Below are 56701 nucleotides of genomic sequence, written 5' to 3'. Positions count from 1 at the left end.
CCGTTTGGTCTCCGGCGATTCGGCATGACCGCCGCCGGCGGGTGGCTGTACCCACCCGCCCACCGGCAGCGTCACTGCGTGCAGCCCGGTACTGTGCCAGAAACAACGTTCATCAAAGAAGAAACCGGTTTTTCTTTTCACTCTATCCTCCCGTGGGCTAACCCTTCCCGGCGGCGGAAGCCGCCACAATTAAAATCAGTGACAGCAGCGCGCAGACGCCTGCCGCCGCCAGCAGCGGGTCGGCGCTGGCGAAGCGTTGCAGTAAGGCCCCCGCGAGCGCCGGGCCGGCCGCCATGCCGCCGCCGATCACCAGATTGATGCTGTTCATCAGCCGACCGCTGTTATCGAGCCCGGCGACGCGGGCGAGAATAAAGGGCAGCACGAAGGTCCAGGTGAACTTAAACAGCAGCGCCGCGATGGCGTAGCGCGCCAGCAGCGGCTGGCCAACCAGCAGCCCGACGCTGACGATCAGCAGCCCGTAGCCCAGCCACACCGGTAAGCGATCGGCGCGCCGGGTGCCGCGCAGGGCCGCGCCGCCGGCGCCGATAATGCCGCAAACCGTCGCCGCCGCCAGCACCAGCCCCACCTGCGTCGGGCTCAGCCCCGCCGTGCTGCCGATGGTGCCGATAAAGGTCCACACTGCGCTGAGGCTGATATAGAAAGTGAGCACCGCCAGCACCGCCAGCGCCTGACGCCACAGCGCCGTCGACGGCTGCTGGCGGGAGGCAGAGAGCGGTTGAAAGCGCGGCGGGAAAGCGGACACCAGCGGCAGGCAGCAGAGCATGATGGCGGCGAGGATCAGATACACCACCTTCAGGCCAAAGGTCGCGAACAGGCCGGGCAGCGCCAGCAGGCCAAGCATCCCCAACAGCAGTTGCCCGAGCACCCAAAAGGCGTAGACCCGCGACGGGTTCGGCGTTCCCGCCGCGCAGCTGATGCACAGAATCATCAGCGTGCCGCCCGCCAGTGAGGCGATAAAGCGCGCCGCCAGCAGCGTCTCATACTGGGTGACCACCGCCGAGGCGAGGTTGGCGGTCAGAAACACCGCCCCGGCCATCAGGGCGACCCGCCGCCAGTCGAGGCGACTCATCCACCACCACGCCGGGAGCGTCGCCAGGCTCATCGCCCCCAGCTCCGCTGAGAACAGCCAGCCTACCTGCCCGGGTTTTAGCTGCCATTCGCTGGCCAGCTGCGCCGCCACCGCCGGTGCGGTCATCAGAATACCCGGCGCAATAGCGGCAAAAATCACAATCGCCGCCAGCAAACGCAGGGACACCACCAGCCCGGCGGGCCGGGAAAGCACATTATCAGTGACAGGTGTACTCGACATCGTAGGGCGTGCTCCGGTCAAAAAAGCCTCCCCCCGGAGGATCCTCCAGGGAGTGATACCCACAGGCATCAGGAAAACGCCGTGTTGCCACGGCGCGCGCGGGATGTGAAAGTCAGATCACAGATGCAGCGTCCGCTGAGCAGCCGGCATCCAGGTTCGGGAAACCAGTTCGGTACGATTGACCACTTCGGTCTTGGCGAAGATATTGCGCAGGTGCGTTTTCACCGTCGAGAGCGAGATATCCAGCTGGCGGGCTATCAGCTTATTACTGGCCCCTTCGCGCACCATGCCGACGATTTCCCGCTCTTTGGCGGTCAGGATAGCGGGCAGGTCATCTTCTTCCTGCAGGCAGTCGCGGATCGCCAGCTCCACCAGCGGCAGCACCGCCTGGGCCCGATGACGCTCTTCGCTGGAGAAAGGCACGTCGCGCATCAGCGAGATACCGGCGATGATCCGCCGCTCGCGGCGGATGAAGATCTCGGTCATGTCACGCACGTTATTCGGCAACATAAATTCATGATAATAATGTCGGTTGCGATCGCAGAGCCGCGGCGTCATCGCCGCCACGGTGGTGTTCTGGTGGCTAAAGTGCGCCGGTAAATGCGGATCCAGCGGCTGGAAGTTTTCCAGATATTGTTGGTGCGTATTATCGGAAATATTATGCAATATATAGTTTTCGGGTTTTAACCGGTTATTTACTCGATAAAACACCGCTGAAGTCAGTGGAATTAACTGAGAAATAGTCTGTAAACAACGGGCTATTATCGCATCATTACGGCTGGCTTTTAACAAAGCAGACATGATAGGGCCTCCCCGTCGAGATGATGGTGCATGACACATGGATGACTACCGATAATTGAAGCATACATTTCACATTTAAGTAACACAATCATTAACATATTAACAATGTGATAGCCGTTACAAAATTTTCAGCAATGCATTGTTATATAAAGCATTTAAAAAACACACTCGCCATGCCTTACGATAGCGGCGTTAAAACATAAACAAAAAAGATTAATACCCGGCGTACCTGCCTCTGGTGATAAAAAAACCCTATCCCGGACGCGTCTCTCTCATCCTTAAGAACGATGGATTTCTGTTTTTTTTCACTTATACCCTTAACAGGATGCCATTAATTTTCGCCGCGGCTTAATCATGTGATTACGCCTGACCCGCTGTTGCCAAAATAATAGCAACAGCGCCGGTCATTAACCGAGGATAAGCCGATGCTGAATATCGCCGCCCTGCGCCAGCAGCAAATTCCGCTGGCCGCTGAGCCGCGCTCGCCGGTGCCGTTTCATATTCTGATGAAGCCGATTGGCCCCGCCTGCAATCTCGCCTGCCGCTACTGCTATTACCCCCAGGATGAAACGCCGGTCAACAAAATGGACGAGGCGCGGCTGGAGCAGTTTATCCGCCGCTACATCGCGGCCCAGCCCGTCGGCGCGCGGGAAATCAACTTTGTCTGGCAGGGCGGTGAGCCGCTGCTGGCCGGCCTGAGCTTTTACAAAAAAGCGCTCGCCCTGCAGGCGCGTTATGCCCCCGACGGCGTCACCATCAGCAACAGTCTGCAGACCAATGGCACGCTGATCAACGACGCCTGGTGCCGGCTGTTCCGCGAGCATCGCTTTATTATCGGCTTGAGCCTCGAAGGCAGCGAAGCGCTACAGGACCAGCATCGTCCGGATAAACGCGGCCGGGCCAGCTGGCCGGCGGCACTGCGCGGCATCGGCTTTCTCCACCAGCATCAGGTGGATTTTAACCTGCTGGTGGTGGTGCATAACGAGATGGCGGCCCACGCGGCGGCGATTTATGACCGGCTGGTCAGCCTCGGCGCGCGCTATCTACAGTTTCAGCCGCTGATGAGCGAAGGCGCAGCGTTGCGCGAGGGCTATCAGCTGAGTGCCGATAACTGGGGGCGTTTTATGGTCGGCATCTGGCGGCAGTGGCAGAAGCGCTGCGACAAGGGGCGGGTGTTCGTCATCAATATCGAGCAGGCGTGGGCGCAGTACTTCACTCACACCAGCGGCAGCTGCGTGCACAGCGCCCGCTGCGGCAGCAATCTGGTGATGGAGCCCGACGGAGAGCTCTACGCCTGCGACCATCTGATCAACGCCGAACATCGGCTGGGCCGCCTTGACGACATGACGCTGGCGCACGCGGTCGACGCCTCGGTGCAGCTGCCTTTCGGTCAGCAGAAAAGCCTGCGCCGCGAATGCCAGACCTGCGCGGTCAAAATGGTCTGCCAGGGCGGCTGCCCGGCGCATCTGAACGCCGCCGGCAACAACCGCCTCTGCGGCGGCTACTACCGCTTCTTTAGCGAAATTCTGGCGCCCGTGCGCCCCTTTTCCCGCGACCTTCAAGGGCTACAAGCCTGGCGGGCCGCGTTTGTCGGGGCCGCGCATCCGGCGTAGCCCATTGCTCTGAAAGTGATACCCGCAGAAACAGGAGAATCCGTTGTGAATAAAACAGCCATGGCCGCGGCGGTCAGTGTGATCCTCGCCGGTGGCGCGCACGCCGCCCAGCAAGAGCGTCCGAACGTCATCGTGATTATCGCCGATGATATGGGCTACTCTGACATCAGCCCCTTCGGCGGCGAAATCCCCACCCCCAACCTGCAGGCGATGGCCGAGCAGGGGATGCGCATGAGCCAGTATTACACCTCGCCGATGTCGGCCCCGGCGCGTTCGATGCTGCTCACCGGTAACAGCAACCAGCAGGCCGGGATGGGCGGTATGTGGTGGTACGACAGCACCATTGGCAAGGAGGGCTACGAGCTGCGGCTGACCGACCGCGTCACCACCATGGCCGAGCGCTTTAAAGACGCGGGGTATAACACCCTGATGGCCGGCAAGTGGCACCTCGGTTTTGTTCCCGGCGCCACGCCGAAGGACCGCGGCTTTAACCACGCCTTCGCCTTTATGGGCGGCGGCACCAGCCATTTTAACGACGCCGTCCCGCTCGGGACCGTTGAAGCCTTCCACACCTACTACACCCGCGACGGCGAGCGCGTCTCCCTACCGGATGATTTTTACTCCAGCGAAGCCTACGCCCGGCAGATGAACAGCTGGATTAAAGCGACGCCGAAGGAACAGCCGGTCTTCGCCTGGCTGGCCTTCACCGCCCCTCATGATCCCCTGCAGGCGCCGGACGAGTGGATTAAGCGCTTCAAAGGCCAGTATGAGCAGGGTTACGCCGAGGTCTATCGCCAGCGCATCGCCCGCCTGAAAGCGCTGGGAATTATCCATGACGACACCCCGCTGCCGCATCTGGAGCTGGATAAAGAGTGGGAGGCGCTAACGCCAGAGCAGCAGAAATATACGGCGAAAGTGATGCAGGTGTATGCGGCGATGATCGCCAATATGGACGCGCAAATCGGCACCCTGATGGAGACGCTGAAACAAACCGGGCGCGATAAAAATACCCTGCTGGTCTTTTTAACTGATAACGGCGCCAACCCGGCGCAGGGTTTTTATTACGAATCTACCCCGGAATTCTGGAAGCAGTTCGATAACCGCTATGACAACATCGGCCGCAAAGGCTCGTTTGTCTCCTACGGCCCGCACTGGGCCAACGTCAGCAACGCTCCCTACGCCAACTACCATAAGACCACCAGCGCCCAGGGCGGGATTAACACCGACTTTATGATCGCCGGTCCCGGGATCACGCGCCACGGTCACATCGACGCCTCGACGATGGCGGTGTACGACGTAGCACCGACCCTGTATGAATTCGCCGGTATCGATCCGAACAAATCGCTGGCGAAGAAGCCGGTGTTGCCGATGATCGGCGTCAGCTTTAAGCGCTATCTCACCGGCGAAGTACAGGCGCCGCCGCGCGGGAAATACGGCGTTGAGCTGCACCATCAGGCGGCGTGGGTCGATGGTGAATGGAAGCTGCGGCGGCTGGTGCCGCGGGGCCTCACCGCCGGTGACGCGCCGTGGCAGCTGTTTAATCTGCACGACGACCCGCTGGAGACCCATGACGTCGCGGCCCAACATCCCGATCGGGTCAAAGCGATGAGCGAGGCCTACGAGGCGTTCGCCAGACGCACCATGGTCACCCGGGCGCAGGGCAAGATGATCGATTACGTCGGTATTGACAGCAAAACCGGACGCTATCTGGCGGTCGATCCCGCCACCATGAAGCCGGTTCCGGCGCCGCAGGCGATCCCGGTGAGCGAGATCCATTAACCCCGCGGCTATCGTTCTTCCGGGCGATAGCCGGGAGCTGACGCGCTTTTTAAGGTAATCGGAAACCCCATTACAGGAGAGAGCGAATGGCGAGAGTCGTGGTGATCACCGGCGGCGGAACCGGAATTGGCGCCGCCTGCGCGCGGCTGATGTGCGCCGCAGGTGACCGGGTGTTTATTACCGGACGGCGCGAGGCGCCATTGCAGGCTGTCGCCGATGAGACCGGCGCCACGGCGCTGATGGGCGATGCCGCCGACGGCGAGGTGTGGCGCCAGCGGCTGTTGCCGGCCATTCTCGACCAGAGCGGCGGTGTTGATGTCCTCATCTGCAGCGCCGGCGGGATGGGCAACAGCCCCGCCGCCGAGACCAGCGACCGCCAGTGGCGCGAGGCGCTGGACGGCAATCTCACCAGCGCCTTCGCCAGCGTTCGCGCCTGCCTGCCCTCGCTGATTACCCGCCGTGGCAACGTGCTGTTTGTCGCCTCCATCGCCTCGCTGGCCGCCGGTCCGCAGGCCTGCGGCTACGTCACCGCCAAACACGCCTTAATCGGCCTGATGCGCTCCGTCGCCCGCGATTACGGTCCCCAGGGGGTGCGCGCCAACGCCGTCTGCCCCGGCTGGGTCACCACGCCGATGGCGGATGAAGAGATGCTCCCGCTGATGCAGGCGGAAGGGCTATCGTTGACTGAGGCTTATCAGCGAGTCTGTCGCGACGTTCCGCTGCGCCGCCCCGCCAGCCCCGAGGAGATAGCCGAGGCTTGTCAGTTTCTCTGTTCGCCGCAGGCCGCCATCATCAGCGGCGCCACGCTGGTCGCCGACGGCGGCGCCAGTATCGTCGATGTTCCCACTCTGGCGTTTGCCTAACGCCCTACTCTGTTCAGGAGCCCCAATGACTTCAGAAGCCGTATTTATCCAGGTCGGCGCGCTGGCCGATGGTTTTGCGCCACACGGTAATTTACTCGCCACCGCCAGCCTGCCCGCAGGCGAGCGCTTTACCTTTTATGTCGCCGGAAGTGAGCCGCAGCAGCTGATCATCGAAGATGAGCAGACGCTAAGCTGGAACGGCAAGCGCGCCCCCTGGCGGGCGACCGCCCTGCGCCCGGATATTCTGTTTATCGACTTCCTTGACCCGGAGCGGGATAACGCCAGCGTCAGCGCGGTATGCAACCTGACGCAGCGCAACGCCACCCTGGTCTACGGCCAGCTGCCGGACGAAGCCGCCGCGCGGCTGGACGCTTTCAGCCGGGTGGAGCGAGGCCTGCCGCTGACCGCGGTAGAAACGCGCTTTGTCTTCGCCCGCCTGGATGCGCAGCCGGGGCCGCTGCCGGGCTTTACCGATGCGCTGGTCGGCATGCGCAATCAGTACACCTACAGCCCGACTGAGCGCTATGAGCACATCTATCTCAACGATAATTTTTACGCCTGGCAATGTCTGGACGGCGTGGAAAAAGGGCTGGCGGATGTTGACCGCTGCCACTACGTGCAGGTGGCGGAGGATCTCTATCTGTTTGTCTGGCGCGAGAAAATCATTCCCACGCTGGGGGTGATCCTGATAGATCTTCAGCAGATGCGCACCGACGGCAAGATCATGGGCTATCAGGGCAGCGACTTCGGCGCCCTCAGCAATTTCCCGGTCGGCGCCAGCGCGAAGATCCTCAACCTCACCCGCCATCAGGAATAAAGGGGCGCCGCCGGGCACGCTTTCAGGCCCCCTGCCCGTCATGTTGCCGGGTGGCGGCTACGCCTTACCCGGCCTACGGGATTCGTGCGACCTGTCCTTGATTTACCCACTTGCACGACTGAAACTGCCGGTGCTGACGGCCTCAAAATCGCTGAGACGTTCCCGGAAGGCCGGGGCAGCCCGCATGGATGCGGGCTGAGGGCCGTGTTTTGCACGGACGCTGCCTCGGCCCGACCCGGAGCCTGCAGGGATAAGTCGAAGGGACCGCGCAGCGGCGATTTTGCTGGCCGGAGCCCGGGGGTACAGGGGGCGGCGGCGACTGGCCGCCCCCTGTGCGCTCCCAGCGCCATAAGAGACATAGCGCAGAAGACATATCGGGAGCGCAATCTGTCCGGAAATCACATAGAAGTTGTAGCCCTGCCAGGCGCATTGCAAACAGGGAAATTGACGATTGTGCCGTTATTTCGCCGGGTGGCGGCTGCGCCTTACCCGGCCTGCGGTCCGCGCCATTTGTCCACCCTCTCCCCGCCGGGAAGAGGGCGTGACTCAGGCGCTGGCGCTGTCCAGTCGCGCCACCTGCTCCGCGCTCAGGCTCAGCGCCGCCGCGCGGGCAAAACTTTCCACCTGGGCCACGCTGGTGGCGCTGGCGATCGGCGCGGTCACCCCTTCGCGGCCGATCAGCCACGCGAGGGCCACTTCCGCCGGCTTCGCCCCCTGCTCATCCGCGACCGCCACCAGGGTATCGATAATCCGCATCCCGCGCGGATTCAGGTACTTACCAATCCCTCCTCCGCGCTGGCTCTGCGCCAGGTCCGACGGCTGACGGTACTTACCGGTTAAGAATCCCGAGGCCAGGCTGTAGTAGGTCACCACCCCGATATCGCGGCTGACGCAGAGATCGCACAGCGCGCCTTCAAACGCGGAGCGGTGGTAGAGGTTATATTCCGGCTGCAGCACCTGCCAGGCAGGCAAGCCGCCCTTGCGCGCTACCTCCAGCGCCCCCGCCAGCTGCATTGCATCGAGGTTAGAGGCCCCCATCGCGCGAATTTTCCCCGCCTGTTGCAGGCTGTGGAAAGCCTCCAGCGTTTCCGCTACCGGGGTTTGCGGATCCGGCCAGTGGGAAAAGTAGAGATCGATATAGTCGGTATTGAGGCGGCGCAGGGAGTCGTCTACCGCCTGCTGGATCCAGGCTTTGCTGAGTCCCTTATGGCCTGGAAGGCCGAGATCGGAGCCGACTTTGGTGAAAATTTTGACTTTATCGCGCATGCCGGGGCGCGCCTGCAGCCAGCGGCCAATAATGGTTTCGGATTCGCCGCCCTGGTTGCCCTCTGCCCAGCGGGAATAAACATCCGCCGTATCGATAGCGTCAAAGCCGTGGTCAACAAAAGCATCAAGAAGGGCAAAACTGGTTTTTTCATCAATGGTCCAGCCAAAGACGTTACCGCCAAACACTAACGGGGCGATGGAAAATCCGGTTTTGCCCAAGGGACGTGTCATCATGCCGAGTACTCCTTAGCTTATATTCTGCTTCCCTCAGGTAACCACAGGGGTCAGGAGAGGAGGTCGATTGGATAATCAGAAAAGGAATCTTACGGCGGGCGATCCATGCCCGCGGGTACACTCAGACATTATGTCCCGGAATAAACATCAAAGCTAAAATATTTGCTGGCTAATTTTTTATAGGTGCCGTCGGCAAGGATCTTCGCAATCGCGCCGTTTATTTCCTGACGCAGCGCCTCATCGTCTTTACGTAAGCCGATAGCCGCCCCGGCGCCAAACAGCGTATCATCCTGCAGATGGCCGCCGACAAAGGCGAATTCCTTACCCTGCGGCTGCTGCAGGAAGCTGTAGTCGGCCATCATGCCGGAGAGTACCGCGCCGTCGATGCGCCCGGACTCCAGATCGCGCACCACGCTATCGGCCCCCTGGTAGGCCACAATGTTGATCCCCTGCGGACGCCAGTGCTGATTAACGTAAGTCTCCTGCGCCGAGCCCTGCTCGACGCCAATGGTTTTGCCCTTCAGCTGCTCCGGCGTATTGCCTTGCAGGGTATTTTTACGCGCCACGAGGAACACCGGCCCGTTATACAGCTTGTCGCTAAAGGCAATCTGCGCTTTACGCTTCTCGGTCATGTACATTCCGGAAAGGATGGCGTCGAATTTCCGCGCCTTCAGCGCCGGGATAATGCCGTCGAAATTGCTTTCCACCCACACGCATTTCGCCTGCAGCTGCTGGCAAATGGCGTTGCCTAAATCGATATCAAACCCCGCCAGCTTGCCCTGCGGATCCTTCCATTCAAACGGCGCGAAGGTCGGGTCGACGCCAAAGCGGATCGCCTTTCCCCCTTCGGCCAGCGCCGACGTCGACGCCATTAACGCCAGCCATAGCAGTAGTGATTTTTTCATTCCAGTTCTTCTCCAGAGGTTAACGGCAGTGCTTTTCCACCAGACGGGCGAACAGCGTCGCGCCGGTGGTGATAATGTCATCGTTGAAGTCGTAGCCGGGGTTATGCACCATGCAGCCGCCTTTCTCCCCCTTCTCGCCGTTGCCCAGCAGGAAGTAGCAGCCCGGACGTTCGCGCAGCATAAAAGCGAAATCCTCGCTGGCGTTCATCGGCGAGACCGACTCCAGCACCCCTTCGTGGCCAAACACCTCCAGAGCCAGCGCCCGGGCGAAGTCAGTCTCTTCAGGGCTGTTGGTTAATACCGGGTAGGAGTCGTAAACCTCCACCGCGCTGCTGGCGCCATAGCTTTTAGCGGTAAATTCGCTGAGCTCGTGAATACGTTTGATCAGCAGGTCGCGGATTTCCGGCTTCATCGCCCGCACGCTGAGCTCCATCACCGCGCTCTCCGGAATGACGTTGGAGGCGATACCAGCCTGGAAGGTGCCGACGCTGACCACCGCCGTTTCGCCCGGCGGCACGTTGCGCGCCACGATGCTCTGCAGGGCCATCACCAGCGCCGCGCCGGCGACAATCGGGTCGACGGTGCGCTCCGGATGGGCGCCGTGGCCGCCGTAGCCGGTAAGGGTGATTTTGACGGTATCCGCCGAGGCCATAAAGTTGCCGGCGTAGAAGCCCAGCTTGCCCACCGGCAACCCCGGCATGTTGTGCAGACCGAAAATGCGTTCGCAGGGGAACTGCTCAAACAGGCCGTCTTTAATCATTAAATCGGCGCCGCCGATAGCCTCTTCCGCCGGCTGAAAAATCAGATGCACCGTGCCATTGAACTGACAGGCCGGCGAGGCGATGTATTTCGCCGCCGCCAGCAGAATGGTGGTATGGCCGTCATGACCGCAGGCGTGCATTTTCCCCGACACCGTACTGGCCCAGGGTAAACCGGTGGTTTCCTCGATCGGCAGTGCGTCCATATCGGCGCGTAGGCCGATGGTGCGCGGCGAATCGCCTTTGCTCAGGCTGCCGACCACCCCGGTCTTGCCAAGGCCGCGCGTCACCTGATAGCCCCACTCGGTCAGCTTGCTGGCGACCAGTTCGCTGGTATTAAACTCTTCCAGACTTAATTCCGGATTGGCATGTAAATAATGACGCAGAGAAATCATTTCCGCTTCCGTCGCTTTAATTTCTGGAATTACATAATCACTCATGCCGCTCTCCGGGAAATATCGTAAGGACTTAACACGGTATCGTGGTGAAAACTTTATGCAAGCAGGATTTCTAATATCGGAAATGACGGCATCTTATTTAATAATGCGTTCACGGCAGTGCAAAAAGCATTCGAAACGGTGAAATTTAAAAATAAACGTTTATTTTATGGAGGATTAACCGTTATTTACCCTACTATTTCCAGCCGTATTCAGATTTAAATAAAAAAAATTCTATGAGATTACAGACGCTTTTCCTCGTCGCCATGACCGCGCTGGCGGGTTGCAGCGCGCAGGGGGATACCGCCAGCCAGCAGCGGGCCAGTATTCAGAAGATGCGCAACGAAACCCTCAATAAACTTTACACCCTCCAGCCCGAGGCCCGCAGCGATATTCAGCATGCGAAGGGTTATGCGGTCTTCGCCAACAACAGCAGCAAGATCCTGCTGTTCGGATTTGGCAGCGGCTACGGCGTGGTGCGGGATAAGGCCACCGGGAAGGACACCTATATGAAAATGGCCCAGGGCGGCGCCGGCCTGGGGATGGGGATTAAACAGCAACGCACGGTGCTGGTTTTCCATGATAAAGCGGCCCTGGAGACCTTTATCCGCCAGGGATATATGGTCGGCGCCGATGCGAACGCCGCGGCGAAATATGATGACAAAGGCATCGCGCCGATCGCCGCCTCCGCGAACGGCGTAGCGAAGGACACCTCCTCGCTGCCGTCAAAAGTGAACGTCTATGAAATCACCGACAAGGGGCTGGCCGCCCAGGCGATGGTCAATGGCTATAAATACTGGCCGGATGACAAACTGAACCCGTAGCCCCGGCGGTGATCCATCGCCGAGTCAGGTGTTCCCTGCCCGGCGTTGGGAGACGTGCATTTAGTGGCCGAGGGCGCCGCTCACCAGAATCGAGGTGATGATCCCGGTCGCCGCGGCGATCAGCACATAGTTACCGTCGATATAGGACCAGTGATGGCCCTCCGGCGGGGGCGGCAGGCCGCGGTCGCTCCAGTCGCGGACGCGATACTCATCGCCACGGAACGGCGCCGGAGCCGGGTGGCCTTTGCGGAAATCGTTACCGCGCCAGGCGAAATGGTCCTGCTCATGCCGTGCCTGATCGCGCTTGTCATGCCCGTCACGATCCGGGCCACGCAGGTCATGGTCACCCTGACGATGCGCGTCAGGTCCGCCCTGCGGCGCATGCCCATTATGATCCGGACCGTTCTGCCACACCGTTGGCTGCCCCGGACGATGGCCGTCGTTTGGGCCATCGGCAAAGGCCTGGACGCTCAGCACAGTGGATAATATTACCGCCAGAGAAATCATCTTTTTCATCGTACACCTCCTGATTGAAGTTCTTTGTAACGGGAAAATGTGAAGAAAGAGTGAGTATCCGCTTAACCAGGACGATTCCTGGCATCTGGGGTTTCTGCTGTCGGGGAAGGCATTATGGGGGAGTACGAGCAATAAAAAAGGCCGCTCTCGCGACCTTTATTCAGACTGATATCAGGACTTACTCAGTCACTTTATTTTTTAACTCTTCAGCGCCGGTTTTGGTTTTATCCCAGCCCTTTTCTGCGCCGGATTTGGTGGCGTTCCAACCTTTTTCGCTGACCTCTTTGGTCTTATCCCAACCTTTCTCAGTTCCTTCTTTGGTCTTGTTCCAGGTCTTCTGCGCGCCTTCGCTCACCTGGCTGCCGACGCTATCCTGTTTGCCTTCGGCCGCATGTTTCGCCTTCAGCTGCTGCTCTTCGCCCTCGTGCTGGGCCTGGTGCAGCTTCTCTTTAGCGGTGTTGGCGTTGGCATTGGCCGCCGCGACGGTATCATCTGTTGCATGTGTTGTCGCAGCAAAAACCGGAGCCGCAACCAGAATAGCCGATAACGCAATCATTGCTTTTTTCATAATATCCTCTCTCACGTGTCGTGTTATGAGTCGTATTCAGGATGGCACAACGAACCGGGGATGACATTAGGAATTAGCCTGAAAAACGTCTTCGACCTGCAACCATGGCAGAAAATGCTGCCGCTGCGCGCCCTGTCGGCGTTGGCATAATTTCCAACATGTTTGTTACATTTCGTGAAATTTGCGCTTGATATACTTGCCGTTGACGTTTACTCGAGAATAATTCTCAGAATCATTATATTTATAAATTGGCAAACGGAACTCATTTTATGGCAAGAAAATCAGTAAGATCGCTGTTGCTTACTGCGCTGATCGCGACTCCCTTCTTCAGCTATGCGACCCAATATCCTCTGACGGTTACCGACCTTGACGGCCGGCAGGTCACCCTGGCTAAAGAGCCGCAGCGTATTATTTTGCAGGATGGCCGCGACATTATGACCCTCGCCCTGCTGGACCGGGACAATCCGTTTAAGCGGCTGGTGGCATGGAATAATCTGGCGAAAAAGCAGGACGTTGCCACCTGGCAGATGCTGAAAACGACGTGGCCGCAGTCGGCCACGATCCTTGACATGGGCTTCAGCGACAAGGGGAATGTCGATCTTGAAAGCGTCATCGCCCGCCAGCCGGATCTGATGATCGCCCAGCTGCGCGCCAGGCCAGCGCTGATGGAGAGCGGCGTCATCGACAAGCTCAGCGCCCTGCACGTTCCGGTGCTGTTTGTCGACTATGAGATCGACCCGGCGAAAGATACCGCTCCCAGCATCGACCTGCTGGGCAAAGTCCTCAACCGCGAGAGCCAGGCCAAAGCCTTTACCGATTACTATCGTCAGCAGCTGCAGTCGATTCGCCAGAAAACCGCGACCATCACGCCGAAGGCCAACGTCTTCGTGGAAGCGCTGGCCGGCAACAGCGACGCCTGCTGCTTTACTCACGGCCACAGCGGCTGGGGGGGGCTGGTGGAGGCGGTCGGGGCGAACAATATCGGTTCGCAGCTGCTGCCGGGCGCCTCCGGGTTCGTCTCGCTGGAGAAAATCATCAGCATGAAGCCCGACGCCTGGATAATGACCGGCTCGAAGCGCGGAAACAGCCAGGTGCTGCCCCTCGGCTATGAGGTTAAGCCGGAGGCGGTGAAAGCCCAGGCGCAGACGCTGCTGGCGCGACCGGGGGTCAGCCAGATCCCGGCGGTGCAGGAAAAGCGGGCCTATGGCGTCTATCACCACTTCTATAACCATCCGTGGAATATTGTCGGCATGGAATATCTGGCGAAAGATATCTATCCGCAGGCCTTCCGCGATCTCAACCCCGATGAGACTTACCATTATATCGTGCGTCACTTCACCGACCTGCCGGACCAGCCGTTCGTCTTTTCCTGGCAGCAGAGCGAGTAATCCGGCATGCGTTTAACCTCCGACTCCGTGCTCGACGAGCTGCCCGCCGGGTCTTCTGGCGTGATGGATCATTATCGCCATATCGTGCGTCGCCGCCTGCTGCTGTTGCTGCTGCTGGCGCTGTTGATTGTCGCTTCACTGCTGTTCGATTTTATGCTCGGCCCTTCCGGACTGCCGCTGCAGAGCCTGTGGCAGACGTTAACCGATCCGGCCAGCGCCGATCCGGGCATTCGCGCCATCGTCTGGGATATCCGCCTACCCTATGCGGTGATGGCGATTATCGTCGGTCTGGCGCTGGGACTGGCTGGTGCCGAAATGCAGACCATCCTCAATAACCCGCTGGCCAGCCCATTTACCCTGGGCGTCTCCTCGGCTGCGGCGTTTGGCGCCGCGCTGGCGATTGTGCTGGGTATTGGTCTGCCTGGTATTCCCGGCCAGTGGTTTATCTCGGCCAACGCCTTTATCTTCGCCCTGCTGGCGGCCCTGCTGCTGGATGGCATTACCCGCTGGACCCAGGTGGCTACCTCCGGCGTCATTCTGTTCGGCATCGCGCTGGTCTTTACCTTTAACGCCCTGGTCTCGATGCTGCAGTTCATCGCCAATGAAGACACTCTGCAGGGGCTGGTGTTCTGGACCATGGGCAGCATCGACCGCGCCTCCTGGAGCAAAGTCGCCATCCTGCTGGTCGCCCTGGCGCTGGTGATGCCCCTGTCACTGCGCAGCGCGTGGGCGCTGACCGCCCTAAGGCTGGGCGAGGACCGGGCCATCAGCTTTGGCATTAACGTTCGCCGTCTGCGCCTGAGCACGCTGCTGCGGATCAGCATTCTGTCGGCGCTTTCGGTGGCCTTTGTCGGGCCAATCGGCTTTATCGGCCTGGTGGCGCCGCATATTGCGCGGATGCTCTTCGGCGAAGATCATCGCTTTTACCTGCCCGCCAGCGCGCTGATCGGCGCCCTGGTGCTCTCCCTGGCCTCCATCGCCTCGAAGAACCTGATACCGGGGGCCATTATTCCGGTGGGGATCGTCACTTCCCTGGTCGGGGTCCCGTTCTTTTTGAGCATTATTTTACGTCACCGGGGGCAAGTATGAGCGACCAGACGTTATCCGGGCTGTCGCTGTCTCACTTCAGCACTGGCTACCCCAGACGCAAGGTGATCGAGAACCTGACGGTTCCCCATCTGCCGCGGGGGAAAATCACCGCGCTGCTGGGGCCAAACGGCAGCGGTAAATCGACGTTAATGCGAGCGATGGCGGGGCTGGGCCCCTGCCGCGGCGAGCTGCGCCTGGAGGGAGAAAATCTGCTGACGCAGCCGTTCTCACGTCGCGCAGAACAGGTGGTCTATCTTCCGCAGACGCTGCCCGCCGGCGTGCATCTGCATGTGCTGGAGTCGATTATCGTGGCCCAGCGCGCCGCCGGGGGACGCCACAGCGCCCAGCAGCAGGAAGAGGTAATGGCGTTGCTGCGACAGCTGGGAATTGCCCACCTGGCGATGAGCTACCTCGATCAGCTCTCCGGCGGGCAAAAACAGTTGGTGGGTCTCGCCCAGTCGCTGATTCGCCAGCCGCGCCTGCTACTACTCGATGAACCGCTCAGCGCGCTTGACCTCAACTACCAGTTTCACGTGATGGATCTGGTGCGCCGGGAGACCCGGCGGCGCAACATCGTGACTCTGGTGGTGGTGCACGACATCAATATTGCCCTGCGTCACGCCGACCACGTGCTGATGCTCAAAGCGGGCCAGCTGCTCGGCGACGGCACCCCGGCCACGGTCATCACCCCTGAGACCCTGGCGGCCGTCTATGGCGTGCGCGGCCGTATTGAACCCTGTTCGCAGGGGGTGCGGCAGGTGATTATTGACGGGCTGGTGGACCGCGAGGCCTGACCGCGGCGCGGGGATGGTTGGTCCTCCCCGCGCCCGCCGGCTTAGTGATCGAGATAGATGTAGTTTTCCCAGCTCTTCATGCGGATCAGGATCTTCCTGATCAGCGACAGCTCTTTCAGGTGATCTGAGTAGACCGCCGCCTCGAGGGTAGCACCCTGCGGCAGGGCGTATTCGGCAAAACGTGGATCGGTCACCTTTAGTACCACCAGCGCCCGGCCATGGGTATTGAGCGCGTCCGTGGTCAGCAGTTTGCCCTGGCCCTGAAACTGACTCTCGCCAATCGCCGGCAGCACATCGGCCACTTCCCCGCGGAAGACGGTGCCCGGGATGGCCGGAAACATCAGCTCCGCGGGCTCGCCTTTGTACAGACGCTGCAGGGCGTTCTGGCGAAATGCCGCGACATACTCCCGCGAGGCGTCACCTTCCACCGGCACAAAGGTCATCAGCGGCAGCATTCCCAGCGCGGTGGACATGGTACCAGGGCGTAAGCCGACGGTGCTGACATAGCCGTCTTCCGGGGCGCGGACGACGGTGTTATCCAGCTGAAACTGCGCCTTCTGCAACTGCGCCAGCAGGGAGGCCACGGTGGTATTTTTGCCCTTCACCACCGAGTCCAGCGCGTTACGCGCCTGAACCACTTTCGCCTGAGCCGCGCTGACGCTGGCTTCATCGGCTTTCCACGTCTGCAGACGGGTATCGACCATTTGATCGGAGAAGGCGCCCTGGGCATGCCCCTCCCGAAAGCGGGCATACTCCCGCCGCGACTGGTCGCGCTGAGCCACCGCTCTGCTCAGCTCGGCCTCCGCCTGGCTTAACGCGGCGTTGAGGGAGAGCGCATCCTGGCTGGCCGCTTTAATCTGCGCCTGCAGATCGTCCACCTTTGCCTGGAACGGCGTCGGGTCGAGAGTAAATAGCACATCGCCCTTATGCAGCCTCTGGTTAGGTCTCACCGGTACGCTCTGCACCCGACCGCGCACCTGCGACACAATCGGTACGGTGCGAAACACCTGATTGCCGACGTCGGTATAGGGGAAGTTGTAATTCATCCCGAAGATCACCGCGCCAATCAGGGCGATACCGCCGAGCACCGCCGTCGGCACGGTCCACTTATTGAGCGGGATGCGGAAGACTTTAAACACCACGATGCATAGCGCGGCGTAGGTCAGCAACATTAACGTTTCCATTATTTTGCCTCCTTCGCTTTCAGAAGGTCCACTTCGCGCTGCACCTGCTCCAGCCGCTGGACCACCGTTTCCAGACGCTGATGCAGCACCTGCTGGTCGTCGGCGATGCGGCGCATCCCCCATCCGCGGTCTTCGCGCCACAGCGTCGCCCAGATCCACAACAAGGGCCACAGGGCATGCAGGGTAAATAAGCTGACCCAGCCGGCATAATGAATCGCATCCTGATGAGGATGGCGCCGCTCTTTGGCGATTTCATAAGGAATATCGTGAATAACAATCACGCCATAAAAAAGTATTAAGGCCACGGCGATCAGAATCGCCAGCGCCACATAGTCCAGGGTCATAAAATAACTCCAGAGTGCAAGGTTAAATAAATAAAACGGCCAGATTCAGGCGTAGCAGGGCCGGGAGAAAACGCGCGCTTAGCGCTTTCCCCGGGCGGGTTTTAGCGACGTTATGTCGGGGAACCGACGAATCTGAATCAGAATTTCTCAGGAATAGGGCGGTCGATGGAAATCAGTTTGCCTTTTTTCACCGTGATATATCCCCCCTCGCGCAGGGCGGCCAGCACCTGATAAACATAGCTGCGCGAGAGATTGGTCCGTTTAATAATAAATGCCGACAGACTTTCATGTTGCCCACCATCGATTTCACCGCGATATAAATAGCGCGACAGCATCGACTTAATAGTCTGAAAGCTAGTCTGGCTGCCGCGTTCATAGTGGGCATCAAGGGCAAATATACCCATATAGGCCAGGATCGTGGTCAGCTCTTGCATATAGCCCGGCGACGAATGAAAGAATATCCGTTCAAAATCGCTGGCGGATATTTTCGCCAGCTGGCATTCGCCCAGACACTGATAATAGAGCGCCACCGACGGACAATAATGTTCCAGCAACCCTAACGGCATATGCGCGATAACAATCCCGATCAGGTTCTGCTCGTCACCAAAGGCCAGCGTCATTTGCCCCTGCAGCAAAAAATAGAGATAGCCCGGCTGCGGCAGAAACGGCTGGTCTTTACTCAGGCTCAGGGTTTCACTGCAGGCGATCACCGCCGGCAGGTGCGTGGTCAGCGTCAGCTTCTGGTACCGATCGTAAATATCGCCAAAACTGGGGTTCATCGCGCTACGCACTCCTTCACCTTTTATCACCGCGGCGGGGCTAACCGCGGCCTGTGGAACTATACCTAAGCGGGTCAGGAAGGAAAAGTCCAGATCTGGAGTGGCGAAATATTCCGCCTGGCTCACATTTTTCACCCTCGCCCCGCCCTTTCGTCCGCCAATCGTTCCGCTTGCTGCCAGGCTGTGCTTTAATTAGCTAAAACGGTTTAACAAAGTTTAGCTAAGAGGAACTAGTCCTATGAATGGTAAAATCTGGGTACTCGGCGATGCGGTCGTCGATCTCCTGCCCGACGGAGAGGGCCGCCTGCTGCAATGCCCCGGCGGCGCGCCGGCCAACGTCGCGGTCGGCGTGGCGCGGCTCGGCGGCGATAGCGGGTTTATCGGCCGCGTCGGCGACGATCCCTTCGGCCGCTTTATGCGTCACACCCTGGCGCAGGAGAAGGTGGATGTGAACTATATGCACCTCGATGCGGCGCAGCGCACCTCCACGGTGGTGGTCGATCTCGATCGCCACGGGGAGCGCACCTTTACCTTTATGGTCCGTCCGAGCGCCGACCTGTTTCTTGCGCCTGAGGATCTTCCGCCGTTTGCCGCCGGTCAGTGGCTGCACGTTTGCTCTATCGCTCTCAGCGCGGAGCCGAGCCGCAGCACGGCATTCGCGGCGATGGAGGCGATAAAGCGCGCCGGGGGCTATGTCAGCTTCGACCCCAATATCCGCAGCGACCTGTGGCAGGATCCGCAGGAACTGCGCGACTGTCTCGACCGGGCGCTGGCCCTCGCCGACGCCATAAAACTCTCGGAAGAGGAGCTGGCTTTTATCAGCGGCAGCGACGACATCGTCAGCGGCATCGCCCGGCTGAACGCCCGCTACCAGCCGACGCTGTTGCTGGTGACCCAGGGCAAAGCGGGGGTGCAGGCCGCGCTGCGCGGGCAGGTTAGCCACTTCCCTGCCCGCCCGGTGGTCGCCGTCGATACTACCGGCGCCGGCGATGCCTTTGTCGCCGGGCTGCTCGCCGGACTCGCCGCCCATGGTATCCCTGACAACCTCGCCGCCCTGGCTCCCGACCTCACGCTGGCGCAAACCTGCGGCGCGCTGGCCACCACCGCCAAAGGCGCCATGACCGCCCTGCCCTACAGGGACGATCTTCAGCGCTCGCTGTGATCCCGTTGGGCCGGCTAACGGCCCACTTTGCTGGCGACATCACAATTCTTAAACCGGTTTAGCAATTTTTATTTTCACCGCATTACCGACATGTTTACCATATTAACTAAACCGGTTTAGCAAACGTTAGCACACTCACTGATTTACCTTTGGATGTCACCAACATGTATAAAAAACGGAAGTTAGCCATTCTTATTGCTTTGCTAACCGGCGCCGCCGCCGCCCATGGGCAGACAGACCTGAACAGCATTGAAGCGCGTCTCGCCGCCCTGGAAAAACGTCTGCAGGATGCCGAGACTCGCGCCAGCACTGCCGAAAGCCGCGCCGCCTCGGCGGAGCAGAAAGTTCAGCAGCTAACCCAGCAGCAGCAACAAACCCAGGCCACCACCCAGCAGGTGGCCAAACGCACCACCCAACTGGAAGAAAAAGCCGAACGGCCCGGCGGCTTTGAGTTCCACGGCTACGCCCGCTCCGGGGTGATCATGAACGACTCCGCCGCCAGCACGAAATCCGGGGCCTATATGACCCCCGCCGGGGAAACCGGCGGCGCCATTGGTCGTCTGGGCAACCAGGCCGACACCTATGTGGAAATGAACCTCGAACATAAGCAGACCCTGGACAACGGGGCGACCACCCGGTTCAAAGTGATGGTGGCCGATGGGCAAACCACCTATAACGACTGGACGGCGAGCAGCAGCGACCTGAACGTGCGCCAGGCGTTCGTCGAGCTGGGCAACCTGCCGACCTTCGAGGGTCCGTTCAAAGGCTCGACCCTGTGGGCCGGGAAGCGCTTTGACCGCGACAACTTCGATATCCACTGGATTGACTCGGATGTGGTGTTCCTCGCCGGGACCGGCGGCGGGATCTACGACGTGAAGTGGAACGACAGCCTGCGCAGCAACTTCTCGTTATACGGCCGCAACTTTGGCGATATCGCCGACAGCAGCAACAGCGTGCAGAACTATATCGTCAGCATGAATAACTTTGCCGGCCCGGTGCAGATGATGGTCAGCGGGATGCGGGCGAAAGATAATGACGACCGCCAGGACGCGAACGGCAATCTGGTGAAAGGCGATGCCGCTAACACCGGTGTTCATGCCCTGCTGGGTCTGCACAATGAGAGCTTCTATGGCCTGCGCGACGGGACCAGCAAAACGGCCCTGCTGTACGGTCACGGCCTGGGCGCCGAGGTCAAAGGCATCGGCTCCGACGGCGCGCTGCGTCCGGGGGCCAACACCTGGCGTTTCGCCAGCTACGGCACCACCCCGCTGAGCGATCGCTGGTTTATTGCCCCGGCCGTGCTGGCGCAGAGCAGTAAAGATCGCTATGTCGATGGCGACAGCTATCAGTGGGCCACTCTCAACCTGCGTCTGATTCAGGAAGTGACGCAGAACTTCGCCCTCGCCTGGGAGGGCAGCTATCAGTACATGGATCTGCAGCCTGAAGGCTACAACGATCGCCATGCGGTCAATGGCAGCTTCTACAAGCTGACCTTCGCCCCGACCTTCAAGGTCGGCAGCATCGGCGACTTCTTCTCGCGCCCGGAGATCCGCTTCTATACATCGTGGATGGACTGGAGCAAAAAGCTGGATAACTACGCCAACGACGACGCATTAGGCAGCAACGGGTTCAAATCGGGCGGCGAATGGTCGTTCGGTATGCAAATGGAGACCTGGTTCTGACGTGAACCCGGGCGACAGGGTAAGTAAAACATAAATATAAGGTTCGCGGTGCCAGCCATGGCCGGCGCCGCCCACGCCATATCATCATGCATTCAGAGGGTACTATGGATTTTGAACAGATTTCCCGCTCACTGCTTCCCCTGCTGGGCGGCAAGGAAAATATCGCCAGCGCCGCGCACTGCGCCACCCGGCTGCGGCTGGTGCTGGTCGACGACGCGCTCGCCGACCAGCAGGCGATTGGCAAAATCGACGGCGTGAAAGGCTGCTTTCGTAATGCCGGACAGATGCAGATCATCTTCGGCACCGGGGTGGTCAATAAAGTCTATGCTGCCTTTATCCAGGCGGCGGGCATCAGCGAATCGAGCAAATCCGAAGCCGCCGACCTGGCGGCGAAAAAGCTGAACCCGTTCCAGCGCATTGCCCGCCTGCTGTCCAACATCTTCGTGCCGATTATTCCCGCCATCGTCGCCTCCGGCCTGCTGATGGGCCTGCTGGGGATGGTGAAAACCTACGGCTGGGTCGACCCGGGCAACGCTATCTATATCATGCTGGATATGTGCAGCTCGGCGGCGTTTATTATTCTGCCGATCCTGATCGGCTTTACCGCCGCCCGCGAATTTGGCGGCAACCCTTATCTGGGCGCGACCCTCGGCGGGATCCTCACCCACCCGGCGTTGACCAACGCCTGGGGCGTCGCCGCCGGCTTCCACACCATGAATTTCTTCGGCATCGAAGTGGCGATGATCGGCTATCAGGGCACGGTCTTCCCGGTGCTGCTGGCGGTGTGGTTTATGAGCCTTGTCGAAAAACGGCTGCGCCGGGTTATTCCTGACGCGCTGGATCTGATCCTCACGCCGTTCCTGACGGTGATTATCTCTGGCTTTATCGCCCTGCTGCTGATCGGCCCGGCCGGCCGTGCGCTCGGCGACGGCATTTCGTTTATCCTCAGCACGCTTATCAGCCATGCCGGCTGGCTGGCGGGCCTGCTGTTCGGCGGCCTCTATTCGGTGATCGTCATTACCGGTATCCACCACAGCTTCCATGCCATTGAGGCGGGTCTGCTCGGCAATCCGTCAATCGGCGTCAACTTCCTGCTGCCTATCTGGGCGATGGCCAACGTCGCTCAGGGCGGCGCCTGCTTTGCCGTGTGGTTTAAAACCAAAGATGCCAAAATCAAAGCCATTACCTTGCCGTCGGCGTTTTCGGCGATGCTGGGGATCACCGAGGCGGCGATCTTCGGGATTAACCTGCGCTTTGTGAAACCGTTCATCGCCGCACTGGTGGGCGGTGCCGCCGGCGGCGCCTGGGTGGTGTCGATGCACGTCTACATGACCGCGGTGGGCCTGACGGCGATCCCGGGAATGGCCATCGTGCAGGCCAGTTCGCTGCTGAACTACATTATCGGGATGGCGATCGCCTTCGCCGTGGCATTCGTACTCTCTCTGACGCTGAAATACAAAACGGACGCTGAATAATGTCATTACCGTCACGCCTGCCTGCGATCCTGCAGGCCGTTATGCAGGGCCAGCCGCAGGCGCTGGCCGACGACCATTACCCGCAATGGCATCTGGCGCCGGTCAGCGGACTGCTGAACGATCCCAACGGCTTTTGCCAGGTCGCCGGGCGTTATCACCTGTTTTATCAGTGGAACCCGCTCGCCTGCGACCACACCTATAAGTGCTGGGGACACTGGAGCTCAGCCGACCTGCTGCACTGGCGGCACGAACCTATCGCCCTGATGCCGGATGAAGAGTATGACCGCAACGGCTGCTACTCCGGCAGTGCAGTCGAGTGCGAGGGTACCCTGACCCTGTGCTACACCGGCAACGTGAAGTTCCCCGACGGCGGGCGCACCGCCTGGCAATGTCTGGCGACGGAAAATGCCGATGGCACCTTCAGCAAGCTGGGGCCGGTACTGCCGCTGCCGGAAGGCTATACCGGCCATGTACGTGACCCTAAGGTGTGGCGCCAGGACGGGCGCTGGTACATGGTCCTCGGGGCGCAGGATGTGCAACAGCGCGGCAAAGTGCTGCTGTTTACCGCCAGCGATCTGCGGGATTGGCGCCTGGTGGGCGAGATAGCCGGGCATGACGTTAACGGCCTGGCGAACGGTGGCTACATGTGGGAGTGCCCGGACCTGTTTCCGCTGGCGGACACCCACCTGCTGATCTGCTGCCCGCAGGGGCTGGCCCGCGAAGCTCAGCGTTTTCTCAATACCTATCCTGCGGTGTGGATGGCAGGCCGTTTCGACGCCGAACGCGGCGCCTTCGACCATGGCCCGCTGCACGAGCTGGACAGCGGCTTTGAGTTCTACGCGCCGCAGACCATGCTGGCCGAAGATGGCCGCCGCCTGCTGGTCGGCTGGATGGGCGTCCCGGACGGGGAAGAGATGCATCAGCCCACCCGCGCGCAGGGATGGATCCACCAGATGACCTGCGTGCGCGAACTGGAGTGGCAGTCGGGTGCCCTGTATCAGCGTCCGCTGCGCGAACTGACCGCCCTGCGCGGGGAAGCCCAGGGCTGGCGCGGGCAGACCCTGCCCCTCGCCCCGATGGAGCTGGCCTTTGACATCGCCCCCAACAGCACGCTGGGGCTGGATTTTGCCGGCGCCCTGCAGCTCACCGTCAACCGCGACGGCCTGCGCCTGTCGCGCCGCGGCCTGCAGACGGCGGAGATGCATCATCGCTACTGGCGCGGCGAGGCGCGGCGGCTGCAGATCTTTATCGACCGCTCCAGTGTGGAAATTTTCATCAACGATGGCGAAGGGGTAATGAGCAGCCGCTTCTTCCCGGGCTATCCGGGGCAGCTCATCTTCAGCGGTGCGACGCCGGTGGCATTCTGCCGCTGGCTGCTGCGGCCATGCATGGTAGAATAAGCGTTTTGCTTTCAGGCTCCCGGGTGCTGATGAAAACCAAACGCGTAACTATCAAAGATATCGCCGAACTGGCGGGCGTCTCCAAAGCGACCGCCAGCCTGGTACTCAACGGTCGTGGCAAAGAGCTGCGCGTGGCGCAGGAGACGCGCGAGCGCGTGCTGGCGATCGCCCGCGAGCAGCACTATCAGCCGAGCATTCACGCGCGCTCGCTGCGTGATAACCGCAGCCATACCATTGGCCTGGTGGTGCCGGAAATCACCAACTACGGGTTTGCCGTTTTCTCCCATGAGCTTGAGACGCTCTGCCGGGAAGCCGGCGTGCAGCTGCTTATCTCCTGCACCGACGAAAACCCCGGCCAGGAGAGCGTGGTGGTCAATAACATGATTGCCCGCCAGGTCGACGGCCTGATCGTCGCCTCGTGCATGCACAGCGATGCCGACTACCTGAAGCTCAGCGAACAGCTGCCGGTGGTGCTGTTTGACCGCTCCCCCAGCGACAGCGCCCTGCCGCTGGTGATGACTGACTCGGTCACCCCAACGGCCGAACTGATCTCCCGCATCGCCCCTCAGCATGCGGACGAGTTCTGGTTTCTCGGCGGCCAGCCGCGGCTATCGCCTTCGCGCGACCGGCTGGCGGGATTCACCCAGGGCCTGGCTCAGGCGGGGGTTACGCTGCGTCCCGAATGGGTGATCAACGGCAACTATCACCCCAGCTCCGGCTACGAGATGTTCGCCGCGCTCTGCGCGCGGCTGGGACGGCCGCCGAAGGCGCTGTTCACCGCGGCCTGCGGCCTGCTGGAAGGGGTCCTGCGCTATATGAGCCAGCACCATCTGTTGGACTCCAATATTCATCTCGCCAGCTTCGACGATCACTATCTGTACGATTCACTTTCCCTGCGCATTGATACCGTGCAGCAGGATAATCGCCAGCTGGCCTGGCACTGCTACGATCTGCTCAGCCAGCTGATCGACGGCCAGGCGCCGGAGCCGCTCCAGCGCTATCTGCCCGCTACCCTGCAGTTTCGCCATGCCTGACGGCGCCGGCGGCGATTAGCGTTTTCGCCGGGCGCGCGCCGCCTGCCTCAGCGTCAGCAGCACGCTGGCGAGCACCACGCCGAGGCCAATTGTTACCTGCCAGCGGTAAGCCATCAGCAGCGAGGGCAATCCATCATCCGGCGCCAGCATCACGAGATTCCAGCCCGCCAGGCCGGCATTGCCGTTCAGCGCCCGGCTTAACATCCGCTGATGCGGGGCGAAGGGCTGAATGGTCTGGTAATGGCTGCCGAACAGCGGCGGCTGCATCTCCCGCGGGAACTGTGCCTGCACCTGGGCCAGCACGCTGGCCGGCAGCGCATGCGATGCCGCCAGCAGATGCCCGTCGCCATTCACCAGCAGTAGCCGATAATGCCGCTGCCGGGCCAGGGTATGCAGATCGGCGCGCATCACCGCCAGCGGCCAGGTCGCTTCCCGCTGCGGAGCGGGGGTGTTCATCCGCTGTTCAAGGCGTTCCGCCACCCACCGCGCATCCTCCTCCAGCTGCCGGGTATGCATCTCACGGTAAACCTCTCTGGCCGGCAGGTTCACGCCCCGACTGAGGATCAGGATCGCCAGTCCCGCCAGCAGGCTGACGATAATGCCCTTTCTCCCCGGTCGCGAGAGCGGCGAGGATTTGATTAAGGATGGTGTATTCATACGACTCCAGAAACAGGGGGCAAGGCGTGGCCCCCTGGCGAATGGACAACAAAAGTCGCGAAACTGTACAGGATGCGCAGCGCGGGAAAAATAGACAGCCGGCGCCTGGCGGGACGTATTTTGTTTATTTCTGGACAGGGCTGGCGGCAACGACGCGCTTCGCCGTTGCCGCCAGTTGATAAGATTAGCGTTTTTTCCGGTTGCGGCGCATGTCGATGGTCACCGCCGCGACGATAATGATCCCTTTAATAATATCCTGCACGTAGGCATCGACGCCGACAAAGGTAAAGCCGCTCTTGATCAGGCCAAGGATCATCGCGCCAATCAGGGTGCCAGTAATGCGCCCCACCCCGCCCATTAAGCTGCTGCCGCCGATCACCGCCGCGGCAATCGCGTCCAGCTCGTAGGACATCCCCATGCTCGACTGGCCACTGCTGACGCGCGCCGCCAGCACTACCCCAGCCAGCCCGGAGAGCGCCCCGGCGATGGTGTAGACGATCACCAGGTATTTATTCACGTTGATGCCGGACACTTTGGCCGAGGTCATGTTGCCGCCGATGGCATACACATATTTGCCATACCGGGTATGCTTCAGCGCAATGTGAAACACTGCGGCAATCACGAAGAAGATGATCACCGGCATCGCCCCCTGGCCTATCGCCGTAAAACTGTCGGAGAGGAAGCTTATCGGATTGCCCTGGGTGTAATACTGCGCCAGACCGCGCGCCGAGACCATCATCCCGAGGGTGGCGATAAATGGCGGGATGCCGGTTCGCGTCACCAGGAAACCGTTGGTCAGCCCACACAGCAGGCCGACGCCGATCCCCGCGCAAATCGGGATCACCGCCGGCAGGTTGACCAGCGCCGGGAACATTGGCGACAGGCTGTCGGAGGTTTGCGCCAGGCTCGCCGCCACCACCGCCGCGAGGGCGATAACCGAGCCGGAGGAGAGGTCAATCCCGGTGGTGATGATCACCTGGGTGACGCCGACGGCGATGATGCCGATGATCGCCACCTGCAGCACAATCAGCACCAGGCGGTTGGTATTGAGCAGGAACGACTGGTCGCGAACATACCAGCCGGCGATTTCAAAGGTCAGGGCAATCACCAGCATCACCACAAAGATGCCGGTATCTTTCGGCATTTTATGCCGCAAATTAGCGAAGAAGGAGGAACCCTCGCTGGCCGGAGCCGCCGTTAATTTCATATTACTCATTCTCTGTGCCTCAATGGGATGCCAACGACAAAATGGTTTCCTGGTCGGCTTCGTCTTTTTCCAGGATGCCGGTGATACGGCCTTCATGCATCACCATGACCCGGTCACTCATGCCAAGGATTTCCGGCAGCTCAGAGGAGACCATAATGACCGCCACCCCCCGGTTCGCCAGTTCACTGATAAGATGATAAATTTCCGCCTTCGCCCCGACGTCGATGCCGCGGGTCGGCTCATCGAGAATTAAGATTTTCGGTTGCGCTAACAGCCAGCGCGCAATCAGAACTTTTTGCTGATTCCCCCCGCTCAGGTTATTAATAATTTGATCCATCGTCGGCGTTTTAATATTGAGCCGACGGATTTGCTCCATGCAGTCTTCGGCCATTTTCACGTGCTGGACAAAACCGCTCTTGCCGATATATTCCGGCATTTTGACGATACTCATATTTTCCAGCACCGACAGCACCAGAAACAGGCCCGACTTTTTACGGTCTTCGGTTAATAACGCCATTCCCTTTTCAATCGCCACGGAGGGGGAATCAATGGTCACCGGCGCCCCGTCGATCAGCACTTCGCCGCTGTCGAAGCGTTCCATGCCAAACAGGCTTTCCATCACCTCGCTGCGCCCGGCGCCCACCAGCCCGGCCACGCCGAGGATCTCGCCGCGACGCACGGTAAAGCTGACATCATGGAACACGCCCTGGCGCGTCAGATTGCGCACGGTCAGCACCTCTTCGCCGATGGTGTTATTAAATTTCGGGAACAGCTGGGTTAATTCGCGGCCCACCATCTGGGTGATCAGCGACTGGCGGGTAAATTCGGTGGTGTTTTTGCTCCCCACCCAGGTCCCATCGCGAAAGACGCTGATCTCATCGGTGATAGCGAAGATCTCATCCATTTTATGGCTGATATAGATGATCGCTTTGCCCTGGGCCCGCAGGTCGCGGATGATGGTGAACAGGTGAGCTACCTCGCCTTCGGTCAGCGCCGAAGTGGGCTCATCCATGATCACAATATCCGCGTTCCATGAGACCGCTTTGGCAATCTCCACCATCTGCTGGGCGGCGATGCTCAGGTCGCCCACCAGCCGGTCGGCGGTTAAGCGAATATTCAGCTTATCCAGCAGCGCCTGGGTCTGGCGGGTCAGCTGGCCGTGGTCGACAAAGCCGTACTTCATCGGCTCGCGCCCCAGCCAGATATTCTCCGCCACCGTCATATGCGGCACCAGATTCAGCTCCTGGTGGATCATCGATATCCCCGAGCGCAGCGCATCCATGGTGTCGGTAAACTCCACTGGCTCCCCTTTCACGCGAATCGATCCTTTATCCGGGCGATAGATACCGATCAGGCACTTCATCAGCGTGGATTTACCGGCGCCGTTCTCACCCATCAGGGCGTGCACCGTTCCCGGGCGCACGCGTAATGAGACATTATCGAGCGCCTTCACGCCGGGGAAGAACTTACTGATACCTTCGGCTTCAAGGGCAAAAGCGTTCATACATCCACCTCCGTACCACAGGTTGGCCAGGATTATTTCTGATTACGATTGGTAAATTCAGCCATGTTCTCTTTGGTGATCAGCTGATACGGCACGTCGATGATTTTCTCCACTTTCTCACCGTTCGCCAGCTTGATGGCCGCGTCTACGGCGCCCTCACCCTGGCCTTTCGCATCCTGGAAGATGGTGGCGATCATCTTGCCGCTCTTCAGCATCTGCAGCGCATCCGGGGTGCCATCCACGCCGGCGATAAGAATATGGTTCGGGTTTTTACCCAGCGCCTGCAGGGCGCCGATCGCCATTTCATCGTTGTTGGAGGCGATGGCCTGGATATCCTCGCCGCTGGTCATCCAGTTGCTGACCACGTCCACGGCGTCATTGCGGGTGAATTTCGCGGTCTGCTTCTGCACGATTTTGATGTTCGGGTATTTGGCGACAACCTCTTCCACCCCTTTGGTGCGGTCGCGAGTGGATTCATTCGCCAGGTCGCCGAGCAGGATCGCCACATTGCCCTTACCGTTCATCGCTTTCGCCAGCGCTTCCATCTGCAGACGGCCGGCGAGAATCGAGTCCGACCCCACATAGGCCATCTTGTCGGTCAGCTCCGCCTGCGGGCGACGGTTCACAAATACCAGCGGGATCCCGGCCTTGGTGGCCTGATCCATGATCGGTTTCACCGCATTGGTATCCACCGGGTTAACGATAATGGCGTCCACCCCCTGGCCGATAAAGTTCTGCACCTGCTGCAGCTGCTGGGAGACATCCCCTTTCGCGTCCTCGATCTGCGATTTCACCCCATCTTTTTTCATCTCTTTTTGCATCGAGGTACGCAGGATCGTCAGGAAGTTATCGTCAAACAGCGCCATCGAGACGCCAATGGAGACATCTTTTGCCATAACCACCGCAGGCAGCATGCAGGCTAACAAAGAGGCAACAATCGTTTTCTTAATATTCATAGTTGATCCTTGATTTTGTAGGTACGCCGGTGAATGAAACAAAATGAAAAATTAATTTCAGTCAGGTTGCGACAAATGTCTGTTGTGACGGCGACGGCGCTGCGGGGTTTTCCGCATTTCGCCGTGATCGGAATCACAAATAATGGCTGTTTTATCATCACTTTTTTGAAACATCAGTCCATTTATGCCACACCGTGAATTCCAGACCATTTATTTCATTAACAAGACATTTGAAACTTTTATAAGTAAATAACTGAAATGAAAATTTTAAAACCATGCAGTAACAGAATTTTGACAGACATCTAACATTGCTGCATAAATGAGCGAAAAATGAGAGGCAGACAACGCTTTAAAGCGATCGCCCCCGGCGGGGTTGGCATTTACCCGCCGGGGAAATCCGTGTTGTCAGGAAGGGAGGCGCCGCACGCCTTAGTCCACGTTCTCGGCGCTGTAGAGGATAAAGTCGACTTTCCCGTCGGCATAGGTTTGCGGCTGATAGCCGGACTCCAGATGGCGCAGCATCAGGTCGATCGCCAGCTGGGCGTGCTGGCGGGTGTTCTGATCGAGCGTTAACGCCAGGCTGCCCCGGGCCAGCTGCTGGCGGGTGGTATTGTAGCGCTCATGGGTGATCCAACAGACGTCGCTTTCGCGGCGGTGGCGAGCCAGCGCCTCGGCAATCTGAGTATTGCCAAGCCCGGTGTTATAGATCCCGACAATATGCCGGCTGCGGCACAGAGCCTGCTCCAGCAGGCGGGTGATCTGCTCCCGCCGCTCCTCGCCCGCCAGCACCTCATTAAGCTGCAGGTGGGGAAAGCGCTGGCTCAGCACCTCGCGAAACCCCTGGATGCGCAGGCGATGCGCGCTGTAATCCTCCCGGCCGCTCACCATCAGCACCTCCCCGGGCCGCGGCGTCATTCTCCCCATCATTAACCCCGCGGTGCGGCCAGCCTGCAGCTGATTGATCCCGACGTGGCAGAGCCGGTCGGCGCCGGGCAGATCCGTCGCGAGGGTGATGACGGGGACGCCCGCTTCCCGGCAGCGGCGCAGCGCGTCATGCACCACAGGGTGGTCATTGCCGAAGACGATGATCCCCTGACGCTGCTGGCAGCTGCGCATAATGCGCCGGGCCAGGGTCGCCGGCTGCGACTCCGGGACAAAGGTGCGGTGCAGGGTCAGACGGCGATAGCCGAGGCTATCCGCGACGGCGGCGAAATCCTGCGCCAGCTGCGGAAAAAAGAACGAGTCATTGCTGCTGAGAAAGAGCTCAATCTGCCACGGAAAGCGGTGCTCCTCCGGCAGGATCCGCTTCAGCCCCGCCTCCCGCGCCGCCTGCAGCACTTTGCGCGTGGTCTGCGGCGATACGCCGCCGCGTTCGTTCAGCACCCGGTCCACAGTGGCCACGCCGACGCCAATCTGTCTGGCCAGCATCGCAAGTGACATGTTTTTCATCGCCCCTCTCTTCAATGATGGAAATACATCAAAACGGCAGTGTCAGTGAGTTTAGCAAACCGATTATGGTGGCACCGTCCCTTCGCCATTCTGGAGAAAAATAATGAATTGCAAACGTTTTGCCCTGGTAGGCAGTGGTTTTATCGGTCAGGTTCATGCCGCCAGCCTCGCCCGTCATGACGGGAGCGAGTTGACGATGGTAGCCGATGTCGCGCCGGAGCGCGCCCAGGCGCTGGCCGCCCGCTATGGCGCCCGGGCGGTGACGGTGAGCGAGGCTCTCCGTAGCGACGCCATCGACGCTGTGCTGATCGCCAGCTCGACCCCGTCGCATGCCGAACTGCTGGAAGCCGCCGCCCGGGCGGGCAAGGCGGTCTATTGCGAAAAACCGATCGACCTCTCCCTGGCGCGCGCCCGCGAGGTGGTGGAGCGGGTGCTTCCCCTGAACGTGCCGGTCACCGTCGGCTTTAACCGGCGCTTCGACAGCAGCCATCAGCAGCTCCGCCGCCAGCTGGAGCAGGGCGCGATCGGTCGGGTGGAGCTGGTGCAGATGGTCTGCCGCGCCTCCAGCATGCCGCCGCTCGACTATCTGCGCAGCTCCGGCGGTCAGATGCGCGATCAGGCGATTCACTTCTTCGACCTTCTGCGCTTTCTCACCGGCGATGAAGTGCATACCGTGGCGGCGATGGGCGCGGCGCTGGCCCTGCCGGAAATCGCCGAATTTGGCGATGTTGACACCTCCATCCTGATGATGCAGATGCGCGGCGGCGCGCTGGCGCAGCTGGACAACACCCGCCGCACCGGCCACGGGTATGATGAACGGATCACCCTGCTGGGCGCAGAGGGCGCGCTGGAGTCCGGCAGCCAGTCGCCGGTGGGCCCTACCCTGTGGCGCGGCAATCAGCGCATTGAGCCAGGCCTGTGGCCGGACTGGTTCAGCCGGGTGCAAGGATCTTATTACCAGCATCTTGACGCCTTTATCCGCGCTCTGAATGGCGAAACCGTGGCCGACCTGCCCGGCCTGGTGGACGGCCTGCAGGCGCAGGCGATTGCCGAAGCGGCCGTTCAGTCTCTGCAGCGCGGCCAGTTTGTCGCCGTCGACGACTGTCGATGAGGGGTTGCGTGGCACCAGCTATCAGGCTCTGAACCTGCCTTTATGCCGGGCGGCGACGATGCCTTGCCCGGCCTACATAGCACAGGCATTAATCCGCTTTAATATCAAACGGTTGCATAGATATCCCAGGCCCGCGCAAGCGCCGCGCCGCCGGGCAAGGACGGCCGACGCGGAGCCGTTTGTATGCCGGGCGGCGGCGACGCCTTGCCCGGTCTGGGGGGCCATGATAATCATCCATATCAAATAGTTGCAGTGACATCCCAGGCCCGCGCAAGCGCAGCGCCGCCGGGCCAGGACAGCCGGCACCGTGCGCGTCCCGGTGCCGGGCAATGGCGGACACGCGCGCGCTGCCTGCAAACCAAAGCCCGGCCGGCCCCTTAGCGTTCTTCGTTAAACACCGCGCCCACCTGGCGCCGCACCTCATCCATCACCTGCAGATTCTGCAGCACCCGACTGAGCGGCCGCAGCGGCGAGTCCTGCAGCCCCTGACCGACGCACCAGGCAAAATGCTCCGCCTGCCAGAACAGCTGGTCGTAGCGATTGCGCGGCTCTTCCCAGCGCAGCGCCTGCCCGCCCTGGCTGGCAGCGAGGGTGAACCCGCCGGGGGCGTAAAACTGACCGTCGATCGTCAGGGTCGCCTGGCGTCCGGCCACCACCGCCCCGCCCGGCGTGTTGCTGAACAACGTCGTGTTTAACAGCCCCTGCATCCCGTTCCGCCAGCTGAACAGCATCGACGTCTGACCGTTAAGCCCCTCTGCCGTCGCGCTGCCGCGGGCGACTATCTCCTGCGGCATACCGCCCACCATTAGCGCAAACGAGGTCAGATAGCTGCCGAGATCCATCATCGGCCCGCCGGCAAGGTCGGCATTAAAGATGCGGTGGTCGGTAGTAAAATACTCGCCGTGATCGGCCAGCAGGGTATGCAGGTCGCCGAGCACCCCATCCTCCAGCAGCTGGCGGATCACATCATACTTCGGCGCGTAATCGCACCACATCGCCTCCAGCGCCAGTTTTCCCTGGCGGGCGGCTTCGGCCTGCAGTTCACGTCCTTCGCCAAGGTTGAGCGCGAAGGGCTTCTCAATCAGCACGTGTTTGCCCGCCTTCAGCGCCTGCATGCCGTCGGGAAAGTGATGGTTGTGCGGCGTCGCAATATACACCGCATCAATATCCGGACGCGCCAGCATCTCCGCCACATGGCCGTAAGCCTGGGGGATCCCCCATTCCGCGGCTACCCGGTCGGCCTTCGCCTGGCTGCGGGAGGCAACGGCCACCACCTGCTGCCGGCTCTGGGTTTTCAATGAGTGCACAAAACGCTCGGCGATCCAGCCTGGACCGATGATGCCCCAGCGCAGGGAGGGAATGCTCTGCGCCGCCGGGCGGCGCGGGGTCGGTAATTGTGAGGGAAACATAGCGGCTCCTTAATCCTTAACCACGTTAACCCAGCGACGGCTGACCATTGAGGCTTCAATCGCCGACAGCACGCGCTGATTCTGTAAACCAAATTCAAAGCTGGGATAGCAGTCGTCGTCCCCGCAAATCCCCTGCACCAGGTCATGTACTTCAATCACCTTGACGTCAAAATAGCCCAGCCCGCCGCCGCCAAAATCGAAGCCGAAGAAGCCGGCATAGGCCGGGATCTGGCTCCCGGCATACAGCGTTTTAAAGCCGCGGTCGTGTTTGTCATCGCGGAAGCGATAGACCTGCAGTTCGTTAAAGCGCTCCCCGTCCATATACAGCGTGCCTTCGGTGCCGGAGACCTCCCAGAACACGCCGAAGATGCGCCCGGCGGCGATGCGCGAGGCCTCAATCACCCCCGCGGCGCCGCTGTCGAAATTGACCAGACACTGAACCTGATCGTCATTTTCCACTTCCCGCCACTCGGCATCGGCCGCGACCCGGCTGGCATACCCGGCATCGGTCTGCGGTACCGGACGCTGGCGCAGACAGGTTTGCGCGCTGGCGGTCACTTCACGGATCCCGCCCATCAAAAACTGGGCGACGGACAGGGTATGGGCGCCGAGGTCGCCAAGCGCCCCGCTGCCGCCGAGGGTTTTCGAGCAGCGCCAGGACCAGGGCAGGTTCGGGTCGTTATAAAACCCCTGATCAAAGGTGCCGCGAAAGCGCACCGGTTCGCCAATATCGCCCCGGGCGATAATCTGCTTTGCCAGCAGCGCCGCCGGGGTTTTGATGTTGTTAAAGGCCACCATGGTCTTCACCCCCGCGCGCCGGGCCGCCTGCGCCATCTCCTGCGCCTGCTGCTCGTTAACCGCCAGCGGCTTCTCGCAATAGACATGTTTACCCGCCGCGATCGCAGCCATCGCCATCGTGTAGTGCAGATGGTTCGGCGAGGTAATATCCACCACGTCCACCAGCGGATCGTTCACCAGTTCGCGCCAGTCACCGTAAGCCTTCTCCGCCCCCAGCTTCACCGCATGACGTTCGGCCAGCGCCTGATCCTGATCCGCCAGCGCGTAAAGATAGGGGCGCTTCGGCAGATCGGGATAGAACATGGCCGCGCGACGGTAAGCGTCGGCGTGCGCCTGGCCCATAAAACCGGAGCCGATGAGACCAATATTTAACCGCGCGCTCATGATGCGTGCTCCTCTGATGATGAAGGGGACGAGAAATGGTGTGCCAGCCAGGCGAAGGCGCGGCGGGCGGTGGCCAACGGCGGCGCCATCGCCGGGTCCTGCTCGGCTTCGATAATCAGCCAGCCGCGGTAGTCGCTGTCGCGGGCAAAGTCGAGGATCGGCGCATAGTCGATGCAGCCGTCGCCTGGGATGGTAAACAGCCCGGCGCGCACCGCCTCGTTAAAGCTCAGGTTTTCGCGATACAGGCGCCCCAGCACCTGCGGACGGACGTCTTTCAGATGCAGATGGCGTATACGGTGACCATATTTTTCCAGCACGCGCGGGATATCGACCCCGGCGACGAAGGCGTGTCCGGTATCAAACGCCAGCCCGACGTTGTCATGGGTCTGTGACAGAAACCGCTCCAGCTCGTCGTCGTGCTCCACCAGCATCATCAGGTGATGGTGATAGGCCAGCCGCAGACCGTAGTCCCGCAGCAGCAGGTCGGCAAAGGTATTCAGCTTATGGCAATACGCCGTCAGACTGACGCGGCTTAACGGCGGTGAGAGCGAGATCGGCTCATCAAGCGGCGTTTCACCGGGCAGTTGCCCGCACTCGCCATAGACCATGACCCTGGCGCCGAGCTGCTGGAGGAGCTGCGCGTGGCCCCGCACCGCCTCCAGCTCCGCTTCCACGCTGCGGTCAGCCAGTAAGCCGCTGTACCAGCCGGACGCCAGCCGCAGGTCAGCCGCCGCCAGCAGAGGCCCCAGCGTCTCCGTTTGGCGGGGAAACTTGCGCCCTAACTCAATGCCCTGAAATCCCGCCTCCCGCGCCTCGCGCAGACAGGTGTCGAGAGGGATATCGCCGCCTAAATCCTCCAGCACATCGTTGGTCCAGCACAGGGGGCTAATGCCCCACTGCAGGTGCTCTGTCGCCATGTTTATCTCCTTTTCAGCCAGTCGTCTGGTGTGCCGTCACTATAAGCAGGCGACGACCAGCGATGAAAACGGAGAAATGATGGAAATCCATCATTGCCGCGGGCGGAATATCCGTTGTCGCCAGTAGCCCTGAAAAATTAATGGAAATAATGCTTGCTGCAGGCTTATTTTGCAGATAAAAATTACTGGCTTAATAACCCGTTTCAGAGGTTATCCCTTTCATTCGAAATATGATGATAGCAATATGAAAAAAACTCAATACCGCACCAGCGCGGGCTTTAGCCCTGCGCCCAGGCCTGGCCTGCTGTTATTTGCGTAAGTGACAAATAATCGCTTTTAAAACATCAATTACTTAACATTCTCTCTGCAATAATATGACAAGCAGCGGGAAGATACGGTGATAAATAAAATCAGGGTAATGATGTTTTTACAAATAAATAACTCTTCGCCTTTCTGCTCATTATTTGTCAGGAATGGCTGCGGTTATATTTATTCTGACGCCCCCGGAGAATACACCAATGTGTATCAACCTTTATGACAATGCGCGCCGCTATCGCAATGAGAAACAATAAGATGAATAAGATCTGGCTTTTCACCACCCTCACCCTGGCGCTGGTCGCCGCCGCGCCGGCCCACGCCATTAGCGCGAAATACCGGGAGCAGCTTGAACGCTCCGGATGTACGCAGATGACCGACGGGACCACCTGCGATATTCATAAAACCAAAGCCGAGAATGCCGCCGCCGCGCAGCAGGCCAGCAGCGGCTTCGGCCCCTGGCTGGGCACCTGGTATGTTTATACTGAATATGGCGATAAAATTGATGAGATTACCGTCACCGCTAAAACGGTGAAAACTCATGGTCATCTGGTGGAGGACGCGAAAGCGAGCCAGGGTAAGTTGACTTTCCGGGTGAAAAACTCAACCTTTACTCTCAACGACGCCTTTAACGGCAACTGGACAAACGGCAGCCAGCGCGGCACGTTGCAAAAAATAGAGTAAACTCCCTGCTCCCCAGCGTGGGCACACCATGCCGATAGACTGCGGTGACCGGTTCGTCCGGCCAGGCAAGCAATGTGATGTGACTCATGCGGGGAGACCTCCCGGCGCGGGCCGGGAGGGAGTGCAACAGATTACTTCTGCGGACGCATGGCCGGGAAGAGGATTACGTCGCGGATGGTATGGCTGTTGGTAAACAGCATCACCATGCGGTCGATACCGATGCCCAGACCGGCGGTCGGCGGCAGGCCGTACTCCAGCGCGGTGACGTAGTCTTCGTCATAGAACATCGCTTCGTCATCGCCCGCCGCTTTGGCGTTGACCTGATCCTGGAAACGCTGCGCCTGATCTTCCGCATCGTTCAGCTCGCTGAAACCGTTACCGATTTCGCGGCCGCCGATGAAGAACTCGAAGCGGTCGGTGATTTCCGGGTTCACGTCGTTGCGGCGCGCCAGCGGGGAAACTTCCGCTGGATATTCAGTGATAAAGGTCGGCTGGATGAGGTGCGCTTCCGCCACTTCATCGAAGATTTCGGTGACGATGCGCCCCAGACCCCAGCTTTTCTCTACCTGAATGCCGAGAGATTCCGCCAGCGCTTTCGCCGCGTCGAAGTTATCCAGATCCGCCATGTTGGTTTCCGGACGATGTTTTTTGATCGCCTCGCGCATGGTCAGTTTTTCAAACGGCTTGCCGAAGTCAAAAACCTGGTCGCCATACGGCACCTCGGTTTTGCCCAGAACCGTCTGCGCCAGGGTGCGGAACAGCGACTCGGTCAGTTCGATCAGGTCTTTGTAGTCCGCGTACGCCATGTACAGTTCCATCATGGTGAACTCTGGGTTATGACGTACCGAGATCCCTTCGTTGCGGAAGTTACGGTTGATTTCAAACACGCGTTCGAAACCGCCGACCACCAGACGTTTCAGATACAGTTCCGGCGCGATGCGCAGGTACATATCGAGATCGAGCGCGTTGTGATGAGTGATAAACGGACGGGCGGACGCGCCGCCAGGGATCACCTGCATCATCGGGGTTTCCACTTCCATAAAGCCGCGGGCCACCATGAACTGACGCATGGTCGCGAGGATCTGCGAGCGGATGCGGAACGTATGGCGCGACTCTTCGTTAGCGATCAGATCCAGATAGCGCTGGCGATAGCGGACTTCCTGATCCTGCAGGCCGTGGAATTTATCCGGCAGCGGGCGCAGGGCTTTGGTCAGCAGGCGCAGCTCGGTGCAGTGGATGGAGAGTTCGCCGGTTTGCGTTTTGAACAGCTTGCCGCGGGCGGCGATGATGTCGCCGAGATCCCATTTCTTAAACTGTTCGTTGTAGACGCCTTCCGGCAGGTCATCGCGGGCCACGTACAGCTGGATACGGCCGCCGACGTCCTGGAGGGTGACGAAGGAGGCTTTGCCCATCACGCGGCGGGTCATCATCCGGCCGGCCACCGCAACTTCAACGTTCAGGGAAGCGAGTTCATCGTTATCCTTCGCATCGAATTCAGCGTGCAATTGGTCAGAGGTATGATCGCGACGGAAATCGTTGGGGAAAGCTACGCCCTGCTCACGCAGCGCAGCCAGTTTTTCGCGACGAGTTTTCAGTTCATTATTAAGGTCAATGGCCTCATCGGCACCTTGTGCTTGTTGTTCAGACATATGGGTTCCTCATAACCTTGCTTTCAAACTAGCTTCGATAAATTGAACCAGGTCACCCTTCCGCGCGGCCTGTCTCCGGCTTTACACCGAAGAACAAGAGTAACGAATCTGGCTTCACTTCAAGCTGATCTCACTCAGCTATGCCTTCACTAACGGTATTTTTTATCGTTGGCTTCCGCGCCTGCCAGAATATCCTCCTCCTGTTCACTACGCTGTGCAAGGAGCGGCTTTGCGCTCCGCTGTTGATGGGATACCCCCGGTCGCGCTGCGCTTACCGGGGCGATAAATCGCGCTGGCCGATAGCCCGGCGGAGGCGGTTACACCCGCCGGGACGCGCATCAGGCGCCGCCGCCGGGAAGTTCGCCAGCCGCCGCGCGGCGTTTGCCGACGCTACAGGCTGCGGCAAAGGCGATAATTACCATCACCGCCACGCAGCCGAGGGTCCATTCGCCCATCTGCGAGAAAAAATGCTGATAGGCGGCAATCGCCGTATCGCTGATTTGCGATTCGGTGGTCTGCTGGGCGACCACGCCCGCCAGCCAGTTGGCCACCGCGCCGGTGGCCAGCATGTAGATCCCGGTCAACACCCCAGTGACGCCGGGCATGTTCAGACGGGTGATTTGCGCCATCGCCACCGGGTCGATAAACAGTTCGGCAAAGCCCATCATCGCCAGCCCGGCGACCATCATGCCCATCGAGGCCTGACCGTCAGCGGCGCCGTGGCGGGCATTAAGCGCCAGCAGCATAAAGCCGCCGCCCATCAGCAGCAGGCCGAAAGCGAATTTCAACCAGACGCGCAACACCGAACGTACGCTGCCTTCCGGGCGCATCAGCCACGCCAGTACCACGCCGGCCGCCATCACCGCCACCGCATTAACCGACTGGAACAGCGCCGTCGGCACCTCCCAGTTCAGCAGGCGGCGGTTAACAAAGTGGTCGATAAACAGGCTAATCGAGCTCCCGCCTTGCTGAGCCAGCACCCAGAACAGCGTCCCGGCAAGCATCAGCAGGACGATCTGCCATAGCGCGCGACGATGTTCGGGCGCTTTGATCATGATCCGCGCCACCATCTGGGCGGCAAACAAGCAGACGATCGCCAGCAGATAGCCGGACCAGTTGTTTTGCAGTAGCAGTGTGAAGAACACCGGCGCAAGGCACAGCATCACCAGCAGCCAGCCCCAGGTCGGCAGCACGAATTTCACCGCCCGCAGAGCCGGTTTATCGACGCCGCGGGTATGCCGGAAATGGCGGCTGCCGCTTAAGAAAATCATCAGTCCGATGAACATACCGATTCCCGCCAGGGCGAAGCCGATATGCCAGCCGTACCACTGGGCCGCCAGCCCGCAGGCGATGGGCGCGGCGATGGAGCCGACATTGCCGGCGGCGTACAGCAGCGAAAAGCCGCCGTCGCGACGCGGATCGTCGTGGGCGTAGAGTTCGCCAAGCAGGCAGCTGATATTGGATTTGAACAGGCCATAGCCGCAGATAATGATCGCCAGCGCGACGTACAGGCTCCATGCGGAGGTCGACTCAACGCCCAGCACCACGTGGCCGAGAGTCATCAACAGCGCCCCGGCAATCACCGCCGTGCGGTTGCCAACCAGGCGGTCGGCAAGCCAGCCGCCGAGAATAGGGGTAACGTAAACCAGAGATGCGTAAGCGCTGAACAGGCTGATGGCGTGGCTGTCGTCGAAGCCAAGCTGGTGGGTGAGGTAGAGGATGAGTAAGGCGCGCATGCCGTAAAAGCTGAAGTACTCCCAGATCTGGATCGCAACGATGTAGTAAATCGCGCGCGGCTGTGAGGGTGTTTTCATGTGTTCTCCTTGCAGCGTGAAAAAGGGAAGTGGCAAGCCACTTCCCTGGTGTGCGTCTATTACTTGTTATTCTCTTCTTTCAGCACTTTAACGGTGTAACGACCATCCGCCTGACGATAGGCGCCGTGGATATCTGTTTCGAAGCCCGGGTAGTGGGCGCCGATTTCGCACAGCATCTGCAGGAACTCCAGCACCGGACGGCTCTCTTCGGTGATCATTTCACCCGGCATCACCAGCGGCACTCCCGGAGGATACGGAAGGATCATGTTGGCGTTGACGCGGCCGACCATCTCTTCGAGGTACACTTCTTCCGTCTGACCGTGCAGCTCTTTCTGGAACGCGGCATACGGGGTCATCACCATCGATGGCAGCACTTCGAAGGCGCGGAACATCAGGTCCGGCAGGTTGTGGTGCTCAATCAGTTTGTGAATGTTCTGCGCCAGGTCCTGAATACGCATGTTCTCATAGAATTCAGGATCTTCACGGTACAGCGACGGCAGCATGTTTTTCACCCGCAGGTTCAGGTCGAACGCGCGTTTGAAGTCGGTCAGCGCACGCAGCAGGCTCAGCGCTTTGGTTTTGTCGATACCGATGCTGAACAGGAACAGCAGGTTGTACGGACCGGTTTTCTCCACCACGATGCCGTGTTCGTCGAGATATTTCGCCACGATGCTTGCCGGAATACCGAAGTCATCCATGGTGCCGTCTTTCTTCATCCCCGGGGTCAGCAGCGTGACTTTGATCGGGTCGAGGTACATGTGTTCGTTATCGATGTTTTTGAAACCGTGCCATGCGCTGTCAGAGCGCAGCGGCCAGCATTCAGGGCCGTCGATATGTTCCGGCTGCCATACGTCGAAGAACCAGCCGTCAGACTCGCCTTTCAGACGTTTGATCTCTTTACGGAACTTGATGGAACGTTCGATAGAGCCGTCGATCAGGCGCTTACCGGCGTTGCCTTTCATCATCGCTGCCGCGGTTTCGGTGGACGCCACGATCCCGTAGTGCGGAGAGGTGGTGGTGTGCATCATGTAGGCTTCGTTAAAGGTCTCTTCGTTAACGTCGCCTTTCACGTGGATCATCGACGCCTGAGAGAACGCCGCCAGCAGTTTGTGCGTGGACTGGGTTTCGTAAATCACTTTCCCTTCGACGCGGCCGCCGCTCATCCCGCATTTGCCTTCATAGATCGGCGAGAAGTTGGTGTAAGGCACCCACGCGGAGTCAAAGTGGATGGATTTCACATCCAGGGTTTTCTTGATGAAGTCAGTGTTGTACAGCAGACCATCGTAAGTCGAGTTGGTGATCACCGCGTGTACCGGCCAGGTCGCGTTCGGCGTCTCTTTCACACGCTTGGCGATAGTCGCGTGCTGGAATTCGCTCTGCGGGATACCGCCGAGGATGCCGTAGGCGTTACGGGTCGGACGGAAGTAGATCGGCGTAATGTCGCTCATCATCATCAGGTGAGTCAGCGATTTGTGGCAGTTACGGTCAATCAACACGGTGCTGCCGGCCGGCGCGGAGTACATACCGACGATTTTGTTGGCGGTAGAGGTGCCGTTGGTGACCATATAGCTGCGTTCAGCGTTGAATACGCGAGCGATATACTCTTCCGCTTCTTTGTGCGGGCCGCTGTGGTCCAGCAGGGAACCCAGTTCAGAAACCGAAATCGAGATATCGGATTTCATGGTGTTGGAGCCAAAGAAATCGTAGAAGATGCTGCCTACCGGGCTTTTCTGGAAGGCGGTACCGCCCATGTGGCCCGGGGTACAGAAGGTGTATTTGCCTTCACGCACATATTTGAACAGCGCTTTGGTCAGCGGCGGCAGAATGGTGTCGATATATTCGTCAGTGTTCTGTTTGATTTTGTTCGCGATATCTTCCGCAGCGCCCAGCGCATATTCGAAGAAGCGAACCTGCATGCGCAGATCGTTCAGGCTAACGTCCAGCGTGGAGTAGGTGTTAGCGAACGCATACAGCGGCATGTACTCGTTCATTTTGCTGATTTCTTCGCACAGCTCGAGATTGTATTTATCCCAGTCGAAGATCACGCCGCACAGACGAGAGTTGTTTTCGATCAGTTTTAATAAGTCGTCACGGTCGTTCGGGTAGACAATGCGGAAGTCCAGGCGTTCGAGAGCACGATGCAGTTCACGGATGGGTTCTTCTTTGAAGTAAACCCCCATGTGATTCATGATTGCAATAACGTTCATAGTCAAATCTCCAGATGTAGAAAGCCCCTCCCGTCGCGCTATGACAGGTGATGGAAGGAGCCTCAGGAAAAAGGGTTACTGATTAGTGCGCGTTAGCGGGGCTGTTGCTATCCGATGTGTTGTTCTGGCGCTGGTGCATTTTGCGACCGTAGAACATCAGGATAATCAGGCTAACGATAAAGGTGCCGGCCAGTTCGAAGGAGCTTGCGCCCATCAGCGCGATGAAGCAGAACACGCAACCCAGTACCGAACAAATCAGGCTGACAAAGTTACGGATGTTGATGCCTTCGAAACGAATCAGGTCAACACAGGAGTAGAAGTAAGGCAGCATGGTCAGCAGTACCGCGATACCGGTCAGTTCGCCGAACAGGTCAGAGGCTTTACCACCGGCGGAGTTCATCAGGGTAATCAGTACCATCAGCGCGGTCATTTTCACCGCAGCCAGCAGCAGGCCTTTTTTCGGGATACCGTTGCTATCAACTTCGCCATACACTTTCGGGAAGTTGCCGTCGTTGGCGGCGCGGACACCTGCCTGGCCAACCAGCATCATCCACGAGCCCAGAGAAGTCAGGCAGGCAAAGGCGGTGAAAGCGGATACCATCGGCGCAGCCCAGCCGCCGAGAATAGTAGAGGCGCTAATCGCGAACGGCGCACCCGACGCGGCCATCTGAGAAGCAGGATACATACCGGCGATAACCTGAGTCGCGGCGATATAAACGATACCGGCCATCGCAGTACCCAGCATGGTAGCCAGCGGTACGGTACGTTTCGGGTTTTTCACCATCCCGGTACTCACGGCGGCGGATTCTACGCCAACGAAGGCCCACAGGCAGAGCAGGATACTTTTAATGACCGCGTGGCTATCGGTGGTGCTGGAGGTGTTCCAGTTCGCCTGATAGGTAGCGACATCAAACCAGTGCCAGCCGACGACCGCGGTCATCACCACTGGAATAAGCACCAGCACCAGACCAATGGTGGTCAGACGGCTGACCCAGGTCCCGCCGAGCATATTAACGAAAGTAAAGATCCACACGATGGCAATACAGGCAATCCCTGCTGGCACCGGGTTATTTAAAATGGGGAAGAACGTAGACAGATAAGAAACTGCGGTAATCCCGATAGCCAGGTTACCAATCCAGTTTGCGTGATAATAAAGTACACCGGTCTGGAAACCGAATGCCGGAGATATTTCTCCTGCGTAAGCAATTGGGCCACCCTGCTGCGGGTTTTTAGTGGCCAGTCGGGCATAAACATAAGCCAGAGACATCGCACCAATAATTGAAATTACCCAGCCCCAAATGGCAATACCACCGATGCTGGCCAGGTTCGCAGGTAATAATGCAATACCGCTCCCCATCATATTACCGGCGACAACACCGGTACAGGCAAATAGCCCGATCTTCTTGGCAGAACTCATGGTTGTTTTTCTCCTAAGTTTATTTGGGAGGTACAGATCATGATACAGAACCATTAATTGACCCGACCAACTGCCAACAAGATTACTGATTTGTACGAGATAAGTCCTAAAGATAAAGTGAAATAACAACAAACATCAGACAAATGATATTTTGACCTTTTTCGCTTAACATATAAACATGACAACAGGGTGTCATAAAAAGATAAACATTGTTGTTTTACATGCACTTAAACCAGATGCAGTGTGTTGCCGAACTGTTATTTAAAGCCTCCTGAATGCTAAATACAAATAACAACAAGAGGCTTCATGAGAAACATAAATTTAACCTCACCATGCCCAAAACCTTGTACACGATGAGGGTTTACTTATTCTGAAGAGAGGAAATTATCGAGATACGGAACCACCCGGTTGACCGACGTCTGGAAAACCCCGTTTTCAATCCAGTACAATGTGTCTCCCCCGGGGCGTAAATTAAACGCCGTAATGTAAGAATCTGCTGCCAGCCGGTTCTCACCTTTCATCTCATAGACTTTGCCTAACAGCACATAATTCAGCCACGACATCTCTAAATCGATCGCACTGTTAATCGCGGTATTCGCTTCATCGACTTTGCCCTTCCCCAGCAAATCCACCGCTTTTATTTGATAATAAATCGCCATGTCTTTAATACCTGGCATCTCCCCTACCCGTTCAACTTCGCTATAGAGGGCTGCCAGCTGTTTATCATCCAGCGGCTGTTGTGAATGGCGTAATACATCCACCAGCGTCTTTTCGGCATACGCGTAAATAAAATCAGGCGCCCGTTTAATCACATCATCCAGCAGGCTGCTGGCCTTGCTTAATGAGTCAACATCGCCCTTCATTAACAGCTGATGCGACTGGTAGAAATAGGTTAACGCCACGCTTTGCGACGGCTGATACTGCCTGAGCATCGCCTGCATCCGCGCCGGCCACGGCTGCGTCAGGGCATCCGACAGGCTGTTCATCAGATCGTTCTGGATGGTGAGCTGGTTGTCATTGGTCACAAAGTAGCGCTTATCGAGCATCGTCGAGCTGTCGGCATTATCCACCAACTGGACCGACATAAAGCACTGCTGCGCCCGGTAGTGGCGCTGATTGACGAACTCAATGGTTAGCGTTTTACCGGAACTGCTCGGCTCATTGATGTTGTAGTCCGTTTTGTCATGCACCATAAAGGTCGAGAAGGTGTTCAGCGAGGTTGTGATCAGGCTGGCCAGGCCGACCGCGTAGGAGTGCTGCGACGACCAGTTGGTGCAGGAGTTACCATTCACCAGGTGGATATCGATATCGCGCGGATTAAGCAACAGGCGCGCCTTGTTGACCGGCGGCCGCGATTCCATGCTCGACAGCGCCACCAGCGCCACGCAGGTGCCCAGCGCCAACAGGAACAGTCCCCACACCAGGGCGGTGGTGAGCCGTTTACGCACTGACGGCGCGCTGGCCACTGTCGGAGCGGGAGCTGGCACGGCGGGATCGGCGGCGGAGACGGGCGCATCGGGCGGCGCACCGGCAGCCGGCGGCGCGGTCGCGGCGACCGAAGGCGAAGGCGTCAGCGCCTCCATCTGTGGGGCGAGTTCCTCCCCTTCTTCGGTGCACCAGATCACCGGCACCGTGAGCTTATACCCCCGTTTGGGTACCGTCGCGATGTACTCAAGGCTAACGTCGTCGCCGTCTTTGAGCGACTTGCGCAGTTCAGAAATACTCTGCGTGACGACGTGGCTGGTCACAACGTTCCGGGTCCAGACGTTTTCGATAAGCTCGTCCCGACTAAGCACTTCCCCCGGATGGCGAGCGAAAAAGACCAGAAGGTCGATTAAACGCGGTTCAAGGGTAAGCTGGCGCCCCTTCCTGCTGATTTGGTTTACAGAGGGGGTTACCAGCCATTCACCGACGCGAACAACAGGTTGTAGCATACAAGAAAGCCCCAGACAAAAAGGGAAAGGCGCGATGATAACACATTTGTCCTACCTATTTTTGCCAGGGGTCACTCCCTCAGGCATTAGGTTGGAATTCGCCTTTTAGCGACAATAAAAAGCAATATTTCATTAACATCGTGATCATCAAATTCATATATAGCGATAAAAAACGTTTTCGCTTCCGCTTAGCCGTCGGAACGTGGGCAGCGGAAAAAAATAAGCCCGGAGGCGTAATGCGCTCCAGGCTCAGTCAGTGGCGTGCCGTTATGGCACGCGGAAGAATCGATTATTTATACACTTCCGCTGTGGCTTCAAAGTTAGGACCATGCTCACGCGCAGCAGTAATCACGTAGTACTTTCCGCCTTTCTCATCGGCCAGCTTGGAGAGCTGATCGTGCAGATCGGAAGGTGAAGAGAACTGCCCACCTGACGGCCCCACCGAGATCGGTCCGACCTTGGTCAGTTTAAAGTGTTTAGCTTCTTCTTTGGTGATCAACTGCGCGGCGGACGCGCCAAACGCAACGGCGGAAAGGGCTAACGCGACTATCACTTTTTTCATCCTGCAATCTCCTTGGAATGGGCCTTAGATCAGGCTCTTTCAGTATAGACGGCGATTTAATAAGCGTGCTACCGGTGCGCTGATTTTTTGGCCGCAGCGTTCAGTAACGCGGCGGCACCCCTTCCGGGCGGGTCTTAAAGCGCCGGTGCAGCCACATATATTGTTCAGGCGCCATCAGGATGCACTGTTCGATAATCTGGTTCATCCACGCCGCGGTAACCTCGGCGCTGGCCAGCGGCGGCGTGCGCTCCGGCGTCAGGGAGATCAGCTCATATCCCATACCGTTGGGTTTGCGTCGCGGAACAAACGGTACAATCGTCGCCCCGGACATCTTCGCCAGCATCCAGGTGCCGGTGGTGGTCGCCGCCTGCTCGACAGCAAACAGCGGCGCAAAAACGCTGCTGGCCGGCCCGTAATCATGATCCGGCGCGTACCAGAGGATCTCTCCCTCTTTCAGCGCCCTGACCATGCCTTTCAGATTTTTTCGATCCAGCATGGTCTTGTTCGAGCGCAAGCGTCCCCAGGTCTGCAGCCAGTCAATCAGCGGGTTATCATTGGGCCGGTAGACGCCGATCCCCGGGGTAAACATGCCATACATTCGCGCCCCCATCTCGAGGGTCAGAAAATGGATACCGATCAGTAAGATGCCCTGCTTTTGTTCCAGAAGTTCGACCACCTCGTTTACGCCGCTGGTCTCGGTCCAGCGCGCCACCCGGTGCGTCGGCCAGAACCAGGCCATGCCGGTCTCCATCAGCCCCATGCCCAGCGATTCAAAGTTTTTCACCAGCAGTGCCTCACGCTCGGTGACGCTCATCGCGGGAAAGCAGAGTTCGAGATTACGTCTGGCAATCCGTGCGCGGCTTTTCATCACCCGCATTGCCAGCCGCCCGAGCGCAGTGCCCAGTCGGTAGATCACCGGATACGGTAATTGCACCAGCAGCCATAAGAGGCCAATTCCCAGCCATAATAGCCAGTAACGCGGGTGCAACAGCGCGCGGGAAAATTTGGGTAAATTTGACATAGTAATCCTGTTAATTCACTCAATAATAGCTGAGCAAAAACCGCGAAATAAAGTAGCGGATCCTGCCGGTTGTATTTTTCCAATTCGTGCGGTAACACTAAGACACAAAGCACGATATTATACGTTGTTCAATCACTAATTTCAGTATTGCGATTGCGGCTACTCTATTATTAGCCACATCGCGTAAAACTTCCTTTTTTATGCATAAAAAAATAAACCAGACCTCTACAGCGCGACTGGTTGCCCAAAAAACAAACAGCATATTTTCTCATCGCCTGTTGCATTGGCCCCGTGGTTGCTCTGCAGCACGGAGATAACATGCTGCACGGCGGGATGTTCAACGTCATTTGTGACGCCTTCATGCGGTTATTTGTGACTCGGGCAAAGGTTAAGCATCGACATTGCGGATCCTTTTCCCAGATATGCTACGTTTACAGCGCTCATTCGACGCAAGTGCCTTTGCCGACGTCGTCGCTTTCAGAAGCCATAGTGAGAAGGAACTATGACAATGAATTATCAATTAGTGAAGCAAGTCAGAGAAAATAACATATTAAGAAAAAGCTTCATTGACCTTGCCGTTAAGACTTTCGACCTGTCTTTTGAAGAGTGGTATCAGCAAGGTTACTGGACCGACGCCTATATCCCCTACGCCTTTGTCGAACGTAATAAAATTATCGCTAACGCCTCGGCCAACATCATCGATCTGCGCTGGCAGGGCGAGCCCCGGCGGTATATTCAGATTGGTACCGTGATGACCGAACCGGACCACCGCAATAAGGGATTAGCCGGCCAGCTTATCCACCATATTCTGCAGGACTGGCAGCAGGAGGCGGACGCCTTCTTTTTATTTGCCAATCCCACCACGGTGGATTTTTACCCCAAATTTGGTTTCACCCGCAGCGAAGAGCATCAATATATTATGCCGGTCGCTCCGCGCGCCGGTGATTTTCGCAAACTGGATATGGACAGCGCTGACGATGTCGCCCTGCTCCGCCATTACTATGAAAAATCCAACCCGTTCTCACCGCTGCGGGTGGAGCACAACTTTGGCCTGCTGATGTTTTACTGCTCAGCCTTTATGAAGCATTTCGTTTACTATTCGGCAAAAAATGAGGCGGTGGTTATCGCCATGCAAAACGGTCCGGTGCTGATCTGCTTTGACCTGTTCTGCGATGCGGGCAAAAGCCTGTCGACGCTGGTCAACGAGCTGGCCGATGACCATGTTTACCAGGCTATCCTCGGCTTTACCCCCAATGAAGACCGGCTCGGCGAGTACGAGAAGATTGAGGGAGAAGATATCCTCTTTGTCTATGACCAGAAGGAAAACTTGTTTAAAGACAGGAAGTTGATGTTTCCTTTGCTGGCGCATGCCTGACGGCGCCGCGCCGTCAGGCCGATCAGTTATAGGTCACCACGAAGGTCGCGCTGGCGTTCGCCTCACCCGCTGTCACTGCGGGCCCGTTGACCGCTCGCCGCGTCGGGAGACGTAATCCCGATACTCCTCGCCAACGTAAATCTGCCGTGGCCGGTAGATGGTCAGCGGCGCCTGGTGCATCTCGTTCCAGTGCGCCACCCAGCCGACCGTCCGGCCGACCGCGGTGACCACCGCAAACATCGACGAAGGCAGATTCATCGCCTTGAGGATCACCGCGGTATAAAAATCCACGCTTGGCGACAGGCCATTGTCCACAAAGTAGGGATCGGTCAGCGCCACGTCCTCAAGGGCCATCGCTACCTGCAGCAGGCGGTCAGACATGCCTACCTCTGCCAGGACCCGATGGCTGGTTTCACGCAGGATATCGGCGCGCGGGTCACGGTGACGGTAGCGTGAGTTGCCAAAACCGAGGCGGCGAAATGCCTGCGGATCGCGCTTCGCCTGGCGCAGAAACGCCGGAACCTGATCGACGCTTTCAATTTCCTCCAGCATTCGCATGCTCGATTCATTGGCGCCACCGTGCATTGGCCCCCACAGCGACGCCAGCCCGGCGGCGACGCAGGCGAATAAGTTCGCTCCGGAGGAGCCCGCCGCGCGCACCGTGGTGGTCGAGGCGCACTGCCCGTGATCGGCATGCAGCACCAGGATCTGGTTCATCGCCTGCTCGATAACCGGATTGAGGACGTACTTCTCGGCCGGGATAGCAAACAGCATCTGCAGGAAATTTCCGGCATAGGAGAGATCGTTGCGCGGATAGGCGGCGGGTTGTTCAATGGTGTACTTGTAGCTCATGGCGGCGATAGTGGGCATTTTCGACAGCAGCCGCGTGGCGGCCAGCGCCCGGTGCTGCGGATTTTCCACATCCAGGACATCATGATAGAACGCCGCCAGCGCCCCCACCAGGGCGCACATCAGCGCCATCGGGTGCGAGTCGCGACGAAAGCCGCTGCACATGCGGGCTATCTGCTCATGGACCAGGGTATGGCGGGTGATGGTCTCGCGAAAGGTTTGATAGCTGGCCTCATCCGGCGCGTCACCGTTCAGCATGATGTAGGCCACTTCGAGAAAATCGCACTGGCGAGCCAGCTGATCCACCGGATAGCCGCGGTGCAATAGCACGCTGTTTTCCGTATCGATCCACGAGATCGCCGACTGGCATCCGGCGGTATTGGCGAAGCCGGGGTCATAGCTGCAGAATCCGGAGTGATTCAGCTCGCGTATGTCGACTCCCACATGGCCCCGGGTTCCCGGCACCTGCGGCAGGGTGATGGGCGTCGGTTGCCCGGCAATAGAAAGCGTTAACGGTGTGGTGCTCATCCTGTCAGTTCCCCCAGCAGCTTATCAGCGACCTGAAGTCATTCTTCAGGCGGAAAGAGCAACATAACCAATGTGATGCAGCTTATTCATTGATGTCATCACTATAACTCTGACAAAGAGGATATTTTGCTGGCCTTTCCGGGGAAACAGGCCATCTTTCCCCACCCCATCGTCGGATAGCGGCACAAATCGCCAAGGATAAAGGCGATCAGCGCTGTCAAAATTTACGCTGAGTACAGAAAGGATGAAGAGGAGCTACCATGAATTTTGTGCTGTCGATGACGCTTATCTGCATCGCCATCGCCTGGCTGATGATGAGCCTGCTGCCGGTCTAACCGCCCCCCCAGTGGCCTGGATAACGCCCCCCTTCCGCCGTGGTCTTCACCGCTGAGGTTTCACCAGAGCCAGGCAAGAAGCACTGGTTGCATATCAGGCTGTTGCGTTTTTCCGCCCAGGGGTAGGCTAAAGGCCCACTGTTAAGGAGGTGATATGTCTGGACTGATCAACCCACATGCGGCCCCGGAAGAAGCAGCCTATGCGCTGCTGATTGAGCTGGTTCGCGCCCAGCGCGTGCCGCAATATGAAGGCGATATTTCCGGCCTGCTGGCGATATACGACGAAGCCGTTAAACACTTTAAAGAGAAAGAGCCCGAGCGTTAGGCATGGAGGTCGTTGTGCGGGGAAAGGGTGACGCCTGCGGGAGACGCGCAGGCGTTGGCTGGATAGCGGCTTGGGTCATCAGCTGCCGCGGTAGGTAGAGTATCCGTACTGACTGAGCAGCAGCGGGATATGCAGTTTTTGATTTTGCTTTGTGACATTGAAAATAACCGGAATCACCGGGAAGAACGTATTCATGTTTTGGCTTTTAAAATAGTCACCGGTTTTAAACGTCACTTTATAAACCCCCGGCTCCATATTCTCCGCCTGCGGATAGAGCGATTTAATCCGCCCATCGGCATCCGTTTTGCCGGTGGCGATATGCTGCCAGCTCTCCCCTTGCTGCTTATCCAGCTCAATCTGCACACCCGGCGAAGGGAGCCCGGTTTGCTGATTAAGAATGTGTACGCTGAGCGTGCCCTCTGGCGCCGCCAGCGCGCTGAAGCTGAGAAGGGAAATTACGGAGGCGATAACTAATTTCATAATCGTGACCTTTTGGGCAAGTGAAAGTGCCCTAACTATAGTCAGGGCGGCGGGGAAAAAAATTAAACTTTTTGTTATCAGATTGAGTTGATGGGTACTGTCCCCACACACAACACGCTGAACCGGTTTTGTCGTGAGAAGAGGGAGTGTCTGATGTGTGAGTAACCCCGTGCTCTTCGTAACAGGATACGTGGCACTTAATCCGTCAGAGAGGGAAAAGATTAACTGGGGTCAAATATCAAAAGGTTAAATAATATATGCCGTGGCCTCTGCCGCCTCTAACAGAACAGTGCTTACTGCAAATGGCCTGCCGTATTCGAAATAATCATTTAATATTATTTAACCTACTATTCCAGTGTAAGTAATCACCTAGTTCAGATAATGATTATTATCATTGATTCTCTTGTCGCCACGCCTTCACCATCTCCTTTGTTACCTCTTTCTTGTAGCAAATAGGTGAGTACCCACCAGCTTTGCTCCAGGCGCTGCGGCCACCGCACGAGCTGCCGTTCCGGGCGGTATTGAAGGGACAGGCACAGGTACCGGGATAGGATGCGACAGAGTCATCAATAATTCTTTGCCTGACCTGATCATCGCTTAAGGAATTCGATTTGGCGATGGAAATATCTGATGCAAAGACACACACAACAGCGAATACGGAGATGACGACGAATTTGATGTTCATTTGGATCTTTCCAGGCAGTGGATGAACATCGAGGGTATGCTTTCAAATAGTGTTCAATATTGATCTTTAACAACTGTACTTCACGCCAGCTTAAAATGCGATACTTAACCCAGTCAGACATAACCTAAAGCTATAATGACTATTAGCCTGTTACCGGCAACATATTTTCACATTCCTGCAGAGCGCTTATTCTGCACTCAGCTATAACCAGCATTAACCATTCTGTTCGATATTGCAGAGCCGTAATGCTGTACTCTCACTGGCCATCGTCCGACAGATACTGCAAGACATTAGAATCATCGAAATGGTCCGTCGCTATGCTCACCTGGCGCCGAACCACCTGACTGAACACGCACGGAAAATTGACTCGATTTTTGCAGAAGATGTCCCACATATGTCCCACAAGGAAAAATCAGCGACTGGAGGAAGTAATTAAGTGATTGATTATTAATGGCACGCCCTACAGGATTCGAACCTGTGACCTACGGCTTAGAAGGCCGTTGCTCTATCCAGCTGAGCTAAGGGCGCCCTGAGAAGCGAGTGCTTCGCGGAGTGAAACGCCTGGAATTATACGGTCCACGTCGGTTGAGTCAATCCATTTTGCCAGGAAACTGTGGAGCTTATACGACGCTGGCGAAATATCCTCCACCAACTGTACAAGAAGCGTACCAGCGGGGCTCTTACGCCAGTAAATCGACTGAGTGGCCAGGCGCAACGCACCAATAACCATGTGATAATCAGGGTCAAAACAGGCTAAATTCACCGCAGACAGGATAAAACAGCAAACGAGGACTGACAGCGAGGCCGGCTTCTGACAAAATATCCTCATCCCCCTTTCGTAAAGATACAGATGGAATCCTCTCTCTGATGGTAGCAAAAATTATTGACGGTAAAACGATTGCGCAGCAGGTACGCTCTGAGGTTGCGGAAAAAGTGAAGGCTCGCGTTGCGGCCGGAAAACGCGCCCCTGGGCTGGCCGTCGTGCTGGTCGGCAGCAACCCGGCCTCGCAGATTTATGTCGGCAGCAAGCGCAAAGCATGTGAAGAAGTGGGCTTCGTCTCCCGCTCTTACGATCTCCCGGAAACCACCAGCGAAGCCGAGCTGCTGGAGCTTATCGACACCCTGAATGCCGATAAGACCATCGACGGTATTCTGGTTCAGCTGCCCCTGCCTGCAGGGATAGATAACGTCAAAGTTCTTGAGCGCATCGCGCCGGATAAAGACGTTGACGGCTTCCATCCTTACAACGTTGGCCGCCTGTGCCAGCGGGCGCCGCGCCTGCGTCCGTGCACCCCACGCGGTATCGTGACGCTGCTGGAACGCTACAATATCGACACCTACGGCCTGAATGCGGTGGTCATTGGCGCCTCCAATATCGTCGGCCGCCCAATGAGCATGGAGCTGCTGCTGGCCGGCTGCACCACCACCGTCACCCACCGCTTTACCAAAAACCTGCGCCATCATGTCGAAAACGCCGACCTGCTGATCGTCGCGGTGGGTAAACCGGGCTTTATTCCTGGCGAATGGATCAAAGAAGGGGCGATTGTGGTCGATGTCGGCATTAACCGTCTGGAAAGCGGCAAAGTGGTCGGCGACGTGGTGTATGAAGATGCCGCTGAACGCGCGTCCTACATCACCCCGGTTCCCGGCGGCGTTGGCCCGATGACCGTCGCCACTCTGATTCAGAACACGCTGCAGGCGTGCGAAGAGTACCACGACGTTGAGGAGGCCTGAGATGGCGACATTTTCCTTAGGAAAACACCCGCACGTTGAGCTGTGCGATCTGCTGAAACTCGAAGGCTGGAGCGAAAGCGGCGCCCAGGCGAAGATCGCCATCGCCGACGGGCTGGTAAAAGTCGACGGCGCGGTGGAAACTCGCAAACGCTGCAAAATCGTCGCCGGTCAGACAGTGAGCTTTGAAGGCCAGAGCGTCACCGTCACGGCCTGACAGCGAAAAGGAAAACGCCCGCTTAAGCGGGCGTTTTTTATGGCTTACTTCCGGCGCCAGGTGGTGCCCTGCGGGCCATCTTCCAGCACGATACCCATCTCGTTAAGACGATCGCGCGCCGCATCCGCCGCCGCCCAGTCTTTCGCTTTACGCGCGTCCAGACGCTGCTGGATAAGCGATTCAATTTCCGCCACTTCCGCGTCGTCAGCCTGCGCACCGCTCTGCAGGAAGGCGTCCGGCTCCTGCTCCAGCAGCCCCAGCACCGACGCAAGCTTACGCAGGTGGGCCGCCATGGCGTTCGCCGCGGCCGCGTCCTCGGTTTTCAGACGGTTCACTTCGCGAGCCATATCGAACAGCACCGAGTAGGCTTCCGGGGTGTTGAAGTCATCGTCCATCGCCTCGATAAAGCGTGCTTCGAAGGCTTCGCCGCCCGCCGCATCGACGGATTTGTCGGTACCGCGCAGCGCAGTATACAGACGCTCCAGCGCCGAACGCGCCTGCTTGAGGTTCTCTTCGCTATAGTTCAGCTGGCTGCGATAGTGGCCGGACATCAGGAAGTAGCGAATGGTCTCGGCATCGTAATACTTCAGCACGTCGCGGACGGTAAAAAAGTTGCCCAGCGATTTCGACATCTTCTCGCGGTCGACCATCACCATGCCGGAGTGCATCCAGTAGTTAACGTACTCGCCGTCATGGGCGCAGGTGGACTGAGCGATTTCGTTTTCGTGATGCGGGAACATCAGATCGGAACCGCCGCCGTGAATGTCAAAATGGTTGCCCAGCTGTTTGCAGTTCATCGCCGAGCACTCGATATGCCATCCCGGACGGCCTGCGCCCCACGGCGACGGCCAGCTTGGCTCGCCCTCTTTCGACATCTTCCACAGGACGAAGTCCATCGGATTACGCTTGACGTCAACCACGTCGACGCGCGCCCCCGCCTGCAGCTGATCGAGATCCTGACGCGACAGCAAACCGTAGTTCGGGTCTGTCGGCACATCGAACATTACGTCGCCGTTATCCGCCACATAGGCATGGCCTTTGGCGATCAGTTGCTCGGTAATCTCTATGATCTCCGCAATATGATGCGTCGCGCGCGGCTCGCTGTCGGGACGCAAAATATTCAGGGCGTCAAAATCCTTGTGCATTTCGGCGATCATCCGATCGACCAGCGCGACAAAGCTTTCGCCGTTTTCATTAGCGCGCTTAATGATTTTGTCGTCGATATCGGTGATATTGCGCACGTACTTCAGCTTATAGCCGAGAAAACGCAGATAACGCGCCACAACGTCAAAAGAGACGAAGGTACGCCCATGGCCGATGTGACAGAGATCGTAAACGGTAATACCACACACGTACATGCCGACTTCCCCGGCATGGATAGGTTTAAATTCCTCTTTCTGGCGCGTCAGTGTATTAAAAATTTTTAACATCGAAGATTCCGTGTAGACGTGTGTGGGTAATGAAGCCTCTATAATACCCATAATTCAGACAGGACGCAGCACACATTGCAAGGTGCATCGACCCCCGCGGTTATGCTATAACACCCCCCTATATCTCACCCGACACCGGGTGCTGGCACCACACTCATCGGAACAGGATGCAAAAATGGTTACTTTCCACACCAATCATGGCGATATCGTAATCAAAACGTTTGACGACAAAGCGCCGGAAACAGTTAAAAACTTCCTGGACTACTGCCGCGAAGGTTTCTACGACAACACCATTTTCCACCGTGTTATCAACGGTTTCATGATTCAGGGCGGCGGTTTTGAACCTGGCATGAAACAAAAAGCGACCAAATCTCCGATTCAGAACGAAGCGAACAACGGTCTGAAAAACACCCGCGGCACGCTGGCGATGGCCCGTACTCAGGCGCCGCACTCTGCCACCGCGCAGTTCTTCATCAACGTGGTTGACAACGACTTCCTGAACTTCTCCGGCGAAAGCCTGCAGGGCTGGGGCTACTGCGTCTTCGCGGAAGTGGTTGAAGGCATGGACGTGGTTGACAAAATCAAAGCGGTTGCCACCGGCCGCAGCGGCATGCACCAGGATGTGCCGAAAGACGATGTGATCATCAAAAGCGTCACCGTCAGCGAGTAATTCGTGGCGACACTTTTTATTGCAGATTTGCACCTGCAAACAGAAGAACCGGCGATCACCGCCGGTTTTCTGCGTTTTTTACAGGGGGAAGCCCGTCAGGCGGACGCCCTGTATATCCTTGGCGATCTGTTTGAGGCGTGGATCGGCGATGACGATCCCAACCCGTTGCATCAGCAAATCGCTACGGCAATCAAAGCCGTCGTCGACGCCGGCGTGCCCTGCTACTTCATTCACGGCAACCGCGATTTTCTCGTCGGCCAGCGCTTCGCCCGTCAGAGCGGGATGATCCTGCTCGCCGAAGAAGAGCGACTGGACCTCTATGGCCGTGACGTCTTGATTATGCATGGCGACACGCTGTGCACCGATGACCAAGGCTATCTGGCGTTTCGCGCGAAAGTCCACACCCCGTGGATCCAGCGTCTGTTCCTGGCTCTGCCGCTGTTTGTCCGCCGCCGCATCGCCGCCCGCATGCGCGCCGACAGCAAAGCCGCCAACAGCAGCAAATCAATGGAAATTATGGATGTGAATCCACAGGCGGTGGTTAACGCCATGGAGCGGCATCACGTGCAGTGGCTGATCCACGGCCATACCCATCGCCCGGCGGTCCATGACCTGCAGGCCAACGGCCAGCCCGCATGGCGCGTGGTACTCGGCGCCTGGCACAGCGAAGGTTCGATGGTGAAGGTGACGCCGGACGACGTCGAACTGATCCATTTCCCGTTCTAATTCCTGCGCGAGCACAATTCTGAAATCCCCTCTTGCCTGGACGGAGGTATGCTCCTGCCGGCATTGCGCATGCTAGTCTTCCACAACATCACTCTCAAGGAACGAGCATGAGCAGGAAAAAGTGGAGCCAGCCGCTGATCTGGGGAATGATCATCGCGATCCTCAATCCGTTAGGGATAAGTTATATCGCCTTAATCGGCGTCGCTCTCGGCAACACGCTGACGTTTGTCTGGTGTGCGATGCTGGCGTGGGTTATTTATTTCTATGCCATTTATTTGCTCTGTACCCGCCCTCACGAGAGCCGACTGGTACA

52 protein-coding genes, 1 tRNA gene and 2 pseudogenes (2 of these 55 cut by a window edge) are annotated in these 56701 nt (G+C 58.4%); 23 read left to right on the top strand and 32 right to left on the bottom strand.

Annotated elements, in window-relative coordinates; all coding sequences use genetic code 11:
- The 3 genes from ACQUTP_RS09590 to ACQUTP_RS09580 all read right to left on the bottom strand — a co-directional run.
- Nucleotides 1–141 carry the 5' portion of a class II histone deacetylase gene (locus ACQUTP_RS09590; RefSeq protein ID WP_048294347.1) on the bottom strand. The gene continues 975 nt to the left of window position 1, outside the view, so the window shows 141 of its 1116 coding nt (coding positions 1–141); it begins with the start codon at nt 139–141; the stop codon falls past the left edge of the window.
- 16 nt (nt 142–157) lie between these two features.
- The gene (locus ACQUTP_RS09585) at nt 158–1330 is read right to left on the bottom strand and encodes an MFS transporter (protein ID WP_100098378.1); all 1173 of its coding nucleotides are present in this window, start codon (nt 1328–1330) and stop codon (nt 158–160) included.
- A gap of 117 nt (nt 1331–1447) precedes the next feature.
- Entirely contained in the window at nt 1448–2131 is a 684-nt protein-coding gene (locus ACQUTP_RS09580) for a response regulator transcription factor (protein ID WP_004202446.1), read from the bottom strand.
- A gap of 425 nt (nt 2132–2556) precedes the next feature.
- Between ACQUTP_RS09580 and ACQUTP_RS09575 the strand changes: the two genes are divergently transcribed.
- The 4 genes from ACQUTP_RS09575 to ACQUTP_RS09560 all read left to right on the top strand — a co-directional run bounded on the left by ACQUTP_RS09575 (nt 2557) and on the right by ACQUTP_RS09560 (nt 7203).
- Complete coding sequence (locus ACQUTP_RS09575; protein ID WP_017900833.1) at nt 2557–3744, top strand: anaerobic sulfatase maturase; 1188 nt, start codon at nt 2557–2559, stop codon at nt 3742–3744.
- A gap of 45 nt (nt 3745–3789) precedes the next feature.
- Complete coding sequence (locus ACQUTP_RS09570; RefSeq protein ID WP_023319894.1) at nt 3790–5523, top strand: arylsulfatase; 1734 nt, start codon at nt 3790–3792, stop codon at nt 5521–5523.
- Between the two features lie 86 nt (nt 5524–5609).
- Nucleotides 5610–6386 carry an SDR family NAD(P)-dependent oxidoreductase gene (locus tag ACQUTP_RS09565; protein WP_064182954.1) on the top strand — a complete coding sequence of 259 codons (777 nt, stop codon included), beginning with the start codon at nt 5610–5612 and terminating at the stop codon, nt 6384–6386.
- Between the two features lie 25 nt (nt 6387–6411).
- Nucleotides 6412–7203 (top strand): MoaF C-terminal domain-containing protein, encoded by a 792-nt coding sequence (locus tag ACQUTP_RS09560; RefSeq protein WP_017901098.1) that lies wholly within the window; start codon nt 6412–6414, stop codon nt 7201–7203.
- A gap of 546 nt (nt 7204–7749) precedes the next feature.
- Here ACQUTP_RS09560 and ACQUTP_RS09555 read toward each other — a convergent pair.
- The 3 genes from ACQUTP_RS09555 to ACQUTP_RS09545 form a co-directional block, all read right to left on the bottom strand.
- The gene (locus ACQUTP_RS09555) at nt 7750–8703 is read right to left on the bottom strand and encodes an aldo/keto reductase (protein WP_008805510.1); all 954 of its coding nucleotides are present in this window, start codon (nt 8701–8703) and stop codon (nt 7750–7752) included.
- A 128-nt stretch (nt 8704–8831) separates the two neighbouring features.
- Complete coding sequence (locus ACQUTP_RS09550; protein WP_023319890.1) at nt 8832–9608, bottom strand: ABC transporter substrate-binding protein; 777 nt, start codon at nt 9606–9608, stop codon at nt 8832–8834.
- A gap of 19 nt (nt 9609–9627) precedes the next feature.
- Complete coding sequence (locus ACQUTP_RS09545; protein ID WP_043519414.1) at nt 9628–10806, bottom strand: M20 aminoacylase family protein; 1179 nt, start codon at nt 10804–10806, stop codon at nt 9628–9630.
- Nucleotides 10807–11039: 233 nt separating this feature from the next.
- On the opposite strand from ACQUTP_RS09545, the gene ACQUTP_RS09540 reads away from it, so the two are divergent.
- The gene (locus ACQUTP_RS09540; protein ID WP_048323237.1) at nt 11040–11627 is read left to right on the top strand and encodes a YSC84-related protein; all 588 of its coding nucleotides are present in this window, start codon (nt 11040–11042) and stop codon (nt 11625–11627) included.
- 60 nt (nt 11628–11687) lie between these two features.
- Here the strand turns inward: ACQUTP_RS09540 and ACQUTP_RS09535 are convergent, their stop codons facing one another.
- Together ACQUTP_RS09535 and ACQUTP_RS09530 are read right to left on the bottom strand one after the other, a co-directional pair.
- Entirely contained in the window at nt 11688–12143 is a 456-nt protein-coding gene (locus tag ACQUTP_RS09535; protein WP_109882863.1) for an RcnB family protein, read from the bottom strand.
- Nucleotides 12144–12321: 178 nt separating this feature from the next.
- Complete coding sequence (locus tag ACQUTP_RS09530; RefSeq protein ID WP_002892699.1) at nt 12322–12711, bottom strand: hypothetical protein; 390 nt, start codon at nt 12709–12711, stop codon at nt 12322–12324.
- A 269-nt stretch (nt 12712–12980) separates the two neighbouring features.
- On the opposite strand from ACQUTP_RS09530, the gene ACQUTP_RS09525 reads away from it, so the two are divergent.
- The 3 genes from ACQUTP_RS09525 to ACQUTP_RS09515 are packed head-to-tail and all read left to right on the top strand — an operon-like array spanning nt 12981 to nt 15982.
- Nucleotides 12981–14099 (top strand): ABC transporter substrate-binding protein, encoded by a 1119-nt coding sequence (locus ACQUTP_RS09525; RefSeq protein WP_017898794.1) that lies wholly within the window; start codon nt 12981–12983, stop codon nt 14097–14099.
- A gap of 60 nt (nt 14100–14159) precedes the next feature.
- On the top strand, nt 14160–15188 hold the full coding sequence (locus ACQUTP_RS09520) for a FecCD family ABC transporter permease (protein WP_074194124.1): 1029 nt from the start codon (nt 14160–14162) through the stop codon (nt 15186–15188).
- Nucleotides 15185–15982, top strand: a complete 798-nt coding sequence (locus tag ACQUTP_RS09515) for an ABC transporter ATP-binding protein (RefSeq protein ID WP_285755610.1) — start codon at nt 15185–15187, stop codon at nt 15980–15982. Before ACQUTP_RS09520 ends, ACQUTP_RS09515 begins: the two co-directional genes overlap by 4 nt.
- Nucleotides 15983–16023: 41 nt before the next feature.
- On the opposite strand, the gene ACQUTP_RS09510 is transcribed toward ACQUTP_RS09515, so the two are convergent.
- From ACQUTP_RS09510 to ACQUTP_RS09500, 3 genes are all read right to left on the bottom strand, one after another.
- The gene (locus ACQUTP_RS09510) at nt 16024–17166 is read right to left on the bottom strand and encodes an HlyD family secretion protein (protein WP_017898797.1); all 1143 of its coding nucleotides are present in this window, start codon (nt 17164–17166) and stop codon (nt 16024–16026) included.
- A complete protein-coding gene (locus ACQUTP_RS09505) occupies nt 17166–17510 on the bottom strand; it encodes a DUF3302 domain-containing protein (protein ID WP_004202413.1) in 345 nt (114 codons plus the stop codon). Before ACQUTP_RS09505 ends, ACQUTP_RS09510 begins: the two co-directional genes overlap by 1 nt.
- Nucleotides 17511–17647: 137 nt before the next feature.
- Entirely contained in the window at nt 17648–18289 is a 642-nt protein-coding gene (locus ACQUTP_RS09500) for a Crp/Fnr family transcriptional regulator (RefSeq protein WP_072206897.1), read from the bottom strand.
- Between the two features lie 238 nt (nt 18290–18527).
- On the opposite strand from ACQUTP_RS09500, the gene ACQUTP_RS09495 reads away from it, so the two are divergent.
- The 5 genes from ACQUTP_RS09495 (at nt 18528) to ACQUTP_RS09475 (ending at nt 25042) form a co-directional block, all read left to right on the top strand.
- On the top strand, nt 18528–19451 hold the full coding sequence (locus ACQUTP_RS09495) for an aminoimidazole riboside kinase (protein ID WP_285755608.1): 924 nt from the start codon (nt 18528–18530) through the stop codon (nt 19449–19451).
- Nucleotides 19452–19615: 164 nt separating this feature from the next.
- Nucleotides 19616–21133, top strand: a complete 1518-nt coding sequence (locus ACQUTP_RS09490; protein ID WP_004202408.1) for a carbohydrate porin — start codon at nt 19616–19618, stop codon at nt 21131–21133.
- Between the two features lie 104 nt (nt 21134–21237).
- A complete protein-coding gene (locus ACQUTP_RS09485; RefSeq protein ID WP_004202407.1) occupies nt 21238–22608 on the top strand; it encodes a sucrose-specific PTS transporter subunit IIBC in 1371 nt (456 codons plus the stop codon).
- Nucleotides 22608–24008 (top strand): sucrose-6-phosphate hydrolase, encoded by a 1401-nt coding sequence (locus ACQUTP_RS09480; RefSeq protein ID WP_205425942.1) that lies wholly within the window; start codon nt 22608–22610, stop codon nt 24006–24008. Before ACQUTP_RS09485 ends, ACQUTP_RS09480 begins: the two co-directional genes overlap by 1 nt.
- Nucleotides 24009–24031: 23 nt before the next feature.
- On the top strand, nt 24032–25042 hold the full coding sequence (locus ACQUTP_RS09475) for a LacI family DNA-binding transcriptional regulator (RefSeq protein WP_017898803.1): 1011 nt from the start codon (nt 24032–24034) through the stop codon (nt 25040–25042).
- 53 nt (nt 25043–25095) lie between these two features.
- Here ACQUTP_RS09475 and ACQUTP_RS09470 read toward each other — a convergent pair.
- The 5 genes and pseudogenes from ACQUTP_RS09470 to ACQUTP_RS09450 form a co-directional block, all read right to left on the bottom strand.
- Nucleotides 25096–25699: pseudogene (locus ACQUTP_RS09470) on the bottom strand (hypothetical protein).
- A gap of 184 nt (nt 25700–25883) precedes the next feature.
- On the bottom strand, nt 25884–26906 hold the full coding sequence (locus ACQUTP_RS09465) for an ABC transporter permease (RefSeq protein WP_025999105.1): 1023 nt from the start codon (nt 26904–26906) through the stop codon (nt 25884–25886).
- Nucleotides 26907–26925: 19 nt separating this feature from the next.
- The gene (locus ACQUTP_RS09460; RefSeq protein WP_004202401.1) at nt 26926–28410 is read right to left on the bottom strand and encodes a sugar ABC transporter ATP-binding protein; all 1485 of its coding nucleotides are present in this window, start codon (nt 28408–28410) and stop codon (nt 26926–26928) included.
- Between the two features lie 32 nt (nt 28411–28442).
- Nucleotides 28443–29366: a sugar ABC transporter substrate-binding protein gene (locus ACQUTP_RS09455; RefSeq protein WP_002892597.1), complete on the bottom strand. Its 924-nt coding sequence runs from the start codon at nt 29364–29366 to the stop codon at nt 28443–28445.
- A gap of 429 nt (nt 29367–29795) precedes the next feature.
- Entirely contained in the window at nt 29796–30815 is a 1020-nt protein-coding gene (locus ACQUTP_RS09450; RefSeq protein ID WP_004202400.1) for a LacI family DNA-binding transcriptional regulator, read from the bottom strand.
- Between the two features lie 103 nt (nt 30816–30918).
- On the opposite strand from ACQUTP_RS09450, the gene ACQUTP_RS09445 reads away from it, so the two are divergent.
- Entirely contained in the window at nt 30919–31926 is a 1008-nt protein-coding gene (locus ACQUTP_RS09445) for a Gfo/Idh/MocA family oxidoreductase (protein ID WP_004202399.1), read from the top strand.
- Between the two features lie 377 nt (nt 31927–32303).
- Here the strand turns inward: ACQUTP_RS09445 and ACQUTP_RS09440 are convergent, their stop codons facing one another.
- The 3 genes from ACQUTP_RS09440 to iolE are packed head-to-tail and all read right to left on the bottom strand — an operon-like array spanning nt 32304 to nt 35434.
- Nucleotides 32304–33335 carry a Gfo/Idh/MocA family protein gene (locus ACQUTP_RS09440; protein WP_023319879.1) on the bottom strand — a complete coding sequence of 344 codons (1032 nt, stop codon included), beginning with the start codon at nt 33333–33335 and terminating at the stop codon, nt 32304–32306.
- 9 nt (nt 33336–33344) lie between these two features.
- Nucleotides 33345–34517: a Gfo/Idh/MocA family protein gene (locus ACQUTP_RS09435; RefSeq protein WP_004202397.1), complete on the bottom strand. Its 1173-nt coding sequence runs from the start codon at nt 34515–34517 to the stop codon at nt 33345–33347.
- Complete coding sequence (iolE, locus tag ACQUTP_RS09430) at nt 34514–35434, bottom strand: myo-inosose-2 dehydratase (protein ID WP_004202396.1); 921 nt, start codon at nt 35432–35434, stop codon at nt 34514–34516. The genes ACQUTP_RS09435 and iolE overlap by 4 nt, the downstream gene beginning before the upstream one ends.
- Before the next feature lie 573 nt (nt 35435–36007).
- On the opposite strand from iolE, the gene ACQUTP_RS09425 reads away from it, so the two are divergent.
- Nucleotides 36008–36433: a hypothetical protein gene (locus tag ACQUTP_RS09425; protein WP_043521403.1), complete on the top strand. Its 426-nt coding sequence runs from the start codon at nt 36008–36010 to the stop codon at nt 36431–36433.
- Between the two features lie 131 nt (nt 36434–36564).
- On the opposite strand, the gene lysS is transcribed toward ACQUTP_RS09425, so the two are convergent.
- From lysS to ACQUTP_RS09390, 7 genes are all read right to left on the bottom strand, one after another.
- On the bottom strand, nt 36565–38082 hold the full coding sequence (gene lysS / locus ACQUTP_RS09420) for a lysine--tRNA ligase (protein WP_004202393.1): 1518 nt from the start codon (nt 38080–38082) through the stop codon (nt 36565–36567).
- Between the two features lie 338 nt (nt 38083–38420).
- Complete coding sequence (gene dtpD / locus ACQUTP_RS09415) at nt 38421–39896, bottom strand: dipeptide permease DtpD (protein WP_428902406.1); 1476 nt, start codon at nt 39894–39896, stop codon at nt 38421–38423.
- Nucleotides 39897–39955: 59 nt separating this feature from the next.
- Nucleotides 39956–42103 (bottom strand): lysine decarboxylase CadA, encoded by a 2148-nt coding sequence (gene cadA / locus ACQUTP_RS09410; protein WP_002892486.1) that lies wholly within the window; start codon nt 42101–42103, stop codon nt 39956–39958.
- A gap of 82 nt (nt 42104–42185) precedes the next feature.
- Nucleotides 42186–43520, bottom strand: coding sequence for a cadaverine/lysine antiporter (gene cadB / locus ACQUTP_RS09405; RefSeq protein ID WP_004202389.1), 1335 nt, complete (start codon nt 43518–43520; stop codon nt 42186–42188).
- A gap of 365 nt (nt 43521–43885) precedes the next feature.
- Nucleotides 43886–45454, bottom strand: coding sequence for a lysine decarboxylation/transport transcriptional activator CadC (gene cadC / locus ACQUTP_RS09400; RefSeq protein ID WP_017898812.1), 1569 nt, complete (start codon nt 45452–45454; stop codon nt 43886–43888).
- 289 nt (nt 45455–45743) lie between these two features.
- Entirely contained in the window at nt 45744–46016 is a 273-nt protein-coding gene (locus ACQUTP_RS09395; protein ID WP_004202387.1) for a DUF1471 domain-containing protein, read from the bottom strand.
- 100 nt (nt 46017–46116) lie between these two features.
- Nucleotides 46117–47037 carry a Kdo(2)-lipid IV(A) acyltransferase gene (locus tag ACQUTP_RS09390; RefSeq protein WP_004202386.1) on the bottom strand — a complete coding sequence of 307 codons (921 nt, stop codon included), beginning with the start codon at nt 47035–47037 and terminating at the stop codon, nt 46117–46119.
- A gap of 508 nt (nt 47038–47545) precedes the next feature.
- Between ACQUTP_RS09390 and ACQUTP_RS09385 the strand changes: the two genes are divergently transcribed.
- Nucleotides 47546–48412, top strand: coding sequence for a GNAT family N-acetyltransferase (locus ACQUTP_RS09385; protein WP_004202384.1), 867 nt, complete (start codon nt 47546–47548; stop codon nt 48410–48412).
- A 72-nt stretch (nt 48413–48484) separates the two neighbouring features.
- Here ACQUTP_RS09385 and ACQUTP_RS09380 read toward each other — a convergent pair whose 3' ends face one another.
- Nucleotides 48485–49789, bottom strand: coding sequence for a citrate synthase (locus tag ACQUTP_RS09380; protein ID WP_049092952.1), 1305 nt, complete (start codon nt 49787–49789; stop codon nt 48485–48487).
- A 45-nt stretch (nt 49790–49834) separates the two neighbouring features.
- Complete coding sequence (locus ACQUTP_RS09375; protein ID WP_032425838.1) at nt 49835–49975, bottom strand: hypothetical protein; 141 nt, start codon at nt 49973–49975, stop codon at nt 49835–49837.
- Between the two features lie 303 nt (nt 49976–50278).
- On the opposite strand from ACQUTP_RS09375, the gene ACQUTP_RS09370 reads away from it, so the two are divergent.
- Nucleotides 50279–50449 carry a hypothetical protein gene (locus ACQUTP_RS09370; protein ID WP_023319874.1) on the top strand — a complete coding sequence of 57 codons (171 nt, stop codon included), beginning with the start codon at nt 50279–50281 and terminating at the stop codon, nt 50447–50449.
- A gap of 78 nt (nt 50450–50527) precedes the next feature.
- Here the strand turns inward: ACQUTP_RS09370 and uraH are convergent, their stop codons facing one another.
- Nucleotides 50528–50929: a hydroxyisourate hydrolase gene (gene uraH, locus ACQUTP_RS09365; protein WP_002892366.1), complete on the bottom strand. Its 402-nt coding sequence runs from the start codon at nt 50927–50929 to the stop codon at nt 50528–50530.
- 391 nt (nt 50930–51320) lie between these two features.
- Nucleotides 51321–51614, bottom strand: a complete 294-nt coding sequence (locus ACQUTP_RS09360; protein ID WP_049092949.1) for a hypothetical protein — start codon at nt 51612–51614, stop codon at nt 51321–51323.
- 298 nt (nt 51615–51912) lie between these two features.
- Here ACQUTP_RS09360 and ACQUTP_RS09355 point away from each other — a divergent pair.
- Nucleotides 51913–52050 (top strand): annotated as a pseudogene (locus ACQUTP_RS09355) (integrase); the annotation flags it as partial.
- A gap of 15 nt (nt 52051–52065) precedes the next feature.
- Here the strand turns inward: ACQUTP_RS09355 and ACQUTP_RS09350 are convergent.
- Nucleotides 52066–52142, bottom strand: a tRNA-Arg gene (locus tag ACQUTP_RS09350).
- Between the two features lie 339 nt (nt 52143–52481).
- On the opposite strand from ACQUTP_RS09350, the gene folD reads away from it, so the two are divergent.
- Both folD and ybcJ read left to right on the top strand, forming a co-directional pair.
- Nucleotides 52482–53348, top strand: a complete 867-nt coding sequence (folD, locus tag ACQUTP_RS09345) for a bifunctional methylenetetrahydrofolate dehydrogenase/methenyltetrahydrofolate cyclohydrolase FolD (protein ID WP_062914520.1) — start codon at nt 52482–52484, stop codon at nt 53346–53348.
- Between the two features lies 1 nt (nt 53349).
- Nucleotides 53350–53562 carry a ribosome-associated protein YbcJ gene (gene ybcJ / locus ACQUTP_RS09340; RefSeq protein ID WP_004143016.1) on the top strand — a complete coding sequence of 71 codons (213 nt, stop codon included), beginning with the start codon at nt 53350–53352 and terminating at the stop codon, nt 53560–53562.
- A gap of 44 nt (nt 53563–53606) precedes the next feature.
- Here ybcJ and cysS read toward each other — a convergent pair whose 3' ends face one another.
- Entirely contained in the window at nt 53607–54992 is a 1386-nt protein-coding gene (gene cysS, locus ACQUTP_RS09335; protein ID WP_004204706.1) for a cysteine--tRNA ligase, read from the bottom strand.
- Between the two features lie 175 nt (nt 54993–55167).
- Between cysS and ppiB the strand changes: the two genes are divergently transcribed.
- The 3 genes from ppiB to ACQUTP_RS09320 form a co-directional block, all read left to right on the top strand.
- Complete coding sequence (gene ppiB, locus ACQUTP_RS09330; RefSeq protein WP_004151319.1) at nt 55168–55662, top strand: peptidylprolyl isomerase B; 495 nt, start codon at nt 55168–55170, stop codon at nt 55660–55662.
- 3 nt (nt 55663–55665) lie between these two features.
- Entirely contained in the window at nt 55666–56388 is a 723-nt protein-coding gene (lpxH, locus tag ACQUTP_RS09325) for a UDP-2,3-diacylglucosamine diphosphatase (protein ID WP_004204708.1), read from the top strand.
- Nucleotides 56389–56495: 107 nt separating this feature from the next.
- Nucleotides 56496–56701 carry the 5' portion of a hypothetical protein gene (locus ACQUTP_RS09320; protein WP_062914522.1) on the top strand. Its footprint extends 133 nt past the window's final position, so the window shows 206 of its 339 coding nt (coding positions 1–206); the start codon lies at nt 56496–56498; its stop codon lies off the right edge, out of view.

Origin of the sequence: Klebsiella sp. 2-CIP_Kleb. (genome assembly GCF_050378715.1) — a bacterium.
GTDB lineage: Bacteria > Pseudomonadota > Gammaproteobacteria > Enterobacterales > Enterobacteriaceae > Klebsiella > Klebsiella quasipneumoniae.
Note: the sequence above shows the minus strand (reverse complement) of the source record. Positions and strands in the feature narration are given on the sequence as shown.

Bases quoted from the DNA above. Each gene is read 5' to 3' on its own strand.
- ACQUTP_RS09435 (WP_004202397.1), bottom strand. From the start codon at position 34,517: ATGAGCGCGCGGTTAAATATTGGTCTCATCGGCTCCGGTTTTATGGGC.
- ACQUTP_RS09560 (WP_017901098.1), top strand. From the start codon at position 6,412: ATGACTTCAGAAGCCGTATTTATCCAGGTCGGCGCGCTGGCCGATGGT.
- ybcJ (WP_004143016.1), top strand. From the start codon at position 53,350: ATGGCGACATTTTCCTTAGGAAAACACCCGCACGTTGAGCTGTGCGAT.
- ACQUTP_RS09575 (WP_017900833.1), top strand. From the start codon at position 2,557: ATGCTGAATATCGCCGCCCTGCGCCAGCAGCAAATTCCGCTGGCCGCT.
- ACQUTP_RS09500 (WP_072206897.1), bottom strand. From the start codon at position 18,289: ATGAACCCCAGTTTTGGCGATATTTACGATCGGTACCAGAAGCTGACG.
- ACQUTP_RS09485 (WP_004202407.1), top strand. From the start codon at position 21,238: ATGGATTTTGAACAGATTTCCCGCTCACTGCTTCCCCTGCTGGGCGGC.
- ACQUTP_RS09480 (WP_205425942.1), top strand. From the start codon at position 22,608: ATGTCATTACCGTCACGCCTGCCTGCGATCCTGCAGGCCGTTATGCAG.
- cadB (WP_004202389.1), bottom strand. From the start codon at position 43,520: ATGAGTTCTGCCAAGAAGATCGGGCTATTTGCCTGTACCGGTGTTGTC.
- cadA (WP_002892486.1), bottom strand. From the start codon at position 42,103: ATGAACGTTATTGCAATCATGAATCACATGGGGGTTTACTTCAAAGAA.
- uraH (WP_002892366.1), bottom strand. From the start codon at position 50,929: ATGAAATTAGTTATCGCCTCCGTAATTTCCCTTCTCAGCTTCAGCGCG.
- ACQUTP_RS09450 (WP_004202400.1), bottom strand. From the start codon at position 30,815: ATGAAAAACATGTCACTTGCGATGCTGGCCAGACAGATTGGCGTCGGC.
- ACQUTP_RS09460 (WP_004202401.1), bottom strand. From the start codon at position 28,410: ATGAACGCTTTTGCCCTTGAAGCCGAAGGTATCAGTAAGTTCTTCCCC.
- folD (WP_062914520.1), top strand. From the start codon at position 52,482: ATGGTAGCAAAAATTATTGACGGTAAAACGATTGCGCAGCAGGTACGC.
- lysS (WP_004202393.1), bottom strand. From the start codon at position 38,082: ATGTCTGAACAACAAGCACAAGGTGCCGATGAGGCCATTGACCTTAAT.
- ACQUTP_RS09465 (WP_025999105.1), bottom strand. From the start codon at position 26,906: ATGAAATTAACGGCGGCTCCGGCCAGCGAGGGTTCCTCCTTCTTCGCT.
- ACQUTP_RS09525 (WP_017898794.1), top strand. From the start codon at position 12,981: ATGGCAAGAAAATCAGTAAGATCGCTGTTGCTTACTGCGCTGATCGCG.
- ACQUTP_RS09360 (WP_049092949.1), bottom strand. From the start codon at position 51,614: ATGAACATCAAATTCGTCGTCATCTCCGTATTCGCTGTTGTGTGTGTC.
- ACQUTP_RS09380 (WP_049092952.1), bottom strand. From the start codon at position 49,789: ATGAGCACCACACCGTTAACGCTTTCTATTGCCGGGCAACCGACGCCC.
- cysS (WP_004204706.1), bottom strand. From the start codon at position 54,992: ATGTTAAAAATTTTTAATACACTGACGCGCCAGAAAGAGGAATTTAAA.
- ACQUTP_RS09505 (WP_004202413.1), bottom strand. From the start codon at position 17,510: ATGACCCTGGACTATGTGGCGCTGGCGATTCTGATCGCCGTGGCCTTA.
- ACQUTP_RS09490 (WP_004202408.1), top strand. From the start codon at position 19,616: ATGTATAAAAAACGGAAGTTAGCCATTCTTATTGCTTTGCTAACCGGC.
- ACQUTP_RS09370 (WP_023319874.1), top strand. From the start codon at position 50,279: ATGTCTGGACTGATCAACCCACATGCGGCCCCGGAAGAAGCAGCCTAT.
- ACQUTP_RS09555 (WP_008805510.1), bottom strand. From the start codon at position 8,703: ATGATGACACGTCCCTTGGGCAAAACCGGATTTTCCATCGCCCCGTTA.
- ppiB (WP_004151319.1), top strand. From the start codon at position 55,168: ATGGTTACTTTCCACACCAATCATGGCGATATCGTAATCAAAACGTTT.
- ACQUTP_RS09545 (WP_043519414.1), bottom strand. From the start codon at position 10,806: ATGAGTGATTATGTAATTCCAGAAATTAAAGCGACGGAAGCGGAAATG.
- ACQUTP_RS09385 (WP_004202384.1), top strand. From the start codon at position 47,546: ATGAATTATCAATTAGTGAAGCAAGTCAGAGAAAATAACATATTAAGA.
- ACQUTP_RS09540 (WP_048323237.1), top strand. From the start codon at position 11,040: ATGAGATTACAGACGCTTTTCCTCGTCGCCATGACCGCGCTGGCGGGT.
- ACQUTP_RS09440 (WP_023319879.1), bottom strand. From the start codon at position 33,335: ATGTTTCCCTCACAATTACCGACCCCGCGCCGCCCGGCGGCGCAGAGC.
- ACQUTP_RS09425 (WP_043521403.1), top strand. From the start codon at position 36,008: ATGAATAAGATCTGGCTTTTCACCACCCTCACCCTGGCGCTGGTCGCC.
- ACQUTP_RS09390 (WP_004202386.1), bottom strand. From the start codon at position 47,037: ATGTCAAATTTACCCAAATTTTCCCGCGCGCTGTTGCACCCGCGTTAC.
- ACQUTP_RS09580 (WP_004202446.1), bottom strand. From the start codon at position 2,131: ATGTCTGCTTTGTTAAAAGCCAGCCGTAATGATGCGATAATAGCCCGT.
- iolE (WP_004202396.1), bottom strand. From the start codon at position 35,434: ATGGCGACAGAGCACCTGCAGTGGGGCATTAGCCCCCTGTGCTGGACC.
- ACQUTP_RS09535 (WP_109882863.1), bottom strand. From the start codon at position 12,143: ATGAAAAAGATGATTTCTCTGGCGGTAATATTATCCACTGTGCTGAGC.
- ACQUTP_RS09585 (WP_100098378.1), bottom strand. From the start codon at position 1,330: ATGTCGAGTACACCTGTCACTGATAATGTGCTTTCCCGGCCCGCCGGG.
- ACQUTP_RS09455 (WP_002892597.1), bottom strand. From the start codon at position 29,366: ATGAATATTAAGAAAACGATTGTTGCCTCTTTGTTAGCCTGCATGCTG.
- ACQUTP_RS09515 (WP_285755610.1), top strand. From the start codon at position 15,185: ATGAGCGACCAGACGTTATCCGGGCTGTCGCTGTCTCACTTCAGCACT.
- ACQUTP_RS09550 (WP_023319890.1), bottom strand. From the start codon at position 9,608: ATGAAAAAATCACTACTGCTATGGCTGGCGTTAATGGCGTCGACGTCG.
- ACQUTP_RS09395 (WP_004202387.1), bottom strand. From the start codon at position 46,016: ATGAAAAAAGTGATAGTCGCGTTAGCCCTTTCCGCCGTTGCGTTTGGC.
- ACQUTP_RS09510 (WP_017898797.1), bottom strand. From the start codon at position 17,166: ATGGAAACGTTAATGTTGCTGACCTACGCCGCGCTATGCATCGTGGTG.
- cadC (WP_017898812.1), bottom strand. From the start codon at position 45,454: ATGCTACAACCTGTTGTTCGCGTCGGTGAATGGCTGGTAACCCCCTCT.
- ACQUTP_RS09445 (WP_004202399.1), top strand. From the start codon at position 30,919: ATGAATTGCAAACGTTTTGCCCTGGTAGGCAGTGGTTTTATCGGTCAG.
- ACQUTP_RS09495 (WP_285755608.1), top strand. From the start codon at position 18,528: ATGAATGGTAAAATCTGGGTACTCGGCGATGCGGTCGTCGATCTCCTG.
- dtpD (WP_428902406.1), bottom strand. From the start codon at position 39,896: ATGAAAACACCCTCACAGCCGCGCGCGATTTACTACATCGTTGCGATC.
- ACQUTP_RS09530 (WP_002892699.1), bottom strand. From the start codon at position 12,711: ATGAAAAAAGCAATGATTGCGTTATCGGCTATTCTGGTTGCGGCTCCG.
- ACQUTP_RS09565 (WP_064182954.1), top strand. From the start codon at position 5,610: ATGGCGAGAGTCGTGGTGATCACCGGCGGCGGAACCGGAATTGGCGCC.